54 protein-coding genes (2 of these 54 running past the window's edge) are annotated in these 57,671 nt (G+C 44.2%); 13 read left to right on the forward strand and 41 right to left on the reverse strand.

The features are described 5' to 3' along the window. The 13 genes from IX91_RS18015 to IX91_RS26495 form a co-directional block, all read right to left on the reverse strand. A protein-coding gene (locus IX91_RS18015) for a nickel/cobalt transporter (protein WP_004748127.1) crosses the window boundary here: on the reverse strand, positions 1 to 278 show its beginning. Its footprint begins 526 nt before the window's first position; 278 of the gene's 804 nt are visible here — the first part of the coding sequence; its start codon is at positions 276 to 278; its stop codon lies off the left edge, out of view. Next, a complete protein-coding gene (locus IX91_RS18020) occupies positions 271 to 882 on the reverse strand; it encodes a DUF1007 family protein (protein WP_004748125.1) in 612 nt (203 codons plus the stop codon). The genes IX91_RS18015 and IX91_RS18020 overlap by 8 nt, the downstream gene beginning before the upstream one ends. Before the next feature lie 55 nt (positions 883 to 937). Beyond that, positions 938 to 1,810 (reverse strand): zinc ABC transporter substrate-binding protein, encoded by an 873-nt coding sequence (locus IX91_RS18025; protein ID WP_004748123.1) that lies wholly within the window; start codon positions 1,808 to 1,810, stop codon positions 938 to 940. A 209-nt stretch (positions 1,811 to 2,019) separates the two neighbouring features. After that, positions 2,020 to 2,553, reverse strand: coding sequence for a type II secretion system protein (locus tag IX91_RS18030; RefSeq protein ID WP_004748122.1), 534 nt, complete (start codon positions 2,551 to 2,553; stop codon positions 2,020 to 2,022). A 75-nt stretch (positions 2,554 to 2,628) separates the two neighbouring features. Continuing rightward, a complete protein-coding gene (locus IX91_RS18035) occupies positions 2,629 to 3,258 on the reverse strand; it encodes a thioredoxin domain-containing protein (protein WP_004748121.1) in 630 nt (209 codons plus the stop codon). Positions 3,259 to 3,343: 85 nt separating this feature from the next. Then, positions 3,344 to 5,251 (reverse strand): YadA C-terminal domain-containing protein, encoded by a 1,908-nt coding sequence (locus IX91_RS18040; protein WP_004748119.1) that lies wholly within the window; start codon positions 5,249 to 5,251, stop codon positions 3,344 to 3,346. 85 nt (positions 5,252 to 5,336) lie between these two features. Then, on the reverse strand, positions 5,337 to 6,170 hold the full coding sequence (locus IX91_RS18045; RefSeq protein WP_004748118.1) for a hypothetical protein: 834 nt from the start codon (positions 6,168 to 6,170) through the stop codon (positions 5,337 to 5,339). Between the two features lie 414 nt (positions 6,171 to 6,584). After that, entirely contained in the window at positions 6,585 to 7,199 is a 615-nt protein-coding gene (locus IX91_RS18050; protein WP_004748116.1) for a hypothetical protein, read from the reverse strand. A 153-nt stretch (positions 7,200 to 7,352) separates the two neighbouring features. After that, positions 7,353 to 7,658 carry a hypothetical protein gene (locus tag IX91_RS18055; RefSeq protein ID WP_004748115.1) on the reverse strand — a complete coding sequence of 102 codons (306 nt, stop codon included), beginning with the start codon at positions 7,656 to 7,658 and terminating at the stop codon, positions 7,353 to 7,355. After that, positions 7,658 to 8,128: a hypothetical protein gene (locus IX91_RS18060; protein ID WP_004748113.1), complete on the reverse strand. Its 471-nt coding sequence runs from the start codon at positions 8,126 to 8,128 to the stop codon at positions 7,658 to 7,660. The genes IX91_RS18055 and IX91_RS18060 overlap by 1 nt, the downstream gene beginning before the upstream one ends. A gap of 34 nt (positions 8,129 to 8,162) precedes the next feature. After that, entirely contained in the window at positions 8,163 to 8,399 is a 237-nt protein-coding gene (locus IX91_RS18065; protein WP_004748112.1) for a hypothetical protein, read from the reverse strand. Further along, complete coding sequence (locus IX91_RS18070) at positions 8,393 to 8,809, reverse strand: hypothetical protein (protein ID WP_004748110.1); 417 nt, start codon at positions 8,807 to 8,809, stop codon at positions 8,393 to 8,395. The genes IX91_RS18065 and IX91_RS18070 overlap by 7 nt, the downstream gene beginning before the upstream one ends. 35 nt (positions 8,810 to 8,844) lie before the next feature. After that, positions 8,845 to 8,988: a hypothetical protein gene (locus IX91_RS26495; RefSeq protein WP_004748108.1), complete on the reverse strand. Its 144-nt coding sequence runs from the start codon at positions 8,986 to 8,988 to the stop codon at positions 8,845 to 8,847. A gap of 411 nt (positions 8,989 to 9,399) precedes the next feature. Between IX91_RS26495 and IX91_RS18075 the strand changes: the two genes are divergently transcribed. The 3 genes from IX91_RS18075 to IX91_RS18085 all read left to right on the forward strand — a co-directional run bounded on the left by IX91_RS18075 (position 9,400) and on the right by IX91_RS18085 (position 12,519). After that, entirely contained in the window at positions 9,400 to 10,398 is a 999-nt protein-coding gene (locus IX91_RS18075; RefSeq protein ID WP_004748106.1) for an ABC transporter substrate-binding protein, read from the forward strand. Positions 10,399 to 10,401: 3 nt separating this feature from the next. Further along, the gene (locus IX91_RS18080) at positions 10,402 to 11,772 is read left to right on the forward strand and encodes a diguanylate cyclase domain-containing protein (protein ID WP_004749432.1); all 1,371 of its coding nucleotides are present in this window, start codon (positions 10,402 to 10,404) and stop codon (positions 11,770 to 11,772) included. A 138-nt stretch (positions 11,773 to 11,910) separates the two neighbouring features. Continuing rightward, positions 11,911 to 12,519 (forward strand): YitT family protein, encoded by a 609-nt coding sequence (locus IX91_RS18085; protein ID WP_004748620.1) that lies wholly within the window; start codon positions 11,911 to 11,913, stop codon positions 12,517 to 12,519. Positions 12,520 to 12,570: 51 nt separating this feature from the next. Here IX91_RS18085 and IX91_RS18090 read toward each other — a convergent pair whose 3' ends face one another. Then, a complete protein-coding gene (locus tag IX91_RS18090; protein WP_004748621.1) occupies positions 12,571 to 13,077 on the reverse strand; it encodes a flavodoxin family protein in 507 nt (168 codons plus the stop codon). Between the two features lie 88 nt (positions 13,078 to 13,165). Continuing rightward, positions 13,166 to 13,639: an HAD family hydrolase gene (locus tag IX91_RS18095; protein ID WP_004748622.1), complete on the reverse strand. Its 474-nt coding sequence runs from the start codon at positions 13,637 to 13,639 to the stop codon at positions 13,166 to 13,168. A gap of 320 nt (positions 13,640 to 13,959) precedes the next feature. Here IX91_RS18095 and IX91_RS18100 point away from each other — a divergent pair, with 320 nt between their 5' ends. Together IX91_RS18100 and IX91_RS18105 are read left to right on the forward strand one after the other, a co-directional pair. Further along, positions 13,960 to 15,105 (forward strand): efflux RND transporter periplasmic adaptor subunit, encoded by a 1,146-nt coding sequence (locus IX91_RS18100; RefSeq protein ID WP_004749431.1) that lies wholly within the window; start codon positions 13,960 to 13,962, stop codon positions 15,103 to 15,105. 9 nt (positions 15,106 to 15,114) lie between these two features. Then, on the forward strand, positions 15,115 to 18,240 hold the full coding sequence (locus IX91_RS18105) for an efflux RND transporter permease subunit (protein ID WP_004749430.1): 3,126 nt from the start codon (positions 15,115 to 15,117) through the stop codon (positions 18,238 to 18,240). A gap of 37 nt (positions 18,241 to 18,277) precedes the next feature. Here the strand turns inward: IX91_RS18105 and IX91_RS18110 are convergent, their stop codons facing one another. The 3 genes from IX91_RS18110 to IX91_RS18120 are packed head-to-tail and all read right to left on the reverse strand — an operon-like array spanning position 18,278 to position 23,348. Continuing rightward, positions 18,278 to 21,379 carry an efflux RND transporter permease subunit gene (locus IX91_RS18110; protein WP_004748625.1) on the reverse strand — a complete coding sequence of 1,034 codons (3,102 nt, stop codon included), beginning with the start codon at positions 21,377 to 21,379 and terminating at the stop codon, positions 18,278 to 18,280. Continuing rightward, positions 21,376 to 22,692: an efflux RND transporter periplasmic adaptor subunit gene (locus IX91_RS18115; protein ID WP_004748626.1), complete on the reverse strand. Its 1,317-nt coding sequence runs from the start codon at positions 22,690 to 22,692 to the stop codon at positions 21,376 to 21,378. Before IX91_RS18115 ends, IX91_RS18110 begins: the two co-directional genes overlap by 4 nt. Continuing rightward, on the reverse strand, positions 22,692 to 23,348 hold the full coding sequence (locus tag IX91_RS18120) for a TetR/AcrR family transcriptional regulator (RefSeq protein ID WP_004748627.1): 657 nt from the start codon (positions 23,346 to 23,348) through the stop codon (positions 22,692 to 22,694). Before IX91_RS18120 ends, IX91_RS18115 begins: the two co-directional genes overlap by 1 nt. Before the next feature lie 495 nt (positions 23,349 to 23,843). Between IX91_RS18120 and IX91_RS18125 the strand changes: the two genes are divergently transcribed. Continuing rightward, the gene (locus tag IX91_RS18125) at positions 23,844 to 24,176 is read left to right on the forward strand and encodes a DUF6559 family protein (RefSeq protein WP_236642967.1); all 333 of its coding nucleotides are present in this window, start codon (positions 23,844 to 23,846) and stop codon (positions 24,174 to 24,176) included. 56 nt (positions 24,177 to 24,232) lie between these two features. Here the strand turns inward: IX91_RS18125 and IX91_RS18130 are convergent, their stop codons facing one another. From IX91_RS18130 to IX91_RS18150, 5 genes are all read right to left on the reverse strand, one after another. Next, positions 24,233 to 26,512, reverse strand: a complete 2,280-nt coding sequence (locus tag IX91_RS18130; protein ID WP_004748629.1) for a glycoside hydrolase — start codon at positions 26,510 to 26,512, stop codon at positions 24,233 to 24,235. Between the two features lie 62 nt (positions 26,513 to 26,574). Next, a complete protein-coding gene (locus IX91_RS18135) occupies positions 26,575 to 27,414 on the reverse strand; it encodes a DUF2861 family protein (protein ID WP_004748630.1) in 840 nt (279 codons plus the stop codon). Then, a complete protein-coding gene (locus tag IX91_RS18140; protein WP_004748631.1) occupies positions 27,411 to 28,058 on the reverse strand; it encodes a response regulator transcription factor in 648 nt (215 codons plus the stop codon). Before IX91_RS18140 ends, IX91_RS18135 begins: the two co-directional genes overlap by 4 nt. Next, a complete protein-coding gene (locus tag IX91_RS18145) occupies positions 28,055 to 29,431 on the reverse strand; it encodes an ATP-binding protein (protein WP_004748632.1) in 1,377 nt (458 codons plus the stop codon). Before IX91_RS18145 ends, IX91_RS18140 begins: the two co-directional genes overlap by 4 nt. A gap of 92 nt (positions 29,432 to 29,523) precedes the next feature. Then, entirely contained in the window at positions 29,524 to 32,001 is a 2,478-nt protein-coding gene (locus IX91_RS18150; protein ID WP_004748633.1) for a bifunctional diguanylate cyclase/phosphodiesterase, read from the reverse strand. A gap of 204 nt (positions 32,002 to 32,205) precedes the next feature. On the opposite strand from IX91_RS18150, the gene IX91_RS18155 reads away from it, so the two are divergent. The 3 genes from IX91_RS18155 (at position 32,206) to IX91_RS26675 (ending at position 33,803) form a co-directional block, all read left to right on the forward strand. Then, positions 32,206 to 33,138 (forward strand): endonuclease/exonuclease/phosphatase family protein, encoded by a 933-nt coding sequence (locus IX91_RS18155; protein ID WP_004749429.1) that lies wholly within the window; start codon positions 32,206 to 32,208, stop codon positions 33,136 to 33,138. 73 nt (positions 33,139 to 33,211) lie between these two features. Then, the gene (locus tag IX91_RS18160) at positions 33,212 to 33,580 is read left to right on the forward strand and encodes a VOC family protein (RefSeq protein ID WP_004743029.1); all 369 of its coding nucleotides are present in this window, start codon (positions 33,212 to 33,214) and stop codon (positions 33,578 to 33,580) included. Between the two features lie 76 nt (positions 33,581 to 33,656). Beyond that, a complete protein-coding gene (locus tag IX91_RS26675) occupies positions 33,657 to 33,803 on the forward strand; it encodes a hypothetical protein (protein WP_004743030.1) in 147 nt (48 codons plus the stop codon). A 51-nt stretch (positions 33,804 to 33,854) separates the two neighbouring features. Here the strand turns inward: IX91_RS26675 and IX91_RS18170 are convergent, their stop codons facing one another. The 5 genes from IX91_RS18170 to IX91_RS18190 all read right to left on the reverse strand — a co-directional run bounded on the left by IX91_RS18170 (position 33,855) and on the right by IX91_RS18190 (position 39,070). Further along, positions 33,855 to 35,255 carry a class II fumarate hydratase gene (locus tag IX91_RS18170; protein ID WP_004743031.1) on the reverse strand — a complete coding sequence of 467 codons (1,401 nt, stop codon included), beginning with the start codon at positions 35,253 to 35,255 and terminating at the stop codon, positions 33,855 to 33,857. 17 nt (positions 35,256 to 35,272) lie between these two features. Beyond that, positions 35,273 to 35,653, reverse strand: coding sequence for a hypothetical protein (locus tag IX91_RS18175; protein WP_004743032.1), 381 nt, complete (start codon positions 35,651 to 35,653; stop codon positions 35,273 to 35,275). Between the two features lie 171 nt (positions 35,654 to 35,824). Further along, positions 35,825 to 36,682 (reverse strand): glutathione-dependent disulfide-bond oxidoreductase, encoded by an 858-nt coding sequence (gene yghU / locus IX91_RS18180; protein ID WP_004743033.1) that lies wholly within the window; start codon positions 36,680 to 36,682, stop codon positions 35,825 to 35,827. A gap of 188 nt (positions 36,683 to 36,870) precedes the next feature. Continuing rightward, positions 36,871 to 37,521: an HAD family hydrolase gene (locus tag IX91_RS18185; protein ID WP_004743034.1), complete on the reverse strand. Its 651-nt coding sequence runs from the start codon at positions 37,519 to 37,521 to the stop codon at positions 36,871 to 36,873. A gap of 151 nt (positions 37,522 to 37,672) precedes the next feature. Further along, complete coding sequence (locus IX91_RS18190; RefSeq protein WP_004743035.1) at positions 37,673 to 39,070, reverse strand: alpha-amylase family protein; 1,398 nt, start codon at positions 39,068 to 39,070, stop codon at positions 37,673 to 37,675. Between the two features lie 264 nt (positions 39,071 to 39,334). Here IX91_RS18190 and IX91_RS18195 point away from each other — a divergent pair, with 264 nt between their 5' ends. From IX91_RS18195 to IX91_RS18205, 3 genes are all read left to right on the forward strand, one after another. Continuing rightward, entirely contained in the window at positions 39,335 to 40,993 is a 1,659-nt protein-coding gene (locus IX91_RS18195) for an ABC transporter substrate-binding protein (protein WP_004743036.1), read from the forward strand. A gap of 153 nt (positions 40,994 to 41,146) precedes the next feature. After that, the gene (locus tag IX91_RS18200; protein ID WP_004743037.1) at positions 41,147 to 42,610 is read left to right on the forward strand and encodes a hypothetical protein; all 1,464 of its coding nucleotides are present in this window, start codon (positions 41,147 to 41,149) and stop codon (positions 42,608 to 42,610) included. 136 nt (positions 42,611 to 42,746) lie between these two features. Continuing rightward, a complete protein-coding gene (locus tag IX91_RS18205; RefSeq protein WP_004749428.1) occupies positions 42,747 to 43,625 on the forward strand; it encodes an NAD(P)-dependent oxidoreductase in 879 nt (292 codons plus the stop codon). Positions 43,626 to 43,866: 241 nt separating this feature from the next. On the opposite strand, the gene katG is transcribed toward IX91_RS18205, so the two are convergent. The 12 genes from katG to IX91_RS18265 form a co-directional block, all read right to left on the reverse strand. After that, positions 43,867 to 46,044, reverse strand: a complete 2,178-nt coding sequence (gene katG, locus IX91_RS18210) for a catalase/peroxidase HPI (protein ID WP_004746918.1) — start codon at positions 46,042 to 46,044, stop codon at positions 43,867 to 43,869. 267 nt (positions 46,045 to 46,311) lie between these two features. Further along, on the reverse strand, positions 46,312 to 46,929 hold the full coding sequence (locus IX91_RS18215) for a glutathione S-transferase family protein (protein ID WP_004746919.1): 618 nt from the start codon (positions 46,927 to 46,929) through the stop codon (positions 46,312 to 46,314). Between the two features lie 9 nt (positions 46,930 to 46,938). Beyond that, positions 46,939 to 47,970, reverse strand: coding sequence for an NADP-dependent oxidoreductase (locus tag IX91_RS18220; RefSeq protein ID WP_004746922.1), 1,032 nt, complete (start codon positions 47,968 to 47,970; stop codon positions 46,939 to 46,941). Positions 47,971 to 48,057: 87 nt separating this feature from the next. Then, entirely contained in the window at positions 48,058 to 48,642 is a 585-nt protein-coding gene (locus IX91_RS18225) for a TetR/AcrR family transcriptional regulator (protein ID WP_004746924.1), read from the reverse strand. Positions 48,643 to 48,794: 152 nt separating this feature from the next. Continuing rightward, a complete protein-coding gene (locus IX91_RS18230; RefSeq protein WP_004746926.1) occupies positions 48,795 to 50,498 on the reverse strand; it encodes a sensor domain-containing diguanylate cyclase in 1,704 nt (567 codons plus the stop codon). A 160-nt stretch (positions 50,499 to 50,658) separates the two neighbouring features. Continuing rightward, entirely contained in the window at positions 50,659 to 50,973 is a 315-nt protein-coding gene (yqfB, locus tag IX91_RS18235) for a N(4)-acetylcytidine aminohydrolase (RefSeq protein ID WP_004746927.1), read from the reverse strand. Then, positions 50,974 to 52,170 (reverse strand): DEAD/DEAH box helicase, encoded by a 1,197-nt coding sequence (locus IX91_RS18240; RefSeq protein ID WP_004746929.1) that lies wholly within the window; start codon positions 52,168 to 52,170, stop codon positions 50,974 to 50,976. An 81-nt stretch (positions 52,171 to 52,251) separates the two neighbouring features. Beyond that, positions 52,252 to 52,689, reverse strand: coding sequence for a hypothetical protein (locus tag IX91_RS18245; protein WP_004746932.1), 438 nt, complete (start codon positions 52,687 to 52,689; stop codon positions 52,252 to 52,254). Then, a complete protein-coding gene (locus IX91_RS18250; RefSeq protein ID WP_004746934.1) occupies positions 52,689 to 53,165 on the reverse strand; it encodes an OsmC family protein in 477 nt (158 codons plus the stop codon). Before IX91_RS18250 ends, IX91_RS18245 begins: the two co-directional genes overlap by 1 nt. 163 nt (positions 53,166 to 53,328) lie before the next feature. Next, positions 53,329 to 54,081: a substrate-binding periplasmic protein gene (locus tag IX91_RS18255; RefSeq protein ID WP_004746935.1), complete on the reverse strand. Its 753-nt coding sequence runs from the start codon at positions 54,079 to 54,081 to the stop codon at positions 53,329 to 53,331. Positions 54,082 to 54,173: 92 nt separating this feature from the next. Beyond that, complete coding sequence (locus tag IX91_RS18260; RefSeq protein WP_004746936.1) at positions 54,174 to 55,853, reverse strand: RluA family pseudouridine synthase; 1,680 nt, start codon at positions 55,851 to 55,853, stop codon at positions 54,174 to 54,176. Between the two features lie 88 nt (positions 55,854 to 55,941). Further along, complete coding sequence (locus IX91_RS18265; RefSeq protein WP_004746938.1) at positions 55,942 to 56,343, reverse strand: hypothetical protein; 402 nt, start codon at positions 56,341 to 56,343, stop codon at positions 55,942 to 55,944. Between the two features lie 152 nt (positions 56,344 to 56,495). Between IX91_RS18265 and IX91_RS18270 the strand changes: the two genes are divergently transcribed. Next, positions 56,496 to 57,365 carry a LysR substrate-binding domain-containing protein gene (locus IX91_RS18270; RefSeq protein ID WP_004746941.1) on the forward strand — a complete coding sequence of 290 codons (870 nt, stop codon included), beginning with the start codon at positions 56,496 to 56,498 and terminating at the stop codon, positions 57,363 to 57,365. A gap of 48 nt (positions 57,366 to 57,413) precedes the next feature. Here IX91_RS18270 and IX91_RS18275 read toward each other — a convergent pair whose 3' ends face one another. Then, positions 57,414 to 57,671, reverse strand: partial view of a siderophore-interacting protein gene (locus IX91_RS18275; RefSeq protein ID WP_004746942.1) — the 3' end only. The gene runs 516 nt beyond the window's last position; the window shows 258 of its 774 coding nt (coding positions 517–774); the start codon falls outside the window, past its right edge; it ends in the stop codon at positions 57,414 to 57,416.

Genomic DNA, 57,671 nt, shown 5'->3' on the forward strand with positions numbered 1-57,671 from the left:
GATACGGTGCCGCGATTGGTGATCAAATAGGAGCTAACGAGCACTTTGCCGTGACCTGCTCCAAGCGAATGTAGCAGGCCGTATAAGAAGCTGACGCCGATAAACCATAGCAAAGCACCTTGCTTGTTTTCCTCTATGTCGTAAATAAGATCAGCTAGTTCATGGTTAAGAAGACGTTGGACATGAATCGCTTTGACCATAAGCACTGGCCAGTAGCTCATAACGGTATAGGCGAGTACGACGAGTAAACTAGCGAAAAGAATCTTTTTTTTATTCATTGTAATGACAGTCTATATAAACGGTTTCAGTGAAAAGCTGGCCGAGTGCCTCATCTGGGTCAGCATCTATGGGGAGTGCCATTGCGTAGGCCATCTGCTCGGGTGTTGGATTTGGCTTTTCAAGTCTGATATTGCACGCCATATTGTCACTTAAATGGATCGCAGTTGCGCTATTCCAGCTCATATCTACGTAGTATGTAGGGTCGAAAATGAGCAGCTTGAGGTTATCGCTGTTAAGTGGAACGGGCTTTGCCAGAGGAAGATCAAAACGTAGTGTGGCCTTTCCGCGTTTTAACGTGAGATCAGGGTCTATAGCCTTGCGATATTTGATCGGGTTTTCGTCTTGATAGAAGTAGGTGAAGTAATGGTGACCCAACATGTTTTCAGCAATCGAATTCGCTAAGCGTTTGAGCATAGTAGGATCTGACCTATCTTCTCCATCTAACATATAGGCGGTGGTCATTGCGTCGAACTCCCACACCATATACAGGCTGGTAATCTCCTGTTCATTACCTTGGATATAGGTGTTCATCTCAATCCAAGAATGAGGGTGAGCAAATGATTGAGCACAGCAAAACAGCAGGATTAAAGTGGCTTTTTTCATGATTTCTTATTGAATGTGAAAAAGATAAAGGCTGCAAACGCAGCCTTATACCAATTTAACGCTGCTTTAAACAGCTCGTTAGACTGTTCGAGATCGATTTCAAGAAGGTAAAGTAGCTACCTTTCTCGACATCAATGTCAGTGCCTAATGGATCAAGAGAGCCAATCTTCGCGTCTGTACCGCGAACCGTGGACTCAATAACCGCAGGGGTAAACTGAGGCTCAGTGAAGACACATTGAACATTCTTTTCGTTGATGGTGTTACGAATCTTGTTAAGTTTTTTCGCACCAGGCTTACGCTCTGGATCAACAGTGAAATGGCCAAGCTTCTTCGTTTTGAAGTAGTCTTCAAAGTAGCCATACGCGTCGTGGAATACGTAGTAGCCGTCGTTCTTGAATGGCTTCAACTCAAAATTAATTGCCGCAGCAGTGACTTTTAGGTTGTATTGGAACTTATCAAAATTCTGCTGGTAGGAGGCGGTTTGTTCTGGATTAATTGCAATCAGACGTTGCGTAATTAAGCGAGCCACTTCGATTGACTGGCATGGACCAAGCCAAATGTGAGGATCATAAGTGCTATGGTGGTGACCACAGCCACATTTCTTGCCGAACTTTCTTAGCTCAATCGACTCTTGTTCTTGTAGCGTCAAAGCACGGTCAATGTCCGCTATTGGCTTAACAAGAAAGCTTTCTAAATCTTGCCCAAACCACACGACTAAATCACTCTGTTTAAGGCGGATAAGATCGGAAGGTTTAAGAGCGTAGTCATGCGGAGAGGCATTTGTATCGAGCAATGTGCTGGTGGAGTCTCCTTCGGCAATGATCTCGTGGGCGATCATCTCAATGGGTTTTATTGTTGCAAGCACAGTGACTGCTTGAGCTTGCATTGATGCTACCAATAGGGCAGCGGTTGCTATACGTTTGATCATTGTGTTTTTGTTCAATAAAAAAAGGCGGCACAATGCCGCCAAAGAGGGGTTAAAGGGTAATCCAGCGGTTTTGTGTCGCTAAGTGCATAAACAGGTTCTGATTCAGCTGGAAAGTAGAGAAGTTTTGTACATTAGTGCTGATAACTGTAAACATGGTTTCCTCGATGATAGAGAGTGAAGGTTTATTGGAAGTGACTGATAACCCCGAGTTAGCAGCCGCTATCTTCTAAAACAAATGTGTACTTCCCGCTATATGGCGCTTGATATACTTTTAAATGACACGTGTTTCCTTTTAGTGGGTTGCTTTCAGCGTCCGCACCTGTAGGCTCTTTTAGAACAATGGCTGTTTCACGATCTTGCGTGCTATTGTTGAAGGTATTGAGTTCATCACTTTTGATGTTGATGATAAATACGTTGTTCAGATCAAGCACACGCGCAAAATTTGATGCTTCGTTAATAATGTGACCGTAGTTAACCCAAACCTTCTCATCTTCTTTGTCCTCGCTGTTATGCGTTTCGACTATGGTTTCAAAGAGTTCTTTCTTATGGTCACCGTTTAGAAATGCTTTACCATAAACCATAGAGTCTGCACCTAATAGGGCACCCTGAGTTGCTTTTAATGTTGATACACGTGCTTCTTTGGTTACTTCCATATACTTCGGCAGTGCAGCTGCCGCTAAAATCCCTAATACGGCCACAACAACAACGAGTTCAATAAGAGTAAAACCTCTTGCTTGTTTCATTTGTATTCTCCGATTAGTGTTTGTTGGGAGTGACTCCGATTTTGAGTCGCTCCATAGAATTTTGATTGGTTGGGGTTAAACGCCGCTTAGCTCGATTAACAGCAACTCAAGTTCCGGCAAGCTCTTTAGCGAACCAAGGTTGATGCGTTTGTTGCCATTGACAATGATTGTTGGCGTTGCGTTGATGTAATATTGTTTTGTCAGTTGGTCGAAGTTTTCGATGTCTTCACGGACATCTTCACAACCTTTGCGGAAATCAGTCGCATCGCCACCGCAGCGCTCGATCATTTCTGCGAGATCATCACGAGTACGTGGGGCTGAGCTAGGGCGAACGTGAGTGCTTGAGATAAGCTCGTTGACATAGTCGTGACCGATCTCTTGACGATTCGCTGTAGCAATGCTTGCTTGGATGTCTTTACCTAGTGGGCCGAAATCTACCGGTACATCTACAAAGCTGATGCCAGCACGTTCAGCCATAGTACGAATTGGTGTGTGTACAATGGCGCAAGGGCGGCAAAACGGAGTATAGAAAATCTTTACTTGTGGTTCGCTAGTTGGTTGTTGGTCGAGAGTGACATAATGAACATTCTCTTCGAAGCTACCTGCATGCGCTTTTGAAGTATGTTTTGCGACAACAGAAAAAATCACTGTGATACAAAGAAGGTAAAAGCAAAGGGTGTTTTTAACTTGCTTAGAAACTTTCATAAATGACCTCTTAGATAACAAAAAAGGCCACTAGGCCCTTTGTTTAGGAAAAGAAGTGCCATCCGTGGCACTTTAGCAGTTGCTCTTAGAATACGTATTGTGCACCAACACCAGCTGAGAACTGATCTTTAGAAACCTTACCTTTTGTTTCATAGTTGACACTCATAGAGCCAGACCAGTTTTCAGTGAATTGCATAGCGCCACCAATTGCGATAGCCTTCTTTTGACCTGCGGCGCCCATACCAACACCAACACCATATTGTCCGGCCTGAGAGAGTACTGGTCTTGCGTTTGTAATTGCGTGAGAAGACGCTACAACGCCATCCATACGGTCTTCAAGAACGAGCATCTTGTTACCCATGTTTTTCATATCAGCTTCTAGGCCATCGATACGCTTTGTATTGTCTTCAATCGCAGTATTTTGAGCTGCAATTTGACGACCAGCCTCAGTAACGGCTTTATCGCCATGCTTGTCAAGGTAGTCTTCAATGTCTTTACCAATTGCGTAGATTTCGTCGATCTTCTTTTTATTGTCTTCAATATCTAGGTGAGTATCATCGATGTCGTTAGTGTTTGGACCACCATTACCACCACCATTTTGCTTCAAATCATCAATCTGAGCTTGTAGTGCTGCAATTTTCGCATCCATAGCTTCGACCGCTTGAGAAGCGTGCGCTTCAGCTTGGCTCGCAAACTCTTCTGCATCGTGGTAAACCTTAGAACCAGCGTCTCTGATTGCCTGCTCACCATCTTTGTACATTGTGTTTACAGCTTCGGTTGCTCTGCGTTCTGCTTCTTCATCAACTTTGATATCAAATGTGTCGTTGTTTCTTGACTCTGCAATCTCTTTGCGGACTTTCGCAAATTCATCTTTTGCAAGGTTAACTGCTTTTTCACCGTTCACTTCGACAGCTGTTACACGGCGGTGAGCTAGATCTGCTTGAGAGCGGTTGTATTGTACATTCTCATCAAGGACAGAAACTCTGCGATGAGCCAATTCTGCTTGGGAGCGGTTGTAACTCACGTCAGTGTTGATGCTTTCAACTGCTTGCTTCGCATGGAATTCAGCATTGTTCATGCGGATATCAGCATCATGGGCACGTTTTGAAAGGTGATTGATTTGAGAGGTGGCGACATTGAGAGCCTTTTCGCCATCCTTACGCAGAGCTGCAGATGATTTTGCAACTGCAGCATCTGCTTTTTCTTGAACGTATTTAGTGCCATCTTTCTCCATCAGATCCATTTTACGGTTAAGACCGTCAGCGACAGATTCTAGTTTCGCTACTTCACGACCGCCTTCAGCGCGAAGTTTATTGTAGGCTGCTTGACCATCTATACGCAGGCCTTTATCTACACCAGAAATCGCAGATTCAACTTTAGCAACTTCACGACCACCTTCAGCACGAAGTTTGTTGTAGGCTGCTTGTCCATCCATACGCAGACCTTTATCTACACCAGAGATAGCGGATTCAACTTTAGCGACTTCACGGCCACCTTCAGCGCGAAGTTTGTTGTAGGCTGCTTGACCATCCAAACGCAGACCTTTATCTACACCAGAAATTGCAGATTCAACTTTAGTAACTTCACGGCCACCTTCAGCACGAAGTTTGTTGTAGGCTGTTTCACCTTTCGAGTAAATATCCTCTACAGTTCTCTTAGCGTGGAATTCAGCGTTGTTCATACGAATATCAGCATCGTGTACACGTTTAGATAGGTGGTTAATTTGAGAAGAAGCGACATTCATAGCTTCTTCGCCTTCTTTACGGACGTTAGCAAACTCTTGCTCTGCCATAGTTGCTCGATCGTTGAAATCTTTAACAACATTCTTCGCGTGGAATTCAGCGTTGTTCATACGAATATCTGCGTCATGAGCACGTTTAGAAAGATGATTGATTTGAGCTTCAATGATTTTATCTTTGTTTGACATTGTTTCTGCAGCTACGCCAGCAGAGAACAAAGAAGCAACGCTTAAAGCTACGATTGTCTTTTTCATTATATTTCCAATAAATATTTGTATTAGTGTTTTATTTTTTAGGTGGGGGAGGGTTATCTCCCCACGCTAAAATTCATAAATGAGATTAGAAGCTGTACTGAACGCCGATTTTGAATACGTTGTCGTTCTTGTATTTTTCGTTTACTGATAACGGCATACCGTCGTCGCGTGAACCGCTACCTTTCAGATGCGTTTTGCCTTTGTAGGTGTACTGAGCGTATGGTTTTAGATCACCAAATGAGGTAAGTACTGCTTTTAACTCAAGCTCTTGAGATTTAGCCGATGCATCACCGTTTGCTGTTCCAAAAGGCTCAACCTTTAAATGACCATCAATGTCAGCGCGCTTAACGATGTAGTTCGCTGAAAGGTCAACCGTGTCTGCTACGTTGTAGCCAACCGTTAAGTCAACACGGTGAACTTTAGATTTATGACTACCGTTTCCAGTGGCTGAATTTAAACCCTGAGTTGCCGAGAACTCACCCTTACCATCTGAAATTTCGTAGCGGTAACGCGCTGCTGTGTATAGGCCGTTATCGAATGCGTAACCGCCTTTGATGCCAAATTTGGCAATGTTGCTGTCTTTGTAGGTTGCTTCACCGTTTACACCATCGACTGCTGGGTTAGCGATGTACTTGTACTCTTTTGAGTAACCTGACGGTACGGTTAAGTCGAAAGATGGCATGATGAATGCGTTACCCATCTCAACCTTGTAGTCCAACGAGAATGTTGTCTCTTTGTGGCGTTTTAGGTTTTCTGCACCAACAAATTCGATACCGCCTGCTAGTCCACCAATGATTTGGTCGTGGAACTTAATAGTCGTTTCTTTGTTGTCGCCATGCGAAGCTTCTAGATCGAAAGCTGCGCTTGAGAAAGAAGTTAGTGCTGCTAGAACTGCTGTTGCGACTGCTAGTTTTTTCATGTTTATACCTACTATAAATTTGATAATGAAAAAACCTTCCTTGGGTGGCTCATGTTTGGGGAATTCCGCTTCCTCCTGTTTCATTCTTGAGCTCGCAAAGAATAATACAGTGTTCAAGTCCGTTTGTGAACCCGCAAAATCCACAAATGAAGTTAATTTGTTTGAAAAAGATTAATTATGACACTCTGCTGACATTGTATAAACTTTGGTTTCAAAAGTGATCTCTCGGGTGGGTGTGACACCGAACAGCGATTTTAATTAGCAAGAATGATCAGATAACAACTCTGTATGGTGTATGGCCAGAGTTTTAAAGTTCGTTAAATGCAAAAGCCCTAGAGCGATGCACTCTAGGGCTAGGAACAAATATATCGGAGGAGGTAGAATTGAGTTGTTGTAAACGTGAGCGATATTGGTTTATTGACTTTCACCAACGACGACAACATCACCGGTTTCTTCGTCAAGGTAGGCGCCAATTGGCTGTAGGTCTTCGTCACTTGCTTGAGCTGTATCATGTTCACCCACCACAACAACATCACCAGTCTCTTCATCTAGGTATGCGCCGATTGGTTGAAGTTGCTCATCCTCTGCAGGCGCAGTTTCTTGTTCACCTACAATAACCACTTCGCCAGTCTCTTCATCTAAGTAAGCGCCAATCGGTTGAGGTTCAGCGATAACGAATTCGTAACAGATCTTCGCGTCAACGATTCCTGCAAGCTTGTTTGACTCACCCGCGATTTTGCCTGGCTGGTTTTCAGCTAACCAATCGTTAGTTGCTGCGCGAAGTGGTGCTTCTTCTTTAGAGCCGAAAATGCCTGAGTCGTTGTAACAGGTCAGAACCTTTCCATCGCTAAAACGGTGTTTTGCGACCGTGTACTGGTTACCGTCAGGTGCGTTGTAGATAGAGTCGTTTGAAGTCACATCGTAAGTCACTAATTGACGGGCACCTTGTACATCGTTGTAAATAGAGCAGCCGCCTAGAGTAGAAGCAGCGACAATAGCAACAAGCAAAGACTTAACAGTAGTTTTCATTTTCGATTCCTATTTATTTCGTATTAAAGGACGTGGAGCGACCTTAAATGTCGTGTTTTGCATCGATAAGGCATAAATGAAACCTTAGAGACGCAAATATGGATTAAATTCTGATAGTTATGAGCAGTTTATGTTGAGAGCTTGCTGCCTAGCTTAAAGGACAAGCTCAACCACTCGGCCTATTTGATATTTCATTTTGTCAGACTTACGCTGTTGAAATAGATAGCGCTCGTTCGCCTGTTGCCAGCCAGAAGTGAGCAAGCAACTGGTATGGTCACCAGTTTCGGCTGACGCCTCTAAACAGGCTTGGCTAATGGAATGACATTCGCCATAACTTTTGCTGATAGACTGGTTTACCTCGTGGTAATAGTCTGCACAGGAGCTAAGGTATGAAGTGCTAACTGAAAAAACAAAGCATCCGACGATTGCACCAGTTAGTGCAGTAGAAAATACGTTCATTATCGATTCTCCGCCGCGATAGCTTTGCCGATGCAGGTGCTGTTGAATACGCTAAGCGAGTCGCTGATCAAACGAATGATGTCAGGCAGTAACAAGCCGTCGCTGAGGTTTTCCTCAACTTTTTTGTTTATCAGACCCATAGTGATGTTGAGAAAGCGATAACCTTTTAGCTGTTCATCTTCTGTACCATGAGTAATCAGTCTATTTCCAATTAAAGCATGGCTAAGGAGTATCTTTTCATTCTCGCTAGCACCTTGAGTTTGTAGAGGCGAAAACTTAACCGCCTTCGCTCGTGTGTTGTGCGAGTCAACCATAGCTTTTATCGCTTTAGCAAAATTGAGGCTGTGAGCGATACGGTGATGCTTCTTGTCATTGCCAAAGTGACGATCAAGCAGCTTTGCATTGTATCTACCGAGCACGTGGTTGAGCCAAATTGAAGGAAATAGAGATTGAACAATTGAACTGATCATTTTTCACCTCGACGAACAATATTTAGCAAATACACTATCTTTTACTATCAAGATATAAGCGCACACCTGTAGCTATGCCTTCTAGCAACTTATCCATAGCGACGACATCAATTTCGCCACCAGATAAATCACGTAAAGATCCATCGACTAGCTTTAATCCGTTCTTTCCTTGTTGGATCGTTAAGGGGATTCCCCAAATACCAGAAAACCTTTCTGCTTTAGCACGAACCGTTTTTAAACGGTGGGCATCAAGGTGGGTCACGGCTAGCATGCCTCTTGTGGTTTATTTGTTTTGGTCACTTCATTCGTTTGAAGTGAAATTGATTTAGTCGGCATAAATAGCAACGCTAAGCCGAGCAACAAAGAGACAACACCAAATACGGCATGTATGGCGCTGCCAACTAACACTGTGCCTTGAATAGCAAGGCTTGAAGCGGTGCCAATTTTAAATGCGGCCTTTAACCTTGCACTGACGATCGCAAAGCTAGCAATCATGCACGTGCTGTAAGGAACCAAGAGCAAAGTAAATGCTGCCATATGAGATCTTGGAGTAACAAAGTTTACAGTGGCTAATACAATTAATTGGCAAACCACGAGGTTAAGTGCCATTAGGCCAAGGTATTGTCGACGATTTAAGGTCGCATTTTTAAACGTAAACACCGACTTAACTAGCTGTTTCATTGTTGTTCCCACGCTTAGTTTACTTAGTCAACGACTTAGCCTTGAATACCGCGTGGTGCACTCGATAAGGAAACCGTCTCAGTGAATGGTGAAGTGTATTTATCTCCAACCTGGCCCACTACATTTGAGGTAGGTGCTGCGTTAAATAGGGCTAGAACGGCAAGAGTGATGATTTTCATACTTGTATACTCCTACGCATCATATTCATCAGTTCGGTAAATTTGGAGTGATTGTGTTTCAATACTCAACTTGTGATTGCATTGTAGTTTCATGATTGGGTTGTTATGTCAGGCTAATGTCAATTGCAATCATATATGGAATATTTTGATGGTATTTCATTACAAATGGTGAATCATTATCGTATGAATTACTCAAATTGATGATGGAAGAAGTAAGCTAACCTCAGCACTTAAACTGTGAAAGGTGTGTGGTTTCATCGGTGGTAGTCTCAAGCAATCGTGATCTATAGCAAGTTTTGGTAGGGAATATTGCTGATATTTAGGTGAATATGAGCTTTCAGTGCCATTTTTGACAATCATAGTCTAGATTTATATGTGCTAGGTTTCTTATAAGGGCTGGGTGTATCTAGAATGCCGGTTTTCAAAAGTAAAAAATTGGCGCTTGGTGTATCTGTGTTAGTGCTATGCACTGTGGTTGCGGGCGTAATTATTGGGATGAAGGTAGATAAAAAGACCTCGTCTTCTCACATCAAAATTGGGGTGTCTTTAACACCTTCCTCTTCGCCATTTCTCATCGCTGAGCAGCTTGGCTTGTTCAAGCATTTTGGGCTTGATGCCACACTCTTCCCTTGCTCTAGTGGAGCGGCTTGTACTCAACTGATGCTGGATCAAAGTGTTGATTATGCCATCGCTTCGGAATCGGTCGTGATGTTTCAAAGTTTTGAACGAGACGATCTTACTCTGCTTGCGAGTTTTGTTGAATCTGACAACGACCTCAAACTTCTGACGCTTACCCCCGTTAATATACGGAGCGTTGCAGACTTAGATGGTAAGCGGGTAGGAATTGTAAAAGGCACCGCCAGTGAGTTTTACTTTGATTCTGTACTTATCAGCAATAGTGCTCAGGAGATCGAAGTAGAAAAAATCTACCTACAGCCTCATGAGCTTGTACCTGCGCTTCTTTCTTACCGTGTTGAAGCAATATCCGCGTGGGAGCCGATGGGGTTTGAAGCCAATTTATTGTCCGTATCTGAAGTTTCTAACTTAGGTACAAAAGGTGTGTATCAGCTTTCCTTTAACCTTATTACACGGTCCCCATATCTCGAATTCGTTGGAGATGAGCCAGTTCGATTACTGCGAGCACTTGATATGGCTAACGAGTGGATTAACTCCAACCCTGACAAAGCGCTAAGTATCATTTCACAAAGATTAGATATACCGCTTAATCAAATCGAATGGTCTTGGGATGATTATTTGTTTCGTTTATCTTTGGGTAACTCGCTACTTTCTAACCTTCAGCTTCAGTCTCGCTGGGCAATTGAAAATGGCTTTGTTGAGGATACACCGCCTGACTTTCGTCAAATTTTATATTCCTATCCATACCAACAAGCCGTGGCGTTGAGGGATTAAGCGATGTTGGATTCACTGTTTAAGAAGATGTTCATCTTATCGACAACCACCATGATTCTAACTTTGTTTATTGTGGTCTCTTTCTTCAAGATTAATGAACAGCAAAAGGTCACCAAGGTCGAGCTAGATCAAATCATCGACTTACAGCTATGTGTCGATTTGCTAAGAAGCCAATTGTGGGTGTTTAAGCAGTTCGGTGATGGTTCTAGTCTTAACCAAGTAGAAGTCGCGCAAGCGGAGCTTTCAACCAAACTCACCGCCTACAAAGGGAGTAATATCCAACTCGACAATCTTCAGCGGATGAACCACAGCTTGCATACACTTTTGATTAGAGAGAAGCAGCTTTACTTTGTTGGAGCTCAGAGCAATGCAGATGATGCTGCTTCTATTCTAAATGCGAGGAACCTTCTTCACTCTCGCTACAACATGATTGTGCAAAACATGACGGAGGAATTGGCATACGTTCATCGATTAGTAGTTAAGAGAAATGCTTCTTCGCTAGAAAACGTCATGTCGACTGCGGCGGCGTGGCTGATTCTATGTTCGATTTTGGTGAGTGTCACAGCATGGTTAATCCTGTTCCGCTTTAAATCAGGGGCTGAAGCGATGAAAGCAGCGATTCTGAATCTAGCGCAAGGTCGATTAGATACCAAAGTTGAAGCGGTCAAGATGGACAGTGAGTTTCGTGTGATCGCGAATTTCTTTAACCAGATGACGGTCTCTTTGTGTCACTCGACAGTGACCAAGCAAGAGCTCGAAGAAGAGATCATTCGACAAACCAAACAGCTCAAGCATAAGCAAGAACAACTGCTGTTTTTATCAGAACATGATCCACTCACGAATTTAATGAATAGAAGAGCCTTCGATAAACAACTAGAACAGTCGATTGTTAGGGCCAAGCGAACCGGACATAAATTCGCGTTATTGTTTATCGACTTAGATGACTTTAAAAACGTCAATGACAATTACGGTCACGATGCAGGTGATTATGTGTTAGTGAAAATTGCTGAGCGCCTGTCAGATTGCGTTCGCGAGTCTGACATAGTAGGAAGATTGGGGGGCGATGAGTTTGTGGTTTGCCTCGATTTGCTGAAAGATCTGGAAGGTGTTCCTGGGAAAATCGCTCAAATAGGGGAAGTGATTAAATCGCCGATCGTTTTTGCTGGGCATTCATTGAGTGTGGGTTCGAGCATCGGGATTGCCTGTTTCCCAGAGCAGGGGACAACCAAAGATGAGCTAATCTGTATTGCCGATAAAGCCATGTATGTTCAGAAAGAATGTAAGGATCAAGTGCAGGCTGAGCAAGAAGAAAAATCGGATTCACAAAAGACGCAAAACGTCGTAAAGCTATTTGCGCAAAGTAACAAACAATAGCTCAGTGTAAAATAGGGTTAACACCTTCAAAATATGTGAATTGTCACTAATTCTAGACTTCTTTATCAATAATCGACATTTTATGCAGGTTTGATTCACGCCTCTTTTGTGAATCGTAAAGGGATAGGAAGTCTAAGAATGGATAAAGAACATAGCATGCGCGAGAACTTACTCGCCTTGATTCTCGGTAGTGCCTTAGTATCTTTGGGTGTTATCTTTTTCAATAAAGTCGGTTTGTTAACTGGTGGTACAGCTGGTTTAGCGATCTTTTTAACTAAAGTTAGTGACTTTAGCTTTGGTCAGGTGTTCTTCGCACTAAACTTACCGTTTTATCTCCTCTCAATCACTCGCATGGGCTGGCGCTTTACACTCAATACTTTTATTGCAGTAACGATAGTTTCATTCGCGGTTGACCATTTGCATCATGTGATTGAAATTGCACGTATTGACCCGTTTTATGCCGCCTTACTCGGTGGTGGCATGATAGGCATAGGCATGCTAGTCATATTCCGCCATAAAATGAGTCTCGGTGGTTTCAATATTCTTGCGCTGTTCTTACAAGAGCGATTTGGAATTCGTGCCGGAAAAGTACAGATGGCGCTCGACTGTTCCATTGTTGTGATGTCGCTGTTTATTGTCGATATCTCATTGATTCTACTCTCAGTGGTGGGAGCAATTGCAACCAACTTGATATTGGCAATGAACCACAAGCCAGGGCGGTATCAACCTCAGGCAACCACGGTTTAAAGTTGCCAATCAACGAAATAGGCTTAGCAACTTGCTAAGCCTTTTTATTTTCTACCTATTGTTCAACGCTTGATTAAACAGAGAAACCTCTTTGGAATCTATTGAGTACCCGCTATTGCAGGCTGCGTGTAGCGTTGCTGCGTATTCAATATTAAAGTAGCGAAAGAGTCCTTCAAAGAAGCTGTGAAAAGTCGGGCATATCTCCTGTTTACCTGAACTGGTGAGTACAAAACCACGCTTAGATTCTAATGCTCTCGCTTTAGGTTTTAGCTCTGCAACATCTAACAGCTCGGTCATTCTATCAATCAGCGCCTTCATAGGGGCAGTTACTGAGTACCAGTAGATGGGTGACGCAAACACAATATTGTCTGATGCAAGCATCTTTTCAACAAGCGGATAAAAATCATCGGCTGGATAGCGGTTCTCATATCGATAGGGGGTGATAGTGAGCGAGTCAATATCGACAACCTCGACAGTATGATCTGCTGCTATGTGTTCAATTGTCTTGGCGGTATTACCTTGTTTGTTCGCACTAGAGAAGAGTACTAATGTCTTCATTTATAAATCCTTTTCAATGTCATCGAGATTCGATGAAAGGACTATAAAACCTCAACCATAGTTGAGGTAAAGCGATTATGACTTATTACTAATTAACTGCTAACAATTTTGATAGACGTGGAACACTGTTAATGCCTTCTGGCACTTGAGTGCGTTGAGGGTTGTAGTAAATCGCCTGCAAACCTGCTTCAAGCGCTGGGTAAATGTCCTTATCTAAGTTGTCTCCAACCATAGTGACTTGTGAAGCACTGTCTCCGAGAGATTCGAGTATTGCTTGGTAAAACTCAGGGCTGTTTTTCTCAAGAGCTAAGTTCGCTTTACAGAAATAGCCATTGATATACGGGTCTAACCCGACGCGCTCAAACGCTTGCTGAATTTCAGACTCGGTAGATTCTTGCGCACTGGTTGCAACGTAGATGGTGTGGTTTTTACTCAGCGCTTTAAGTGTTTCTTCGGCTTCTTCAACGGCTTCGACTTGAGGCCAAAGATACATTTTTCCCTTTTGTTCAGCGAAGTCGACCATGAGGGTGTCCCCCCAATCGAACAGGTAGACATGGCTCATCCTAAGCCTCCTATTAGGTTAATTGGTTTATCAAAATTCATTCTAACCTTACTAAGGTAAATTTCACCAATAATTGCTTATATTTACCATGTGAATAATACTTGTTCGAATGCTATCTACTTAAGTGATTGTTTTATAATGACATCCATGTTGGCATTTGATTTGCTCATACAGGTGGCATTATAAAAATGAATGAGAATTTAAGTTAGGTATCATCTGTTTTTATAAAATTTGTAGGCTAGCTGGATAGTTTCGAATTAATTGGTGTCGAAGCACTATCCGCACGTATAAATAACGATAATAGAAAACAAGGATTTCTAATGACGACTAAGCCGTTACGTTGGTTGCTACCTTTTATCATCTTAGGTGGTGCTTATGCTGGTTATTCAACAATAGCCTCTAGTGCGCCTGAATCTTTAGAAAGTAAGCCCGCCAAGGCACCTCCAACCGTGAAAGTCTCGAAGGTTGCGTCGAGCGATCACAAAGTAGTGATTACTAGCCACGGAGAGCTTCAACCCGTTGAAGTTACGCAGCTTTCTGCTCAAGTGTCCGGTGAAGTGGTTAGCTGGCACCCTAATTTTGTTGTCGGTGGAATTGTTAAGCGTGGTGAAGTCCTGTTTCGTATTGAGAGTGATAACTATCAAGCAGCAGTGCTTCAAGCCGAGGCGCAATTAGCGAGTGCTAGAGCGGCGTTAATCGAGGAGAAAGCAAAGGCTGAAGTAGCAAAGCGTCAAGCTAAAAATCTACCGCAGAAACAGGTCACAGACCTGTATTTGCGTAAACCACAGCTCCTTAGTGCCGATGCGCAAGTGAAGTCAGCCTTAGCAGCGCTTAAACGCGCAAATCGCGATCTGGAAAACTGTAAGGTGGTCGCTCCCTATGATGCGTTAGTAGTGGCGAAAGATATTGGTGTGGGGCAATTCATCTCAGCGGGTGCTCACGTTGCGACGCTTAATAATGTGGAAGCAGGAGAAATTCACATTCCTATCGCAGGGTTCGACAGTGCGTTCTTACCACGAGATTACGCAGGTATCCCAGCTCAAATCATCCAGAGAGGTATCAATAACATTCGCCGTGAAGGCAAGATTGACCGCGATTTAGGCGTGGTGGATAGCAGCACTCGAATGATTAACATGGTCGTCAGGGTCGATAACCCTTATGCGATTGATAGTGAACAAGCACCAATGAAGTTTGGTTCTTATGTTGAGGTTCAATTTGCTGGTAAAGAGTTAAAGCATATCTATCGCCTTCCTCAGGAGCTGGTCAACAATCAACAGGTATGGGTTGTGAATGAACAGAATCAACTTGAGCCACGCGTAGTCAACGTCTTGCGGGCAGAAAAAGAGTTCATGCTGATCAATCAAGGCTTAAGTGATGATGACCAAATCGTATTGACTGTGCCTGAGTACCCGCAAAAAGGGCTGCAAGTCGAAGTCGCGGTTCAAGACAGTTCATCGGATAGGTAGAGGCGAGTCATGGAAGAGAACAAACAGAAAGGTTTGATCGCCTATTTTGCCAATAACTCTGTCGCGGCAAACTTGCTCATGGCCTTTATATTGATCATTGGTACGGTCAGCTTCTTCTTTATCCAGCGTCAGATGTTCCCAAATATTGAAGTGAACTACATCAATGTCAGTGCTCAATATCCGGGGGCTTCACCGCAAGAGATTGAAGAAAGCATCCTGATCAAGTTAGAAGAGTCGCTCAAAGATGTTACGGGCATTAAAAAAGCCGTGTCTAGCGCTTATCGAGGCAGTGGCAACATTGAGCTAGAAATCGGTGTCGATGAAGATATTGATGCTGTGCTTGATAAAGTGAAACAGAAGGTCGATTCGACCTCTAATTTCCCAGACGCAATGGAGCCGATTCAAGTTTACCAATATGAATGGCGACAAGATGTTATTGAGATGGCGTTAGTTGGTGATAGAACCCTGCTTGAACTTAAGCCTATCGCCAAACAAATAGAAGATGAGCTTCTTCAGCTGAATAACGTTGCTCTGGTAGAGCTCGGTGCACCGGAATATGAAATTGCTGTTGAAATAGAGCCTAGAGTTCTACAAAAGTATAGCCTGACACTCAATGATGTCAGCAATGCAATCAAGCGTTACTCAGCGAACTACTCTGCTGGTGAAGTGAGAACCAATGCCGGAATGATCTCGGTTCGAATAGAGAACCAATATTACAAAGGCGAGGAGTTCAGAGCCATTCCAGTCAAGATTGGCGCAAATGGCGGTAAAGTGTTGTTGCAAGATATCGCAACGATCAAAGATGGATTTACGGAAGATGATCGATACTTCCGTTACTCAGGCCAAAACGCAATGTATCTCTCGGTTAAAGCAACCAAAGACCAAAATATGGTGACCGTTGCTGAGTCCGTCAAAGCTTACATCGAGCAGAAAAACCAAACTTTGCCGTCTGACTTAAAAATCAAAACACTGGTCGATATGACCTATTACCTTAACGCTCGCCTCGATATGATGCTCAAGAACCTATTGCAAGGTGCAGTCTTGGTTGCACTCATGCTAAGTATTTTCTTGCGCGTTAAGCTTGCCATGTGGGTGATGATAGGGCTTCCGGTGTGTTTCTTGGGCGCGGTGATGATGATGCCTGCCATTGGCGTGAGTATTAACATCATTTCTTTATTCGCATTTATCATGGTGCTCGGTATCGTTGTTGATGATGCCATCGTCATAGGGGAGAGCGCCTACAGCGAAATTGAAAAAAGTGGCGGCGGTGTAGAAAACGTTGTTCGTGGCGTAAAACGTGTCGCGATGCCAGCAACGTTTGGTGTGCTTACCACTATGGCCGTGTTTGCGCCATTTTTAATGTCAAAAGGCATAGAGAGTGCGTTCTTCTTTGGTATCGCGTCGATTGTGATTCTTTGTCTGTTCTTTAGTTTGATAGAGTCTAAGCTGATTTTGCCCTCGCACTTGGCACACTCTAAGTTTAAGCCAATCAAAAAAGGCAGTTGGCGAGATAGATTCAACACGCGCTTTTTTGGTTTTATCAATGGACCTTACAAAAGGTTTGTAAAGTGGTGTACCCACTGGCGATGGAGTGTGTTTGCCACCTTTGTTGGCGTGTTAGCGATCACCGTCGCTATGGTCATGGCAAGTTACGTCAGAATCGTACCATCACCGAAAGTGCCTCATGACTTTCCAAGCATTAAGTTGGTCATGAATGACAATGTTTCCAGTGAGCAAACCATAGAGGCGCTGAAGCTCATTGAATCGACAGTTTTAACTATTGATCAAGAGATAGAGCAAGAAACGGGTCAGAAGATGATTCGTGACATTCTTACGTTCAGCCAGGGAAGAAAAGAAGGTCGGCTTGTTATTCCGCTTGTCGATGAAGAACTCAGACCGTTTAATACCTTCGAGCTTGCAAGGCGCTGGCGTGAGCGTATGCCAAGTATTCCGGGGCTGAAAATGCTCAACGTGTCCGATAACGTCAATGACGACGAAAAGGGCGATGAGTTCGGTTTCCTACTCTATGGTTCTGATATCGAAAGTCTGAACTCGGCGGGTCGTGAATTAATCCTCAACTTGCAACAACAGAAGGGCTTGTTTGATATCTCGTCGTCCATCGATTCTGGCAGTCAGGAAGTATTACTTTCGCTCGCACCAGTCGCATACGATTTAGGATTAGATCTGTTTGATATTGCGACACAGGTGGGTGGAAGTTTCTATGGTGGCGAAGCGCAGCGAGTTTTACGCGACGGTGAAGAAATCAAAGTCATGGTTCGCTATCCGCAGTTAACCCGTGAGGCTTTCTCTTCATTACGTTATGCAGTGATCACCACGCCTGAAGGCAAGAAAGTCATGTTAGGTGATGTGGTTGAGATTAACCAGAAACCTGGTGTCAGCAGTATACGACGTGAAGGGGGCTATCGAAGTGTGTATGTCTATGGCTCGATTGATGAAGAACTTGTTGAACCGAACCAAATCGTCGAGCAAATCAATGCCGAGGTTATCCCTGATATATTGACTGCTTACCCAGGCGTTAAGAGCGAATTAGGCGGTACAATCGAGGAGCAGCAAGCTCAACAAGACGAGCAAATCATCTTCTTTATCGCAGGTATGATTATTGTTTACATACTGCTAGCCGTTCCGCTAAAGAGTTACACTCAGCCATTAATCATCATGTCGGTGATTCCATTTAGCCTAACAGGCGCAATATGGGGTCACTATTGGTTTGGCTTAGATCTCAGCATGATGTCGACATTCGGTCTTATTGCAGCGGCAGGTGTTGTGGTTAACGACTCTTTGGTTATGACTGATTACGTTAACCAAGTAAGAGCGCGCGGTGTCGCAATTAAAGAGGCGGTCATCGAAGCAGGGTGTGCTCGTTTTCGAGCGATTACACTGACTTCAATCACTACCTTTGTTGGTGTACTGCCGATAATGTTTGAAACAAGTCTGCAGGCGAAGTTTGTTATCCCAATGGCGGTGGCACTTGGCTTTGCGGTACTGTTTGCTACCTTGCTAACCCTGATACTGGTGCCGTGTTTGTATCTCATGTTAGAGGACATCAAAGGGATATTTGCAAGACTAAAGAGGCTGATAACGCGAAACAAAAGCCAAGCTGAAATCTTGTCCTAAAATAGTAAGCGGGTCGAAGTGACCCGCTTTTTTGTACCTAAATTTCCTCGTGCTTATGAACCAGCCCAAAGTCTGCGAGGACGGCATAGGCGGCTGGAATCATAAACAACACGAGTAAAGTTGAGGCGAAGATACCAAAGACTATCGAGATAACCAAAGGCTGAATAACCTGAGCCTGCAAGCTAGTTTCCGTCAATAGCGGGAGCAAACCTGCAGCGGTTGTCATTGAGGTCAGGAAGACGGCTCTAAAACGTTCTCTACTTGCCTTAACAACGGAGTCATGAACACTATCGCCTTCATCAACGTGATGGCGTATGTATTGAACGAGTAAAATCGAGTCGTTGACCACGATACCCGCCAAAGAGACAAACCCCATCATACTAGGCATGCTGAGTGAGTGACCCAGAAGAATATGCCCCCAAACCACGCCAATGAACGCCAATGGAATAGCTAACATAACAACAACGGGTTCTAGATAGCTTCTGAACTGATAACTCAGTATTGCGAACACCCCAAATAGCCCTAGCAGGAAGCCTTTACCCATTGAGGCGCCTGTCTCAGCGGTGTCTTTTGCTTCCCCTTCAAAATCAAAGCGCAATCCTGGGTACTTGGCTGTTAATTTAGGGGCTTCGTCGCGCTGGAATTGAGCAATAATTGCGGTTGAGTTCGCTTTGGTATTGTCAACGTCACCAAACACACTAATGGTTCTTAATCCGTCGATACGTTGAATTCGCACATAGTTTCGCTGGAAGTCTAGTGTCGCGATCGTTGCAAGCGGAATTTGGCTTCCATCAGACATAATGATGGGGAAATTAGCCAGTTGCTGGAGATCGCCTGCTTGCACTTTGTCTAAACGCACTTCGATTGAGATGTTTTCAACACCCACCTGAATCTCGTCTGCGGTTTGTCCAAAAAAGGCTGCACGAAGTTGGTTAGCGATCAGTTGTCCATTGATACCATACGTTTCTGCGCCCGGACGAAGCTTGACGAGTACTTCTTCTTTACCCATGCGCATATCATCGAGCACACCGTGGACACCATCAAACTCATTCAGGTACTGCTGAATATCAATCGAAGCGGCTTTCAATGCATCGAGGTCGTCGTGTTTAGCACGTATCTCAATCGCTCTTCCGCCCGGTCCCATTGTCGGCTGTTTAAAGACCAGAGAAATAGGATCTGCCAGTTCTCCGATATCTTGTCGCCAAGCCGCAATAAAGTCGTCAATTACAGTGTTTCGGCTTTCTGCACCGAGTAAATCGAGTCTTACCGTCGCAATGTGAGGGCCAGATTCGTTGGCATCCGCGTTAGCATTGAACTGACTGGTAATGTGTTGAATGAGAGGAACACCATTTTCGACTTTCTCAGTCCATTCCTTATCTAGCTTGTGCGCAGATGCAACAATTCTATCCACCACGGCCTCGGTTTGAGCCAAAGACGAACCCGGAGGAAGAATGATGCGAGCTTCCGCTATGTCTCCGTCTAACTCCGGGAAGGGTTGGAACTTAAGCAGTCCTCCCGCTATTGTCGCGACCGAGACAAGAAGTAGCGCAACGACACCACCTAAGAAGGCATATCGAAACTCAACAACTTTCTCTACCGCGTTAACTAACGTGGTGTTTCTAAAGTTCTCAAATCTATCGAGCAGTTTCTTCTTAAACTTCGCTGGTGGCTTCTCTTTTTTCTCTTTATGTAGAGAGTGAGAGAGGTGATTAGGCAGAATTAGGAAAGCTTCGACCAAGCTCAGCGTTAAGACCAGAATTAGCACTTGAGGGACGGCTTTTAGCACGGCGCCCATTTCACCCTGCAAGAATAATAGACTGCCGAAGATACAGACCGTGGTTAAGAATGAAGAGATAACGCCCGGGAGCACTTTCTTCACGCCCTTAATCACCGCATTGTCGACGTCTTCTCCTCTGTCCAAGTGCGCTGCGATTGACTCTGCAATAACAATTGCATCATCCATCATAATACCGATTGCCATCAGTAGACCGACTAAAGACATGATATTAATGGAAAGACCTAACTGCGCCATCAGGAATAAACCACCAAGGAAAGCGACAGGTAAGCCCGCAGCAACCCAGAAAGAGTAGCGCAAACTAAAGAATAGCCACATCGTTGCGAAGACAAGAATGATACCCTGCCAACCGTTACTGACCATCATGGTTAATCGGTCCCAAAGCACAGAAGAGAGATCGTTAGTCAGCTCTAACTTGACACCATCCGGCGCGATAGCTTGTTGCTCTTCGACAAATTGAGCCACACGTTCTTTAATCCGTAACGCATCATCCTCTTTGTTCTTACTGACTTTAAGCAGGGCGGAAGGGTGTCCATCGAATAATACCTTCTGCTCATCGAGCTCAAAGCGATCTGTGATGGTCGCAATGTCTTTAAGGCGGATCAGTGAGCCGTTTGGACCAGAACCAACGACAATACTTTCCAGTTGCTGCGGTGTAATACGTCTTTCATCAAAGCGAATCAAAAAGTTTTTGTCTGGCGTCTCTACATTACCGCTCGGCAGCTTGATGTTTTGACGACCTATCTGCGTCGCAATATCACCAACACTTAAACCTAACTGACGCATTGCTTGAGAGTCTAACTCGACGCGAAACTGGTGATCAGAAAAACCAGCCACATCGACAAGAGATACGTCGTAGTCAAGTTTTAACGTTCGTTTAAGCTGTTCTGCATAGGCTTTAAGCTCAGGCCATGTGGTATCGGCTGTGATAGCGACATCTACAACAGGTTCGTTCCAATCGAGTTCTTGAACAACCGGAGACTCGATTTCTTGTGGGAAGTCATTGATGGAGTTGATCTGTGTTTGCACATCAACCAGCATACGACCGATGTCTGCTTTCTCGTTCAGTTTAAGGATTAGTCTCGCAGAGCCCTCAATTGCCTCACACTGGGTCTCTTCGATGTTGGCAAGACCGTCGACCGCATCTTCCATTCGAACACAGATGCTTTCTTCTACTTCTTGTGGTGAAGCGCCTGGGTAAACGACGCCCGCCATGATGTAGGGAGGATCAAACTCAGGGAAGGTTTCCCTTTTGATATTGGGCAGCGATGTAATACCCAAAACGAGCAAACCGAGCATCAGCAAGTTGGCTGCTGTCGGGTGTTTAGCGAAGAATCGAATCATTGCGCTGACTCCTCTTTAGTCGCCGTTGCCTCTTTAAGCAGCATGCCATTGATCGCAGGCAGTAGGTCATTCAGGATTAGCTTGTCACCTTGGTTCAGGTCACCATCAATAATGACTTGATTGCCGCGACGGTAAAGGACAGTGACAGGCTGAATTGTCAGCTTATTGGCTTCATCCATTAGGTAGATTTTGTCGCCATGAAGTGCACGCTCAGGAATCACCCAGCTTGGATTTGCTTGACCTTCGATAAACGCACGTACAAACATCCCATTCACGAGTGGGGGGACGCTGTTAGGGTTTAGATTGCGGTAGTCTTGCTGAATCTCCAATATAACCCCAGCGGTCGCTTGGTTGGGGTCGACGGTTTCACTGATTCGGCTAACCTTTGCAGGCCAAGTTGCTTTCATGTTACCGCTGCTCAGTTCAATACTGGCGTTGATAAATGTCATGTCTGGTTGAGGGATACCAGACTCATCACGATTGAACTCACCTAAGCTTGACGCAAGGGTGTGCATATCATGAATTGAAAGTTGGGCTTCTACTTCCATCACATCCATGCCATGCGCTGTGACCATGGTTTGCTGTAGATTCACCACTTGATTTTGTTCGATATCAACGGCGGCAATGCGCAAGTCGTAAGGCAGCTTGATGATGGTTTTTTCTAATGAGCGGTGTGCCTCTTCAACCTTAGAGGTGTTGACTTTGACCAAGGCTTCAGCGACTCGTTTTTCATCGGGCATCAATCCGATTTGGTTTTCGATATCGAGTACCAGTTTTCGTTGCGATAAAGCACTTTGTTCTTGCTGGTCAACATCAGATTGCGAAGTGAGCCCTTTTTTGCGCAGGTTCTGTTTACGTTGTAGCTCTTTGTTTGAGATAACCAGACGATTGCTTTCAATTTTGAGTGTCTGTTTAAGATTATCTTCTTCTTGGTAAAGCTTAGCTAAAGAGGTTTGAGCAGATTTGAGGTCAGCTTGAGCTTGTACCAGTTTCAACTCGTAATCGAGTGGGTCGATACGCAGGATTTCTGTCCCTGCCTGAAGCACTTGTCCTTTCTCTAGCCTAGGGTGGCGATAAACAATTTTGCCCGTCACTTCTGCTATCGCTTTCCATTCGATTTTTGGCGCAACTTTACCAAAACCGATCGCTTTAGGTGCCATTGCGCGCAACTCTAGAGGTGTCGTTTCTACCAATCGCGCTCGGTCACCCGCGGGTTTAACCGGTAGATCGGGCTTCATTTTTACTGCTAACACTAAGGCGATGACACCAACGGCTAGCGCTGGAAAAAACAGTAGCTTCTTATTCATTTTCATCATTGTTGTTCCTGCTGGTCGTTGGACGTAAGAAATCCATGTGTCATTAATTTGATATTGTGTTCAAACAGTTGGTTGAGAAACTCTTCATTCAGCTCAATCCCGTGAACGGCAAGTAGGGCTGGGGGAGCAATAAAAGGAAAGACCATCAAGCTAATATAAGAGACTTTACAAAGTTTAGGGTCTGCATCTGCTCTCAATATTTTGCTGTCGACAAGCTTTTCAAACATCACCATTTGCATTGGCTGGCTGATGTCGAAAAAGACCTTTTCTAGTAATTTCCTTTGTGTATCAGTTGCGTCCATATGCATAACTTGAGCGACTAAGCGGGGGAACTGAGGCACTTTGATCATTTCGCGATAATAGGTTCGCATAATATCGAGAAAGTTCTTTTGTGAGCTGTCTTTAACCAGAATGTCCATCTGCTGTTTCATTGGTGCGAGGGTTTCTCGCAACATGGTTTCGAACAGACCTTCTTTATTGCCAAAGTAGTAACGGATCATTGCTACGTTGACGCCCGCTCGATTGGCAACAAGGCGCGTTGATACCTTGTCATAAGGCATAACCGTAAAGAGTTCGCGAGCGTGATGAATCAAATTTTGCCGAGCGTCAATGCTGTCACTGGGACGACCCGCTTTTCTCGTTGTCGTTGCCACGCTTATTACCTCAAAATTAAACATTCGATTAATTATAGAGTGCATGCTAAGTATTCGATATGACTTAAATTAATCAATATTTAAACAAGTGATTAATTAGTGGGCTTGTTGAGATAAGTAAAAATAGCGGACAGAAAAATGCCCGCATAGCAGCTACTAAGCGGGCGAAAAGTCAAAAATAGTTGTTGTATATTTGGAAGTTGTTGGTTCTATATCCATATCTGAGCTGTTATGAAGAATCTGTGGTTATTAGCAGTTCTTTATATCAGTGTAACCAATGCTGCTTAAGTTAACACTTTTGTCATGAGCTGATAATTATTAAAAGTGCAAAGATAATTTTCACTTATGAAATGTACGGGCTACAGCTAGAAAGCCCCTTTTTGAAGTGATCTTCGTGCTATAGTGTTGGCAAATCAAGTAGTACAGGTGTTGATGGCTATGCCTATTTTCAGAACCTTTTTTAAGCGCAGAGCGCTGCGGAAAATGATTGCTCAGATGACCCCCGCTTTAATTAAGGGGTATGGGTCACGAGACTTTTACTCTGCTGGTCAAGTTTTTCAGGCCGCAAGCTCCGTTGAGACTTCCAAACGTTACTTTCACTATAACCTTGCGTTGTTTTGTAATGAGCTCACTAGCGAGCAAAGTGACAAGTTTGAACTTAGCCAATCTCAGTTAGATGCTTTACGCAAAGAACTAAGCCATAAAATCTTCGCTGGAGCGGAGTATACGGCGATGGATGTGCTCAAGCTAGCGAGCCCTTCTTCTTGGAAAGGCGGAAGCATAGAAGACAGCATGGCGAATCACTATGGAATGAATAGCCGTTACTAAGCAGTAAGCTTGACCGAAAAAGGATTAATACAGTGGTATTAATCCTTTTTTCGTTATTACTTCAGTTCTAAAGGCTTCCACTTCATCGTTTTATTGCCTTCGAGCAAAGCCAATATAGACTGTGGCTCAAGCTTGTATTTGTCTAGTTCAACTTCTTTGTCTGAGAAGTTAGCAATTATCTTACTGCCATCAGAAAAGGTCGTTTGCTGTACCTTGCCATCTTCCGTTAACCACTCAAAACGGTTTAACTGCTTATCCCAAAGCGCCTGATGTAGAGGCTTAAAACCTGATTGGTAGTGTTTAAGCTGCACCAATCTCTTGCTGTTTGGTGACAAAGCTTCGTCTCTACTGAGATGAACCATCGCGGGAACATTGTAAAGCATAGCTGTTAGGTCACGCTCGATTTTAACATCGCTGAATTTGAGACTATCAGAGTGCCAATGGTGACTGTTTATCACCTCATCGTGAAAGACGGCTTGGTAGAGCGGAATACGATATTGAGGAGCAAAGAGTAAGGTTTTATAGGGCTCTTTAACTTTTGCTGGCTTGAAAAAGAAATCTGGCTTGTGATCTGGATACCAACGTCCCAGGTAGTAGGGTGAGTGAGTATCGCGTTTCATCTCTTTATCACTCCAACCAAACCCAATCGTTTCTAAACCATGAGCAAAAGCAATGCCTGAGGTGGTGAGTGCGTTACCATCTTCTGAACCGAGTACGACGTTGTTATTGTCGGCAATAGACCGCATTCGTGAATTAAACCCGCGTAGCATATCAGATTCGCTTGTCTTCAAGTTGTAGTCCTCACGTGCCATTGCAGTGGCATCGACATCAATGAACAAACTATCAAACTGACCAAAATGGAGAATGTCTGAAATTCGTTTGCTTACGTATTCTGTTTCACAAAGTGGGTTGAGATAATAGCCGTTACCACGAAAGCCTTTCTTCTTTGAACCATCTGCAAGTTCGATAGCGCATGTGTTGCGAATTTGGTCAGGGAGCTGTGCAGTAAGCCATCCATCATTGAGCCCAAGTGGTATCGCAGTATTGTATGAATCATAAGTACCGACTAAATAGCCGGCTTGCTTGGCTCGTTGAATGACTTCTGGTTGGTAGAAGGCGGGCATCCAGTTATCAAAACCGAGCCATAAGTGGGTTAAACCTGACGATTTAAGGTTTTTTACCATATCGGTTGAGATAGCTTGTCCCCATCGCTGTGGATCAATGAGGTATTGTCCAGCGTGAATGCTTAGCCATTGTTTCTTTTGCTGAGCGGTTTTAAATTGCGCTTCAATGGCATTGTTGACCATAGTTGGGGCTGGGGCGTTAAACTTTGTATTAAGGGCGAGGTTGATAGAGTCTACCAGCAACTGTTTGTGATAGTGACTCAGCCAATCCTTGCCTTTGACCAGACCTTGCAACTCTTTTCTGGCTGATTTTTCTATCGCAAGCTGAGCGCGCTTAAACAACCACGAGTGTAAACCCCACCAATCAGTGACGTCTTGAACACTAATTCCATCGGAACCAAATAGATACACTTGGCTAGCGCCAACAAGCTTTTCGATGTTTGGGTTAGCTTGCTTTTTCTCGGCCAGAGTAGAGCTAAAGTCATTACTGATTCGCCACTGGCGATACTGCTTTGCTCCACTTAACCAATCATCACCAATGCTAACGGAGAAAGTGAAAGGCTGTTTAGAATTGAGGGAGGTAAATTGATGCGCAGCTCTCATATCGAGTTTGTCAGCGACTTGGGGAAAAGATAGCGCGTTATTGGTTGCTGTTACCATGTGCCAGCTAATGTATTGAGAGCCCTGCTTAGCGGTCCAAAAAGGCATTTTTAGATCTTGAGTGGTGTTAGAGCCATCACGGCTCTCAGATAGGTATTTGATCCATTCAGGGCTTGAGGTTGGAACCCGCATACCTTCACTAAAAGGTAAATAGAGCTCCTGTGCATCTTCTTCCGCTAGGTTATACCAACTCAGGGTAATGGGCTGGTCTCTTATCACGGTTTGATTTTCAGCAAGGCGGAAAGACAAGCTCAGAGTTGACGCTAATTTTGCATCTACTCTGATGTTGCTCGGTTTTAAAATCCATTGAAAGTGAGTGTTAGAAAGCTGCTCTAGCTTTACGGCCTGCTGACTGACACCATCAATTTGCAGACCTGCTTGGTTGACCGATTGATTGTTCCACTTTATCGCCAGTGAGTTAGGTTCGATGTTCACTGATTGCGAGTCAGTTATGAGTGAGATGCTGTCAACTGATGATGTAGCCAGTGAAGCAGATGATAACAATAGGCTAGCTATGGTTGATAGGATTAAGGTGGTTGGTTTATAAGGCATATTTTACGTCGTGTTGTTTTCAATATGCCTATTACACATTAGCGGATGTTTAAATTTGTCACCTATTTGTCTCTATTAGAGAAGGGCAACGAGATTCGATGAATATACTCAACTTTTACTCCAGGCTGGTACTCAAAAATGAGTGTGGAGGCACTTAAGTGGCGAGCATTGGGTGGGGGTTGCAGTTGCTCTAGAGTTATCTTCTTGCTCGTCACTTCTAGTGCTTTTTTGTTCTTTACTTGATTGTACTCGGAATCAAACCATTGGAGATTCACAACCGGTTTCGCACAGCCGTTATTTAGTTGAGGAAGGCTCGCTTGAATCACAGAACTATCCATTGTTGAACGATTAAGCCAGTGGTTGCTATCGTAACGAGAAACAACAACAGGCAACTCGTTGCGATTGTATTTTAAATAGTAGACTCCCGCCTCAGGAGAAGTAATGAGTTCGTTGGTTTCCCATTCCTGATAATTCTTGTGAGGTTCAACCTCTCCAGATAATAGAGATATTCCTTGTGGGGTGACGAGCGAGAAATGACCACCTTGTTGTGTTTCTTCTGTCGAGACCTTAATTTGGTAGCCGCTGCTAGAGAAACCGCTACGACTGATAAAAGAGAGTGTTAACCGAGGAGGCATCGCAGACAAACTTGTATCAAGCTGATGACCGCAGTTTGATTGTGCCAATATGGCTTCTTTAACGGGTTGCCAATGTATGGGGTCAATGTGATTCTGACTCAGTGCTAGAGTGAGTTCTTGCCATGCTCGTCTCGGCTGCTTTTCGAGTAGAGCCTCCATGGTCGATTGCATTGGCGTATTGCGGAACCACGTAGCGTCGTTTGCCGAACAAAAAGGAGTAACGAAAGCAATCAGCAGTGGTGTCACTATCCAAGTCTTATAACTCATGAGTTTTCCACCAATCGATATCCTACACCGCGATGTGTTTCTATCTCTAAACACGGTAAGGTATTACGTAGCTTTAAGATATGGTTGTCTACGGTTCGGGTTGTGGGAAAGGCTTGGTAACCCCAGACCTTATTAAGTAGCTCTTCACGATGGAAAACACGACCTTGATTTTGAATTAAGAGAACGAGAAGTTGAAACTCCTTCGGTTTCAGGGTGACTGGTTTATCTTGGTCGAGCACCTGTCGCATAGATACATCAATAGAAAGGGTTTTATAAGCGATCGTACTTGAGCCCAGAGGACGAAGTTGGGTAACGATACGGGCTAAGAGTTCTTCTTGTGCAAAGGGCTTAGTCATATAGTCTTTCGCACCACACATTAGCCCTTCAACGCGTTGCTCAACCTCGATTTTGGCTGTTAGCACAATGACAGGCAGTGCCTTCGTTTGTAACCAAGTGGGTAAGTGATTAAGGCTGTCGCCATCTTGAAGTTGGCGATCTAAAATCACGAGATCAGCACTAAACCAATGTTTTCCTGCCTCTTTAGCGTTGGTAACCCAAGTACAATGATACCCATTGGATTGTAAGAAGGTTTGGACTCCTTGACCGAGTAGTTGATCATCTTCAACTAGCAGGATTGAATTCATAGAGGCAGCTCCAAAGTAATACGTGTTGGGTTGGTGTTGATGATGACTTTTCCACCGAGGTGTGACATCAGGTGGCGAACCAAACTCAGACCGATGCCCATATTGCTGTCTTGATTGGTGTTTTGCTTCATTCTTATACGGTTCCAATAGGAAGGAAATTGCCCAGTATCGGTAACGGTAATACAGAGCTTCTCATTGACAGAAACATGGATTTTAATCGGAGCCTTACCATGCTGTTTGGCATTCATTATTAGGTTGTTCAAACAGATGGTAAGCCAGTAGAAGGGAAGTGTGAGTTGCTTGTCTTCATCCAAATCGAATTCAACGCCCTGTCCAGAGCAAGTATGTTCTAACCATTCACTCAAATAGGCTTCTTGATTGGCATCGTTGTAGTTTTCTTTTGAACTCAAGTAGCCCTTGCTGGCTTCGGTGAGTTGCGCTAGGCGTTGGTAGTCTTCCAATAAACGCCACATAGCCTGTTGTGAGTTATCATTCAGCGAATCAAACTCTTGGCGAAAAAGGTCGACTGTCATGCCTAGGCTCGCAATAGGAGTACGTAGTTCATGTGTCAGTAACTGTAAGATAAAACGTTTGTTGCGATTTTGCTGACGTTTTAGATAAAGAGTGCGAGCTAACAATAAAGCCAAAACTAAAGAGAAGATGGAAGCGAGTATCGCTGCAATATATCCATTGGACTGAGCTTTAGCGATACACAAGTTGCTGTAGCGAAAATCACACTGGTTGCCATTAATCGTGATCGCAAACTGCTGTGCAACAGGCTGCCAATCTTTGTTTGGAATCTTTTTCCAACCCTGCTCTCCATTTAGCCATAGCGCATCGGGTTCTAGCCAAGCTCGGTAACCTTTCAGTAACGCGTCTCGTCCAGAATCTGAAATCTGATTAAATACATTTCGTAGTGGATGTGATGGATTGTCACCGGATAACCAAAGCGCAAGTTGGCCGTTAACTGGTTTGATGTTTTCGAAGTAGCGCTCGACAAAAGTGCCTCCAGCTGGGTGGCGTTTCGGGTTTTCCTCAAACCACGAGTCAGGGATCGCTTTCTCGTTGCAAACATAAAGCTCAAACTCAACCGCGCTTTCTAGAGTTGGATTATAGGCAGAAGGCGTCTGACACTGTTGTTTGATTGTTGAAAGCACCTCAATGTCTGCCCACGAAAACTGGCTAAAATCAGGATATTGACTCTCTGATGTCAGTAGGTCACTTGGATAACGCGACAGTTCTTCTTGCGACAGAGTCAATTGAGCATTGGACCAACTACTTTGGTAAAACTGCTGCCATGTTTGCTGCAAAGATGCCTTAGCATCGAAAGCAAACAAGACGAAGAAGAAAGTAGCGTATAAGCGTAGGGGCATTAAAAACCATTAACCAAATGAAGGGGCTCCCACAAATGTTAGCGACTTTTTAGCGAGATTTGTAACCTCAGTGTCAACAAAATATACGCGGACTATAATTCAGCATATTTTTCGGCTAATTGCGCAATGGGCATTGGTCTTTCGATTAGGTAACCTTGCAATACATCACAGCCATAATCGATCAGTACCGTTTTTTGTGCTTCTGTCTCTACACCTTCAGCGACAACTCTCATACTTGCGGATTGCGCAATGGCGAGAATAGCTTTGACTAGAGAGTCACTCTGCTCAGAGCTCAACATCTTATCGACAAAGACTCGGTCAATTTTGAGTTCGTCCAACGGCAGGTTACTCAAATAACTTAGCGATGAATAACCGGTACCAAAGTCATCGAGAGAAATCGTAAAGCCAAGCTCTTTGATCTGATTAATAATCGGTGTCACTTTTGGAAGGTCGCTAATCAAGACGTTTTCCGTTATCTCAAGCGTAATTCGGTTACTTGGTAAGTGGTTCTCTTCTATCGCTCTTTTTAGCTGGCTAATGAAAGCTTTATCCATCAACTGCATTGGGGAGATATTAATCGATAGGGTAGAGTTGTAATCTGGAGACGGAAAAACGCTGGCAAATTCTTCGCAGGCTTTATTGAGCACAAACTCTCCGATCTGACCTATGAGTCCAATCTCTTCGGCGAGAGAGATAAACTCCAGTGGAGACACATTGCCTAGGTGAGGGTTGTGCCAACGTAGCAGGCTTTCCACCCCATGCAGCTCACCTGTTTGGGCAGTGACTTGAGGTTGATAGCTTACGGTCAGTTCGTCACGTTCAATAGCTTCACGTAACTCTCTCTCAAGCAAGAAATCGTACTGTACTTGTTTGTTGATTGAACTATCGAAGAATAGGACATCACCTTTTTGCCGCGCTTTAGATTTGTAGAGAACAATGTCGGCCTTTGATATTAATTCTTCAGGCTCGTCTCCATCGGACGGATACATGGAGACGCCAATAGAACAACTAGCAAAAATAACCTTACCGTCGATAACAAATTGTTGTTTGAACACATTTTTTATCTTGTCGACTTTAGCTTCGGTTTCAGAAAGATTTTTTAGGTTGGAAAAACAAAAGATAAACTCGTCACCACCAAAGCGAGCAACGAAATCATTTGGCCCTAAAAACTCATCAAATTTCTTACCGATCTCGCTGAGTAATTTGTCACCCGCACTGTGTCCGTATAAATCATTTACTTTCTTAAAGTCGTCTAGATCGACAAACATCACTGCCAATTGACAACACGCTGCTTCTGAAAGTTGAATTCCTTGTCGAATATTATTGTGAAGCTGGGCTCGGTTAGGCAGTCCGGTTAGTTCGTCGTGACACGCCATGTATTCGAGTTTGTCCTTGGTATCTTGTAAATCATCAAAATCGCGGTTAATTCTTTTTTCAAATCGCTTGAATCGATTAGCGATAAGTCGGCTAAGCACTAGAGACAAAGCAGCGACAACGAATATTGTGAACCCACCAATGACTAGCATCTGGTGTAGCGTTTCTTGCTGCTCTTGGTCAGCTTGTTGAGCACGGCTGGCTAAAAACTGATTATTTAATTCGTTGTAGATGCCTGCGCCAATTGTCCAACCCCAGTTTTCATCTTTGACGACGTAACTAGTTTTAGAGTAGTTAGAGATATTAGAAGGGCCAACAGGCGCGATGTATTTCACAATGCCCCTGTTGGTTTCCATAATACGTTTCGCGCCTTCCTTGACTTCTTCACTACCAATATCAAAGATGCTTTTGCCAATTAACGACTGATCTAAATGAGAGAGAACTTGACCGTTCTCATCAACAACAAAGACATAGCCGTGCTCACCAAATCTTAAGTTTCTTAGCCATTCGAGCGAAGTCGCTTTGATGTCATTTTCCACGTCGACAACATAGTCACCCGTGCCAATAAACCAATCATAGGGTGCAAAGTATTTACCGAAACCAATTTTTTCAAACTCATGATTCTTGTTATTGGGTTTTACAAACCACCAGCGATAGAAATCCTCGCCTTTAGCTTTAACTTGTTCGCCCATTTCACGGACAATGTAGCTACCGCGAACGTCTCTGAAATCCCATAAAGATGTCCCTTCCACTCTAGGGAGCAGAGGGTGCATCACATTGAGGCCTTCCGTTTTATAGATAAAGAAGTAACCGCGCCCGTTATTGAAGCGAATATCTCTTAAGGCGTCAGTGATGAGCTTAGTGACTTGTTTTTCTGGGAGTTGTTTGTTGTTTTCGTAGATGCGAGTGGCAATAGCGTGCGCTTCGTAGATTCGTTCTTTAATCGTACTTTCTAGTTGTTGTTCTGTTTGGTCACGGGCGAACTCAATTTGCTCAAGGACGTACTCTACGCGGTTGGTCAATTCGACAAGCTGTCTTTGCTCGTAATCCTGTTGAAGTGAAGCGAGATCTTCTTGAGAGCTTAGGATGGTGTCTCTAACGGTAAACAAAACCCATAACAGGGTGAAAAAGGCAACGATAGTAGCGGGAGCATACGTAATAAGGTTGATCAGTTTTTTGTCCGTTAGCTTGCTCATATCGCTCCTTGAGATGGTTCGCTCTGTTGGACAGTATAGCGCCATTGACTTTATAGTTTTATTTACATTCTGCAAAATTATTGATTGTTATCGAAATTTGAGAGTTAGCCATAACAAACTAGCTGCTTAATATTAAGACAATCTGGAGACATTCACGTTATGTAGACCATACTTACTGAACCTTATCCTTTAGAGTGAGTCTCGGTGAAAAGAGCAGTTATTTGGTTTATCGTATTCATTCCAGCACTGGCTTGGGTGAGCCTGTCGTTCTACGAATCAACGTGGTGGATAGAAAATATCGTCGCATTTCCGGCGATCTTTCTGCTTGTATATTGGGTCATGAGTGTTGGCTTCTGTCTCGGAAAACATTGGCTGCAAGCGTGCGTTTGCTTGGTCGTTTCTGGCGTGTTCTTTTTGCTCACACCTAAGTCGAACCGTGTGCTCACTGCCAATTGCGTCAATCCAATCACCGTGACGCAATTTAATCTTTACTACGAGAACGACAATGTAAACGGGTTTATTAACTATTTGCTCGCCAACCCAAGTGATTTAGTGGTTCTACAAGAAGTTGCTCCAGAAATAGGCGAGAAACTTAAAACCCTTGATGATGTGTACCCTTATTACTACGGTGGTCAGGAGGGAATAGGGTATCCGTCAAGCCAAATGGTACTGAGCCGTTCACCACTGAAAGATATGTCGGTTTTTCTCACGCCGGATGAACAAGCGATTATCCGGGGCAAATGGCATCCTAATAAACATGTTGATCTCACTCTGATGGTGGCTCATCCCACCTCACCGAGGACCAAAGCGCTATGGTATCGACGCAATGCCATTATTCGCACCATTGAGTCTTTAAATCAGCTTTATCCAAGTGACGAGGTGTTGGTTGTCGGAGACTTTAATCTCTCTTCGGCGAGCCTTCGGTTTGGTAAGATGTTTCCCAGTTTTCAAACTGCTCCTGTAGCGAGTTGGCCAAATTGGGTAAATCAGTTTCAAACTCCAGATTTTACGATGATTGCAATCGATCATTTATGGCTAAAGTCGAGTCAAACCGGCAGAAGGATTTGCGAGCGTAGAAGTGTCGAAAAGCCGAATGGCTCCGATCATAAGATGGTGTTGACGAAAATTGGTTATTGATATCGATTCTCACTTGCAAACAGAGTATGCTTGCTCGCCTAATTGTTTTTTGCCAAGGGAAAGGATGCTCACTATGAGTAATTTAGCCATCACAGAAATCAAATCGTTTATTCCAAGTAAAGACTTCGATGAGTCACAACGATTTTATCAGGCTCTGGGCTTTGAGGTCGCTTCAGTTTTTGGTGATGTTGCTTACTTAAGGCGTGAAGGCCACGCTTTTCTGCTGCAAAACTACTATAACGTTGAGCATGCAGAAAACACCATGATGCACTTACTGGTTGAAGATGCGAATAGCTGGTTTAGTCATGTTAAAGACTCGCAGATAGAGCAAAACTTTAGTTGTAAAGTGACTGACTTGATAGAGCAGCCGTGGGGAATGCTGGAGTTCTGCGTAATTGATCCATCAGGCGTATTGTGGAGAATTGCGCAAAATATTCGCTAATTTTATATCAGTTGAAGTAAAGCAGAGCTAGCTATAGAATTGCCGCTCCTTTCACATCTCATTTGTTTGAGGACTTATGAACAGTGCACAAGTTGCGGCGTCATTCTCGCATGCAGCCGTTTCACCTAAGCGTGAAGTGATGCTAAGAGAGTTATTGGCGTTAGCAAAAATGGCATCGGCGATTGCCTTACCATTTTTGCTGTTGTCTCTGGCTTGGATATAGTCCAGAGCACACACAAGGATGTGTGCTTTCTGTTTTGACCGACCAAATACGCTATTCAGCGACACCACCTTTGGTCAACTTTGTTGGGTTCAACAAACGTTCTAGTGTTGCACGATCCAAATCGGTTTCACGTTCAGCAACATCAATAATCGCTTCACCTTCTTTATAGGCTTTCTTCGCAATATCTGCTGCTTTCAGGTAGCCAATCACTGGGTTTAATGCTGTCACCAGAATTGGATTTTTTGCCAATGCGACTTCGAGGTTGTCTTCGCGGACTTTAAATGTGGCGATTGCCTTATCTGCTAATGCAGTCGCGCTGTTAGCAAGTAGCTCAATGCTCTCCAGTACGTTGTGAGCAATCACTGGCAGCATAACATTGAGCTGAAAGTTTCCTGACTGACCTGCAACCGTGATTGTCGTATCGTTGCCTATCACTTGAGCTGCTGCCATTGCTGCCGCTTCTGGAATTACAGGGTTCACTTTTCCTGGCATGATTGATGAACCAGGCTGAAGACCTTGCAGTTCAATTTCACCTAAACCTGCCAGTGGGCCAGAGTTCATCCAACGTAGATCGTTAGCAATCTTCATTGTCGCTACCGCGGCCGTTTTTAACTGACCTGAAAGCGCAATAATAGCGTCTTGGCTGCTGAGGTTGTAAAAGAAATTCTCGCTAGAAGCAAAATCAATACGTGTTGCTTGGGCGAGATTGTCTGCGAACTTAGCAGCGAATCTAGGGTCAGCGTTAATGCCTGTGCCAACAGCCGTGCCGCCTTGCGCTAGGGCTTTGACTGCAATCAGAGATTGTTCAATGCCAGTTTTCGCTTGTTCTATTTGGAACTGCCAGCCACCTAATTCTTGGTCGAATGTAATTGGCATCGCATCCATCAAATGCGTTCGGCCAGTTTTAACACTCTCGCCAACTTCAGCTCGCTTATCGCTTAGCACTTTAGATAGATGGTTTAGCGCTGGGATAAGCTGCGTTTCTATCGCTAATACGGAGCTAATTTGGATTGCAGTAGGAACAACGTCGTTACTGCTTTGTCCCATGTTAACGTGGTCGTTAGGATTCACATCGCCACCAAGTAATTGTGAGGCGAGCGTTGCGATCACTTCATTAGCATTCATGTTTGAGCTAGTGCCAGACCCTGTCTGATAGACATCGATAGGGAAGTGCTCAATGTGCTCACCTTCAATGATGGTTTGTGCTGCATCCGCGATAGCCTGTGCAATATCACCTTCTAGTAGTCCTAGTTGGGCATTGGTCAAAGCGGCGGTTTGCTTAATGTAGGCCAGTGCTTTAATAAAGCCTTCCGGCATCACATGTTTGCTGAAGTGAAAGTTATCGACAGCACGCTGAGTTTGAGCTTGGTATAGAGCATTAAGAGGTACTTTTACCTCTCCCATACTGTCTTTCTCGGTACGAAATTCTTGTGCAGTAGGGCGTTGAGTCATCATTGGGTCCTTTTGAATTAGTCTAATGGCGCTTGTATGCGCTGTAATTGTTGTTTTAGGTGTAAAAACTGAACGTCACCATCTTCACATTGATAGTAGTAGCGTTTTAGGCACATCAATGGGGTATGGATAGAGTCTAGGCAGACTCGACGAAAAATTCGGCTGCGTATTGGATCTTGAATTGCATCAAGCAGATGAAAATAGAGCTGGCGCAGGAAAAGCTCACACAGAAGTGGGTTTTCATTGTTCGCTCCAGACTCATATTGGGATGCCAACAACATCCCCCAATGTATGTAGTCATGAATGACATCAGGTTCAAACCCACACTGAGTATAACGATCAAGAAATCGATCCTGAGATTTGTAGAATGCGTTATAAAGTAGCTGTTGATTATCCATATGCACCTCAACTTAATGTAATGATAATTATTATCAATTAAGTTGGGCGAATCAACCCTTAGTTTTGCGGTTGATTTCGATTGTGAGGGTTAGGACTGAATAGTTAGGTATCTATAAAATAAAAGCCCCACGAAATATTTAGCAGGGCTTTATGGATTGTATTGATTAGGGTTAAGGTTTTAGTGCCAGTACTTTATCAATATCTTCAGCACTGTGACGTTCAGGAACTTGTTCCCAATCTTCGCCCCAAGCCCGGTTAACAATGCGACCGCGCTGCACAGCTTCTCGGGCTTCAATTTGCTCTGCCCAACGTTTCAAGTTTTTGTAGCTATCAACGTCTAAGAATTCTGCGGCATCATAGGTCTTACCTAACACTAGGTTGCCATACCAAGGCCAGATTGCGATATCTGCGATACTGTACTCTTCACCAGCGATAAAGGTGTTGTTTTCCAGCTGTTTATCAAGAACATCTAACTGACGTTTTGCCTCCATGGCAAAGCGATTGATCGGGTATTCGAACTTCTCTGGCGCGTAGGCGTAGAAGTGACCAAATCCACCACCTAGATAAGGAGCAGAGCCTTGAAGCCAGAATAACCAGTTCATGACTTGAGTTTTAGCCGCAATATCACTTGGCAGGAAGTGACCGAATTTCTCTGCGAGATAGAGCAAGATATTGCCTGACTCAAACACATTAATCGGTGCATCGCCCGATTGGTCAACTAATGCAGGAATTTTTGAGTTTGGGTTTACCTCTACGAAGCCAGAGCCAAACTGGTCGCCCTCGCCAATCTTAATTAAGTATGCATCGTACTCGGCCTCTGTCACGCCTAGTGCAAGCAACTCTTCGAGCATGATTGTGACTTTCTGACCATTTGGAGTACCCATAGAATGGAGCTGGATAGGGTGCTGACCAACAGGTAACGCTTTCTCATGACGAGCACCAGAATCAGGACGGTTGATACTCGCCCATTGGCCGCCGTTCTCGTCATCCATTTTCCATACTTTTGGTGGTACGTATTGGTTTGTCATTGTTATTCCTTATTCAGATTGTTATCCGGCAATAATAAACATTGGGATACATAGATCGGATAAAAAGCCCTTAAGGAATTTTTTATTAGAACAGCTGGTTATTGACAATTTGGAAAGGATATAAGGAATTACTAATAAACAAACAGGCTTAGTTGGTCTAAGCCTGCATAGCGTTTAGTTGTTGGCGATTAGTGCTCTGCCTTTAAGTACGCAAGGACATCGATTAAAGAAGGCAGAATTTGGTGACCCAAAGCTTTGACTTCTTCACAAGGTTCAACAAGATCGGGGATTTGGAATGTCGTCATATGAGCCGCAACAGCGCTGCGAACGCCATTATTGGAGTCTTCAAATGCAAGGCATTGTTCTGGCTGTACATCTAGGCGCTCAGCTGCAAGCAAGTAAATTTCTGGGTCAGGTTTACCGTGCGTGACCTCACAGCCGCAGGTCAAACTAGCAAAATACTTAGACAAACCAGCAAGTTCGAGTTTAATCGTTGCAACTTCACGATGAGTGGAGGTCGCCACTGCAGTTGGAACATTGTTGCTTTTCAACCACTCTAGTAGCTCAACAACACCATCTTTTACCGGTATTGCCTGATGCTTGACGATGGCATCGTAATTTATGCGCCATTCTGCATGCAGCCTATCAAGGTCGTCACCATATGCTTGGCGAAGAATCAGATCAATGCCTGCAGAGTTTCTACCGATGATTGATAGATACACGTCTTCATAGAAAGGGAGATTGACATTTTCACAGGCTTGCTTAAACACACGCATACAAACGCGCTCAGTGTCGAGTAATAGCCCATCCATATCAAAGATGGCAGCTTGAAATTTCATAGGTACGACTTAATCCATAACAGTGTGGTCAGACATTCTTGCACACAAAATAATTATAGTAAAAGCCAAGGTTTAGGATAGTTAGTCTTAGGTGTCTAGAGGTTAAGTTCAAAGGCCTAAGCGATGCTAAGGCCTTTGAGATGACGTACTGCTACAGCTTCCACATCCTAGCGGTGCGTGCGGGAACAGTAAATTGGTGGTAACGTGAGTTAACGGTTGTTGTATCTGAGCTTAAGACATCTTTATACGCAACGTGCCAGTTAAACTCATGCTGGTAGGTATCAACAGTGGTTGTTTTACTTTCACCACATTTATTGATTCCGACAACTCCCTCTTTGCCACGCTTGAACAGCAAGGTACATTGATCACTGTGTAGCATGGTCATAGATTTACCTTGCATCGCATTGTGGAATTTGAGCATGTTGATCATGGTAGAGTTTTTCCAAACATCTGCCCAGCGACCATTATCTTTATCTTCGCTGTCAGGCAGCTCATCACTGTAGATCAGAGGCGTTCCCCCATCTTTGCCAAGAATGTAGGCATAAGCGAGTTTCTCGTCGGTAGGGTCCATAATTTGGTAACGGAAACCATCATTTGTCGGGATATCGTGGGTGATAGTAAAGGTAATCGCGCGTGCATCTTCTAACGCTTGACCATATGCCTTCGGATCATGCAGTTGGTTTAGCCCACCACCAAAAGAGAAGGCACCTCGAATAGAAGCAAATAGTGGGAAATCGTATGCAGCGTGATTAGTGTTGTTAAGGTATGGGGCTAAGAATGCTTCATAACCGGAATCACCTTTGCCGCCGCTAGTAATCACCTCACCAAACACATGCATTCCGGATGTAATGTCAGAAGAGAAAATTTGATCGATTTGATATTGGCTCATATGTTTAACCGCATCAATACGGAAGCCTTTGATACCCATCGACTTTAGCGCTTTAAGGTAACTTTTTTGTTGTGATACAACCCAGTTGTTCGGATCTAAATCTGGAAGACCTGTATCACCATCCGCGCCACATAGTCGCCAGTACTGAACGTGACCTGGATCATTCCAGTTAGTGATACATCCTGCAGGGTGAAAGTCTGATGCTGAGAACAGGTTTTGGCTCAAATCACCAAACAGTTTTTGATTTGCGTAATAACTAGCGCGAGACGAGTAGTCATTTAATACGTCGGTACCAGGGTAATTGAGGTCGCTGCGTTTCCAAGATTCATTCGCCATGTGATTCAGAACGACGTCAGCATAGACATCAATCCCTTGCGCTTTAAGAGCCGCAATCATCGCCTCTAGGTCTTGTTTGTTCCCCAGCGGTGAGTCGATAACACGTAGATCTTGTGGTTGATAGCGTGCCCACCATTGAGTGCCACTTGACTTCATTGCTGGTGAAATCAACACTTTCTTATAGCCGTTGGCAGCAATTTGCTGTGCATTCTGAGTGACATCGGAGTATTTCCAATTGAATGCATGAAGTATCGCCTCGGCACTGGCAACTTGAGGAATACAGAGTGCAGCTGTGGCAGCGAATATTGATGTTATTTTTTTCATAGGGTTTTCTCGTTATTGATATTCACAACAATGATATTTTTGCCGCTCTCTATTTGTAGCGATTAAATGTAAACCCGGAATTGTGCTCACGCTCTGTAGGGGTCAAATTTATAAAATACATACCAAGGTAGCATTTATGATCGGGTGAATGGCATCAATGCAATTTGATTTTTCTCCAGCAAAGATTGGCAAGAGGGAAGTTATATGTTTTCATTTGACCTGCAATATTATGCAATTGAATTTATTAAACTTATTGGATAACCATTGAGCGACGCGAACTTACGTAGACTCCAGCAGCTACTATTAAAATATGAACCTGACAAGGTTTACCACTTGGCGATCGAAGAGTTGGAGAACGCTTTTTCAACCTCGCGTAGAAATACTTCAAACATCATTAAAAGTTTGTCTGAACTGGGGTGGATTTGCTGGATTCCTTCGAAAGGAAGGGGCAATTTGAGCCAGCTGCAAATCAAAGTGACGCTATGTTGTGTGCTAGAAAAGCTATTTGTTGCAGAACTCGAACATGGTCGTTTTTCGAACATTACTCGGATGATGGAACTCTTCGGAGAAACTGCCGTTAAAGCGCTAACGTTAGCCACTGAAAAACAAAATCAGCTCAATGAGGAGTGTGGAAATTTACTGATAACTCAATACCCTTGGGTTGATAAATTACAACCAGCTAAAACCTATAGATTGCCCGAACTACAAATTCTACGCAGTATTTACAACACCTTACTTGTGCAGGACAAAGAAGGGAAAGTTCAAGCTGGGCTAGCACACTGTTGGCAGCTTGAAGGGCGACTTATACATCTTTGGTTAAGGCCTGAAGTGATATGTCACAACGGTAAAAGATTAGAAGTCACTCATGTAGTGGATTGCTTAAATCAACTCATGTCGATAGATGGGCCTGTTAAATATCTATTTGAGCAAGTTTGTGACATCAAGGTGGTGAGTCGAAATCAACTGACGATTGAGCTTTGTCAATCAAATCCGCTTTTTCTATATATCTTATGTCTACCTCATACTTCTGTATACAGTGAGGATAAAGCTGAGTTTGCGAATGGGTTAAGTGTAAACATAGGAACTGGACCATTTTTCGTCAAAGAGTGGGACAGCGAGCGCTTGGTTTTAAAACGGCATGGTAAGTACTATGGCCATAGTGCGCTACTTGATCAAATTACGCTGACGGAAGCTTCAGAGTTACAAGATTACAATTTGAGCTTTAATCGTAAAGAAGGTGTGGTAGAAGAGAGTATGATCAATGCTCTTTCTTACTTAGCGATTAATTATCGAAATGGCGCTGAAATTAACCAAGCTACCATTAAACAGCTTATTGATTATGTGCAGAGCCAACGAAAGCTTTTTGACTCCGATTTAGTCGTTGATGATCTGAGTTTTTCGCAATATGAGCACAAGATAATGCAGGCGGTGCCACCTCGCTTAGAAGGGCATCTAGTCATTACCAAGCCTAAACTAACGATTCCGCTGTTAAAGAAAACGGTCGCTTGGTTGAAAGATGTCATTGAGAAAACGGGCGTCACAGTGGATATAAAAACACTTGAAGATATCAGTGACCCCGGCGCGATGAGAGATCAGGCTGATATCTTGTTCATCGAGGAAATTATCGAGCAACCTCAAGATTTTGGGCTATACGATTGGCTACTCGCCTCATCAGGATTGAGGTTTATTTACAATGATGAAGCAATGCAAAAACACTGTGAAGCCGTTAAGAGGGCAGTAAGTCACCAGAACCCATACCAAGCGTTGAAAGAAATTGAGCAATCTTTATATCGCCACCAACAGTTATTGCCATTATTTCATGGAAAAGAAAAGGTGACGTGCAGTGTGGAAGTTCAAGGTGTTGAAATAAGCAAAGGCGGCTACAGCGACTTCTACAACCTTTGGATTAATAAAAATACTTGATAGAAAACATGCACTCTTTGCTCTAATTCCTTTCATGTTTTTTCTTGTCGAAGATAGCTAGTATTAGACTCGCGTTCATTACTGCCATGACGCCGCGCGCCATCCCCCCAATGGCGCGTTTTTGTCTCTAACTACTAATCAAGGTCTCCTTTAATGAATTTAAAACTTATTGCTGTTGTATCGCTCTCTGCAGGCGTTGTCGCGTGTGGGGGAGGTGGCGATGGTGGTTCATCAAGCTCAGCCACTACACCGCAAACTCGTAGTATTAAGGGTGTCGCAATTGACGGTTACATTTCGGGTGCGACAGCATTTATCGATCTTAACTACAACGGAAAACTGGATTCTGGAGAGCCGAGCGCGATCACGAACAAAGAAGGGAGTTATAGTTTGTCGTTGGCTGGTGCTAATTCGGATTGTATCGACTTTGCACCTATAGTGGTCGACGTCCCTATTGGTGCAATTGATGCAGACAGCCCGAATACACCGATTGCTGAACCGTATAAACTGGTGTTTCCACCGGCAATGACTCTAAGCAGCGAGCATGAAATCAAGTCGACGACTCCGTTGACCACAGTACTATGGAATCAAATTCAGGCCGACTTACATCAAGGCGGCATTACGAGCTGTACGCAATTGAAAACTGCGGTAAACACGCAAGACAAAGTTATTCAAAATGTGAAGCAGCTTGATCAACGTATTGCTCAGCGATACAACATTGCGGTGGATAAAATATACGGCGACTTCATTAAAGAAAAGGATGATACGGTTTATCAGCTTGCCCAAAAAATGATGCCAGCGATTAAGAAATCGTATAGCGAGACTAAATCAATTCAAGCCGTGAATGCTGGAGCGCAACAAGCTTACGTTGATTATTATTGGAAATACTGGGATGACGTGAAGAAGCAACAAGTAGACAAGTGGTACAAAGTCATAACTGTTATGACGGATACAAAACTTGTTCACAAAGAATATGAGGTTTCTGAAGATTTACAAACCGAACTTTTGCTGACTAGACAAACTGAACGAAATACCCAGCATAAAGATGGTTTAGATTATTCCAAGAACGCGACGATTTGGGTTCGTGACGATAAAACCTATACTTGTGATATTCAAGAGTCCCTTGAGCAGGTTGTACAACCTGATGCATTAACGACATACAGTTTAACAAATAGTTCGTACACTCAAGAACCCGACTGGGTGAGTTGTGCGAATAAAAATGTTGGAGCAGGTTATGCTCAGACATTGAAGGCAACTGTTGTGAACAATTATCGAGATGGTTACATCCTAGCAGATGCTTCGTTTAGATATGAAAATGATAAAGTTCCATATGCTAGGTTAGTTAACGTCGCAGACCAAGTTGCCGGTTTTAATCGTAGCACTTTGGATCATTTGAGCTATCTGTCAACAGATTTTAACGATACTTCTGTGTACAGTGCGGATTCTTGGTGGAGAGCTAAGCACCAACACATTGCAATAACACCTTTTAAATACAATCAGATTAGTATTTCTAGAAACTCTCATGGTCAGTGGTGGAAAAATACCTATTACCATAACGGTACCTCTCTTACGGAATGCTCTAAGGATCAAGGCGTCACGTGGTCTAAAGATTGCGGTTAACCTCATTTACTAATTAACTAAGCCCCTAAATGGGGCTTTTTGCAATTAGAGACTTATCTTTCGGATTTCTAGTGAAATAGAATAGAAATGTTTAGTAGACTATCTCTCTAACTATAAAATTCAAAAGGAGATAGGGATGAGTCAGCAGAAAGTAGCCTTTATTGGTTTAGGTGTGATGGGCTATCCAATGGCTGGGTTTTTAAGTAAAGCAGGCTATGAAACTAAGGTATTCAATCGTACTAAAGCCAAAGCAGAGCAATGGGCTAATGATTACCAAGGCACTGCGTGTGAGACGCCAAAACAAGCCGCTCAGGATTGTGACATCGTATTCGTCTGCGTGGGTAACGATGATGATGTGCGCAGTGTTATCTACGGTGAAGATGGTGTATTTGCAGGGCTAAAGGAAGGGGCAGTCTTAGTCGACCATACTACGACTTCCGCTGAACTAGCGGTGGAACTTGCCAAAGCGGCTCAAACCAATGGCAATCACTTTATTGATGCGCCAGTGTCGGGCGGCCAAGCAGGGGCTGAGAATGGCGTACTTACCATTATGTGTGGTGGTGAACAGGCTATATTTGATCAAGTTGCACCAGTCATGGATGTTTATGCCAAACAGATGACCTTGCTGGGTGAAAATGGTCAAGGCCAGCGCTGTAAAATGGTTAACCAGATTTGTATCGGTGGTATCTTGCAAGGCTTAAGTGAAGCGCTGTTACTTGCGCAGAAGTCAGGTTTAGATGTCGAGCAAGTCGTTGAAACATTAAAGCATGGTGCGGCAGGCTCGTGGCAGATGGAAAATCGTGCCGTGACAATGTCACAAGATAAGTTTGATTTTGGTTTTGCGATTGATTGGATGCGTAAGGACTTGGGCTTCTGTCTTAAAGAAGCAGAGCGCGTTGGGTTAGAGCTACCTTTAACTAAAAAGGTGGACGAACAATACGCCGAACTGCAGCAAGATGGCTTCGGGCGTATGGATACGTCGGTACTGATGAAAGCGGTAGCGAAACATCAGTAATAGATGAATAGTTCTTTGGTATCAAACAACTTAAAGAAATCGAAGCCTTTCATAACCAACTCTCCTCACTGGTAACACTTACTTTATAGATTATTATGAGGCGTTATATGCGCCTCATTTCTTAATCTTGGTTACATCATTAAAACTAGTGCAACTTGGGCGATTTTTCCAAGCGATTAACCGCTTTCAATAGTTCGTTTGTGCCTCCACTACTCGCTGAAGAGAGTGGAGGCGATTCAAGTTACTGTTTTAAATCGAAACGGTCTGCGTTCATGACCTTAGTCCATACATTGACAAAATCTTGAACAAACTTCTCTTTGTTATCGTCTTGTGCATATACCTCGGCGTAAGCACGCAGGATTGAGTTAGAGCCAAATACTAAGTCAACGCGAGTTGCAGTCCACTTTTCTTCGCCGCTTGCACGTTCAACGATTGAGTACGAGTTACGACCTGTTGGCTTCCACGTATAACGCATATCCGTCAAGTTAACGAAGAAGTCGTTGGTGAGTGTTCCAACCTTGTTGGTGAACACACCATGTTGAGTGTCTGAATGGTTTGTACCGAGTACTCGCATACCACCGATTAGTACTGTCATTTCAGGTGCGGTTAGGCCGAGCAATTGAGCATGGTCTAGCATCAGTTCTTCTGGGCTGACAGCGTAGTGTTTCTTCTGCCAGTTTCTGAAGCCGTCAGCCACAGGTTCAAGAACCTCAAATGATTCGATATCAGTTTGTTCTGCTGTTGCGTCACCACGACCAGCAGCGAAAGGAACCGAAATATCTATGCCACCAGCTTTAGCCGCTTGCTCAATCCCGACGTTGCCAGCTAAAACAATGGTATCTGCAACGCTAATACCGAACTCATTCGCAATGCCTTCGACTATCGGTAACACTTTAGCCAGCTTCTCTGGCTCGTTACCTTGCCATTGGTTTTGAGGTGCAAGGCGAATACGTGCGCCGTTGGCACCGCCACGTTTATCGGAATTGCGGAAGGTGCGTGCACTATCCCATGCCGTAGAGACCATCTCACTGATGCTTAAGCCACTTTGAGCGATTTTGGCTTTTACTGCCGCAACGTCATAGTCAGCTTTCCCTACTGGAACAGGGTCTTGCCAAATTAGTTCTTCAGCTGGAACGTCTGGACCAAAGTAGCGAGATTTTGGTCCCATATCGCGGTGAGTCAACTTGAACCATGCACGGGCAAAGGTTTCTGAGAAGTACTCTGGATCGTTGTGGAAACGCTCGGATATTTTACGATAGTCAGGATCAAATCGTAGAGCCATGTCCGCGTCAGTCATGATTGGGTTATGACGAATACTTGGATCTTCTACATCGACTGGCTTATCGTGCTCTTCAATATGGGTTGGCTCCCATTGCCAAGCGCCCGCGGGGCTCTTTTGTAGCCACCAATCGCAATTCAGCAGCAAGTGGAAGTAGCCATTGTCCCATTGTGTAGGATTGGTTGTCCAAGCACCTTCGATACCACTTGTCACCGTATCGCGACCGACACCGCGAGAGGTATGGTTGTTCCATCCTAAGCCTTGCTCTTCTAATTCTGCACGCTCAGGCTCCGCACCTAGTTTTGACGCATCGCCGTTACCGTGTGCTTTTCCGACAGTATGTCCACCCGCGGTAAGGGCAACGGTTTCTTCATCGTTCATCCCCATACGTGCAAAAGTCACGCGCATGTCTTGGGCTGTTTTAAGTGGATCTGGGTTACCGTCGACACCTTCTGGATTGACGTAGATAAGCCCCATCATCACAGCGGCAAGTGGATTCTCTAAATCGCGTTCACCAGAATAACGACTGTTATCTGAATCGCTGGTGGCTAGCCACTCTTGCTCTGCACCCCAGTAGATGTCCTTTTCTGGATGCCAGATATCTTCACGGCCGAAGGCAAATCCAAATGTCTCTAATCCCATTGATTCATAGGCCATGTTACCCGCAAGAATCATAAGATCAGCCCAGCTGATTTTGTTGCCATATTTTTGTTTGATTGGCCAAAGTAGGCGGCGAGCTTTATCAAGGTTACCGTTATCTGGCCAAGAGTTAAGAGGAGCAAAACGCTGATTACCTGTATCCGCGCCGCCGCGACCATCACCAATACGGTACGTGCCTGCAGAGTGCCATGCCATACGAATCATCAAGCCGCCGTAGTGTCCCCAGTCCGCGGGCCACCAATCTTGGCTGTCCGTCATCAATGCTTTCAAATCGTTTTTAAGGGCGTTTACGTCAAGCTTTTTAAGTTGCTCTCGATAGTTAAAATCAGCGCCCAGTGGGTTAGTTTTTTGGTCGTGTTGATGAAGGATGTCGAGGTTAAGCGCGTTTGGCCACCAAGCGACATTGGATGAATTTGAAGAGGTTGCGCCGCCGTGCATTACTGGGCATTGACCACCATTGTTACCATTTTTGTGTTCCATGATTTTGCTCCTTAGTGTCGCGTACTTTCGGCTGTCTGGTTGATTCTTGTTTTGTCGGTGACAGTCGAGTTGTTCATGTTTAACAAGTCTTACAGGACTGTTTATCTACGACAGAGAATAGTAGGCAGGGGCTTAGATATAAAACTGATTGTAGCTATGTTATCGATAGATAATTTCTATCTTGAGGGACGCTAAGAGGATAAATAGAACATAAAAGGCTAGGTAATAGGCTGCCAAACTGAGTTTGGCAGCTTGAAAGCGAACAGGTTATGAGAACTTGAGTTCTAGCTGCTGCGCTTTTTGCCATGTTTCATGGCTCGCGAGTTGATCTGCATAGTTTGTGATATTGGGATAGCGCTCTAGCAAACCAAAGTTGGTGAGAATATCGACGATGAAAGACATCATAATATCGGCACCAGTGAGCTTGTCAGCAACCAGATAGCGCTTGCCTTCAAGGAGTTGATCAACATAACTCATCACTTTATCCAGCTCGATTGCCGCATAGTCAGGCAAAAAGTTCATCGCAGCGCCATCTTTTTCAACGAACACTTTTAGTAACAGCGGCAGAGCTGCGGAGCTCTCAGCAAAGTGAAGCCACTGTAAATAATCTAAGTGGTCGTCGGTCCCTTTTGCAGGTGCCAGTGTATCCGAGGCATATTTATCAATCAGATACTCTGTAATAGCACCCGACTCAGTGATCACTCTCCCAGCTTCTTCAATAACCGGAGACTTACCAAGTGGGTGAATGGACTTGAGCTCTGGCGGAGCTAGAAATGTCACACTATCACGACGATAAGGAACGATTTCATAGTTTACGCCGAGCTCTTCAAGCAACCAGATAATACGCTTGGAACGAGATTGATTTAAATGGTGTAACTTAATCATGTTAGTTCCTTATAGTGCGTCGTTGGTCTTGATAACCAGTTTGCCAAAATTCTTACCTTCTAATAGGCCGATAAATGCTTCAGGAGCCTTATCAAAGCCTTCTACGAGGTGCTCACGGTAATGAATTTTTCCTTCGGCAAGCCATTGGCCCATATCTGCTGCAAACTCTCCGTAGCGGTGCCCATAGTCGTCAAAAATAATGAATCCCTGCATTTTGATTCGTTTGATCAAAAGCTGAGCCATCAGCATCGACATTCTGTCTGGACCTTCCGGTAAAGAAGTAGCGTTGTACTGAGAGATAAGGCCACACAGAGGAACACGCGCACCTGTGTTGAGTAGCGGCATAACAGCGTCGAACACCTTGCCACCCACGTTCTCAAAATAGATATCGATACCGTGTTCACACGCTGCTGCTAATTGCTGTTCGAGGTCATCTGCTTTGTGATCGAGACAAAGATCAAAACCCAACTTTTCGACTGCGTAACGGCACTTTTCTTCGCCACCGGCCACACCGATAACGTGGCAGCCTTTTAGCTTACCAATTTGACCAACCATAGAGCCTACAGCCCCGGTTGCCGCAGCGACAACAAGAGTATCTCCGGCTTTAGGTTGTCCAATATCAAGCAGTCCCATGTAAGCGGTAAAACCAGGCATCCCCATTACGCCAAGCGCATAAGATGGGTGAGTAGGGTTCTTGCCCATTTTAATCAGTCCTTCACCGTCGGAGACACCATAGTCTTGCCAACCAGTAAAGGCTAATACCCATTCACCAACTTCGTAATCTGGATGATTTGAAGCTTCAACTTGGCAAACGGTTCCCCCTACCATCACTTCATCTAGGGCAACAGGATCAGCGTAGGATTTAGCATCGCTCATACGACCACGCATATAGGGATCCAGAGACAGATAGACGCTACGAAGTAACATTTCGCCTTGCTGAGGTTGTGGCTTCTCAGACTCTTCTAGGCGGAAGTTTTCAGCTACAGGGGCACCTGTAGGGCGAGAGGCGAGTACAATACGTCGGTTTGCGTTATTAGTCATTGAGTGATTTTCCTATTATTAGACCAGTCGTCTAGTTATTGTTTCAAAAAATTCCCGTAGGACACTTCAACTACGGGAATTGTGCAATTAAGAGTTTAGTAGCGCTTTGGTTGTTTCTAGGCTGTGCTCAAGATGAGTATGATCTTGAACCAGCTTGTTAAGTAAACTTGCGCCAAGCCACTGTTGATATAGCTGTGTCGCTGTCGCATGAGGATTTACCGCTGATATCGAGCCATCTTTAATACCAGCTTGAATGCATTGAGCGATCGATTCAATGATCCGACCCGCACCTGAGGCTAAAGCGACGCGCATAGTCTCTGACAAGTCTGAAACCTCTGCGCTGAGCTTTACGACTAAACAGCGATTGGCATTACATACGCCGTTTTCCACTTCAAGCCAGCGTGAAAAATACCCCATTAATCGTTCGTTAGCATTACCTTCTTCGGAGTTAAAAAATGCGTTAAGTCGCGCAAGATAGGATCTAAAGTAATCTTCGATTAAGGCTTCACCAAATTGCTCCTTAGACTTGAAGTAGTGATAAAAAGAGCCTTTGGGTACATCCGCGGCTTTTAATAGTTGCGACAAACCAACAGCCGTAAAGCCCTTGGTCACCACTAATTCATAGCCCACATCGAGTATATGCTGGCGAGTATCGTTCGTTTTTTCTTTCATGAGGTGCACTATAAATTAAATTAGACCAGTCGTCTAGTGGGTGTTGACGGCAAATTAAATCTGCACTTTTTGATGTGGGCTAGCGTGATAAATAAACCGATAAAGCATCACTCATAATCTGAACTAACAGACTATGAGTGATAAATGAGTAGTTAGGGTTTGAGAGGAAGAATATCTGTGATGGTTGCAGTAGGCGCTTTCTCAACATTGGCATGAGTATGGATAGCTTGGCTACGCCCTTGCTCCTTAGCCTGATAAAGCGCAGTATCAGCTGCTTTGACCAAATCAGTGGTGGATGCATTTAGCTCTGGGAATGTGGTCACACCGATAGAAACGCCCAGTTGTCCTAAGGAGAGACCTTTCATGTCCAAGTGCAGCTCTCTCACTGATTCGACGATAAGGTTAGCAAGTTTAAGCGCTTCTTCTTTACCGGTATCAGGACAGATAATCGCAAGCTCTTCCCCGCCCAGTCGACAAGCGACCTGATTCTCTTCGATTGAGCGATTGAGCAATCCAGACACCTCTTTTAGAACGTAATCTCCCGCATCATGACCAAAGTTATCGTTAAAGCGTTTAAAATGATCAAGGTCGAGCATGAGTAGTGATAGTTCAGCATGGTCTTGCTCTGCTTTGGACCATTCTCTGTCAAAGACTTCTTCAAAGTAGCGTCGATTGAACAAGCCTGTAAGTGGATCTCGCATCGCTTGTGAGCGTAACTTCTCCTGCAAGCTCAAGTTAGCTAGTGCTAATCCAAGGTGCTCAGCGAGCGTAAAAGCTAATTGTTTGGTTTCTTCACTGACTTCCTGAGATTGAACCCCAAAATAAAGGTGGAACATGCCAACGGTATTACCATGTGCGGTAAGAGGGATGCATAAAGTTGTTCCGTCTTCATCTAAGCCACTCATATGACTGCAGACTAAATTGTGATGCTTTTCATGAGATAGATGAAACTTACCTTTTCTAAGTGCCCAGCAGTCATTTGGTGCATAGACTTTACTCGCTGGCCATTCACCACCCCAGTCCAGTTTCACTTCGAGTTGGTTACGTGACTCGCGCATGATCGACACGCTGCCATTAATGTCTCCGAGTAGCCTAGGGATGATATCCGCGACAACAACTTGCGCTTCTTTAATGCTATTACATGCTGCAAGCATATTGGCGAGTTGGTGCAATAATTCAATCTCACGCGTACTCTTTGCAATCCGCATTTCCTGCTGTTGACGCTCATGGTTGACCACGGCAAAGATTCTTCGATGACTAAACCAAGAAGAGGCGATGAGTACGATAAAGGAAGCGGCCATTAAGGCATCGACAATTAACTCTAGGTCCAATGTCATTGCGGTAAGCGCTGTAAGTGGCATGGCGAGGCGGATGACATATTTCGTGTCATGCCCATGCTCATCGGGCGGAAGCTCTAGAGTTTTGGCAACATAGAGTAAATCTTGGTTGATAGATTCACTGTACCGCTTTGATATACCCACTCCGCCACTCAGTGCTTCAGCAATTTCTGGACGATTACTATGGTCATCCAGTGCGTTAATCTCTCGATTTGAAAGCTGCGAGTCGCCAAGTACCTTACCGCTGCTATGTATGATGGTAAAGCGTTGTCCAAAGCGTGATTGGGATAAGTTATCGATAAAGACGTCAATCTCAGGTTGTTCCATATCATAAAGATCGAGTTTCTTTTCGTGGATTTGATGCGCCACGTCATCAAGTAAGCCAGACATGTAGCCACTTACGATACGTTTCGTCCAGTCGGCTAGCGTAGTATGGAAAAAGTAGCCACCCACAATCATGGAAATAGCGAGCGCTACGATGGGTAAATATTGAAATCTATGTAGAGAAGAAACTGACATTGATACCACACACAATATAAGGTTATTGATTCAATTGAATATTTTGCCTATATATCAGTTTAGCTGCATATCAAAAAAAAGTAGGAGAAGTGATGGATTTGGAAGAAAGATCAAGTTTTCAAATGCCCGCAGACGCAGAAAGTGTCTGCGGGCATTTGGTTTAAACTAGCTCGTAGCTAATTTCGAACAATGTGTCCGTGTTAGGGTAGATTTCTCGAATTAACTTTTTCAGCTTAGGCAGTTCAATGTACTCTTGCTGCGCATGAAACTCGTTAATATCATCAAAGTGCAGCGGTTTCACAGACAAGATTTTCACCTCACACACTTTTTCATCGGTCTCTAGGGTGAAAACTTCAACCGTGGTGCCTGGTACGTAGTGAGACTCTGATTCATCGCGAATCGTAATGGTCTTCTTACCGGAGGCGACTAACGGAGTCAGAAACTCGAAGAAGGTGATTTTTGTTGGGGCAGTCATTTAATCTTCCTTTGGCTGACGCTTGTGCTTAGGTACATAATTCAAAATTGAAATGGGTACAGGTTTTCGTGGGGCGAATCCTTCAACTTCACGGCGTTCAATGAGATGGCCCAAGCGAGATTCGATCATGCAAAGGTTTTTGAAGTTGTCTTTGGATACGAAAGAAATCGCTTCACCTTGAGCATCTGCGCGACCGGTACGCCCGATGCGGTGTACATACTCATCGGCAGGGAACGGCAAATCATAGTTAATCACACGCGTTAAACCTTCAATATCGATACCGCGAGCGCCAACCCCTGTTGCGATCATGTACTTAATCTTACCTGCTTTAAAGTCTTCCAACAGTTGTGAGCGAACCGCTTGGCTACGACCACTGTGGAATGGTTCGGCCGTAATGCCACGTTTTTCGAGCTGAGAGGCGAGCTTAGCAGCGCCATGTTTTGTTTCAATAAATATCAGCGCTTGGTCCCAATCATTCTCATTGATTAGATGGCTCAGTAGGGCAGATTTCTTGTCTTTATCAACGGTAATCAGCCATTGCTCGATGTTCTTTTTCGAGGCTTGGTTTGCTGCAATTGAGATTTCGTAAGGGTCGTGTACCGCTGTTTTTGCTAGGTCTCGAACCTTGTTTGAAAGTGTGGCAGAGAACAGAAGGTTCTGAATATCTGTTGGTAAGCGATCAAGGATTTTGTTGATGTCATCAATAAAGCCCATATCCAGCATGCGGTCGGCTTCATCAAGCACCAAGACTTCGACTTCTTCAAAATGTACCGCGCGCTTGCCGTACATATCAATCAGACGCCCCGGCGTTGCAACGAGAATATCGACACCTTCGATTAAAGCTTGCTTCTGGGCTTGCTCATCAACACCACCGTACATAGCGAGAGAGGTCAGAGGTAGGTGCTGACTGTAATCTTGAATCTTCTGTTCAACTTGAACCGCTAGTTCACGAGTCGGGGTCAGAATGAGAGCTCGAATGCGCTTTTTACGTTGTGTTTCACCTTGGCTAAGTTTTTCCAGAATAGGTAACACAAAGCTTGCGGTTTTACCTGTACCAGTTTGAGCAGCGGCGATGAGATCTTCTCCGCGGAGAATGACAGGAATCGCTTTAATTTGGATATTGGTGGGTTTTTGATAGCCAAGTTGAGAAATAGCATCAGTGATAGGTTGGCTTAAGCCGAGTTTCGAGAAAGACATGCTTACACTCTGAATCTAGATTAAATCAGGGGGAGAGCCCCATAGTTGCAGCAGAGTGTAGCATGAAGAGGGGGATGACAATTAACTTTGTTTTTCCAGATACCAACTGCCTTTGCAGATGCCGTTTTTCAAATGCCACTCGCCGGAGATTCGGTTACCGCTCGCCTTGCCTGTAAAACGGTAATCCCACTGATTATTGGTAGCGTAGAGTACAAGTCCACCTCCAGTTGAGTCGATCCAACCTTTTAAAGGTGTGCCATTGTAAGTCAAAATGAACTGAGCAAACCCTTCAGCAACGGTTCCAGTGATGGTGGTCTTTGAACACATATTGTTGCCACTTACGTCGACTCTTCGACCTATCCATTGCCCATCGAACTCGTGTGAAACAGCAAAATTTGGATGCGAAGGTAATTTAGGGAACGTATCAGGATTGTTTGAACCGAAAAGCTGTGACTGCTGACCGACAACAACAAAGATACCGAAGCCAACAAAGGTTGCGATAAGAAATAGTTTCTTCATTAGTAGCCCATTTGAATAATTTCGGTAGTAATATCTGTTTTGACAGAGTTTGCGATAAAGCAGTGCTGGTGTGCCAAATGGTGTAGCTTTTCAAGTTGTTCCAAGGAGGGTTGCTTTTCACCTTTAAATTCGATCTTTGGGCGTAGTATGACTCGTGTGACGGAACTTCTACCTGATGAGTCTTCTTCAAGGAAGCCCACGGCTTCATCGGTATAGCTGTCTATGATGTAGCGGCGTTTCGCAGCAATGCCAAGAAAGGTCAGCATATGACAACTTGAAATGGAGGCAATAAAGGCTTCTTCCGGGTCGACGTTTTCTTCTACTGACAGAGGGAGCGGAATAACATGGGGTGATGATGAAGCAGGAACTGTGATTCCACCATCAAAATACCATGTATGGGCGCGACTATATTGGTTGTCGTTGAAGGCATCACTTGGGCCTCGTTGCCACTTTACCGCTGCGCTAAACTTGGACATCGCTATCATTCCTTTTGGTCGCTCATTCCGCCAATTGATTTGTCTAACATGATTGAATGATTAGGTAGAAGCGTTGTGACTTAAAATTTAAGCGTGCCTCACAGGAATGTTTGAAAGCTCTAGATGATACTAGAGCTTCTCTTTTTATTGGCGTAGGTGTTCATTACTGTTTGTATTTGCCTTCAATTGAAGCTTGTCTGTATTGCTCAAGTTTACCTTCGGCTTCTAATTTAGCTAATCCGCGATTAAAGGCGTCTAACAGTTCTTGGTTACGTGGTGAGTTTTTTGAAATGATCACGAAGTAGTCGCGCTCTGTAAGCATCTTAGCATTGGGCTCAATCGCTCCAGTAAGACCAAGCTTAGTCACTGTTTCCATACCGACATCCATATCTTCCAAAACCACATCTAAACGGCCTGCCTTGAGCTTTTTGTAGTTGTTTTCGGCGCTTGCGATACGCTGTATTTTGACCGTTCCAGCTTTTTCTAAATCTTCAATACCATAGGCATAGCCAGTCACTCCGCCGATTTTTAGAGACGACAGATCTTCTCGGTTACTCCAAGTGACAGGTTTGCTTGTTTGCTGAAATAGGGCGGTACTCAAAGTAATAACAGGATTGGAATAGAGGAAGTGTTGTTCACGGTCTGGGTTTTTACTCCAGATAAGAGAGCCGTCATAGTTACCCGCTTTTGCTTCTTCAAAACCTCGTTTCCAAGGCATGTAGTCAAACTCTACGGTGTAACCTTCAGCTTCGAAAGCTTCCCGGACAATTTGAGTGATAAATCCCCCTTCTTTGAGAGATTTCGATTGATAAGGTGCCCACTCGCCATTAGCAAGCTTAACCGTATTAGCATAAGAGATGTGAGAGACAGAAAGGGCAAAGATTAAAGCGATGAGCTTGAAGCTTTGTTTGAGCATGGTGCAATCCTCTAGAGAATGTCAGTATCTAAAGAATAGTTGCTGATATTCATATCACCAACGAAAGGTTGATGATATGAATCAACGAAAGTTTAGAAGCTCTCTGGTGCTTCGAAGGTCATAGGTTGTTTCGAGTAAGGGTGTTCCAGCTCAAGTCGCTCGGCATGCAAATGCAATCGGTCTGCTTTTTCGCCATATAAAGTATCGCCAACCATAGGCAGGTTAAGCCCTAAGTGGTGAGCACAATGCACGCGAAGTTGATGAGTACGACCGGTTTTAGGGTACATGTAGAGTTTGCTTCTACCATTAACTGTAGAAATCTCCTCCCAGTAGGTTTGCGCGGGCTTGCCATGATCAAAGCAGACCAATTGGCGTGGGCGATCGACTGGGTCACCACGCATTGGCAGATTAATTTCACCACTAGACTCAGAGACAGTGCCTTCAAGTAGTGCCACGTAACGCTTTTGCACGCTGCGAGAAATAAATTGCTTTTGCAGACTCTTATTGGCGCGCTTGGTTAAGGCAAACACCAATAAACCAGACGTTGCCATATCAAGTCTGTGGATGACGAAAGGTCCTTCGACATCAGGGTAACGTTCTTGAAGTCGGGTGTAGGCCGAATCTGTGATGGTCTTTCCCGGTACAGATAGCAACCCAGAAGGCTTATTGACGACAACCATCGCGTCATCTTCAAATAAGATCTCTAGCTCTTTATCTTCTGCCCAATTTTCTTCGAGAGGATTATCGTCAACCAACATCCCTTCAAGCATATGTCCAAGGATTGGTTGGCATTTACTGTTACACGAAGGATAGAACTTAGTGTGCTGACGAATTTCAGATTTGGGTGAAACGCCCCACCAAAACTCAGCCAGTGCTAGCGGCTTAAAGCCATGCTTAAAGGCGTAGTGGAGTAGCTTAGGCGCTGCACATTCACCTGCTCCTGCTGGTGGAATCGGAGAGGTAGTGGGTGCAAAGATTGATTTTAGGGAGCGTTCTTCAGCGCGAATATTTAAGAAACGGTATTGCTCAAAAAGTTTGTTTTGCAAAGCATTAGAGAGCGATTTACGTTTCTCCTTTAAAGCATTCAGTGACGTTGTCAGTTCATTTAGTTTTGAGCTGACGTCAGCGATTTTCTCTTCCCACTCTAACTTTAAGTACTTAAGGACGTTTTTCTCAGCCACGCTTTGTTTACTCAATTCAACGAGTAGGGCATCAAGTTGGCTAGCGTCGAGGTTGGCTTCGACTTGTTTTCTTAGTTCTTTTCGCTTAGCGCGCCCTTCAATAATCGAGTTACGTTGCTCTTGTTCTGCCTCTGCATAACCTTGTTCCAACTGACTTAATGCTTGCTTAAGCTGTAGCAGTTCTGGGTTGGATTGTTCTGCTTTAACCGCTTGATTGAGCTGAGTGATCTCAGCGAGATCGGTACGAAAGAAGCTCTCTTCCGCTAACATATCAAACACGGGTGGAACAAAGCCAGGTAATAAGTTTTGATCGGCGATTTTGCCAGAAAACGCAGAGAAATAGCCTATTTCGCCTTCGGGAGACTGAACAAGAAGCACGCCGAACATCTTACCTGTGCCATCTGGGTTACCATCAATACCAAAATCATGATGCCAAGCTCGTTGCACAGTAAGGTGGCGTTGCAGCTGCTGCGCGGCTAGGACACACAGTGGGTGAGGCTGGTAGTAAAAAGGAAAGGTAAACTTCTCGGGTAGTGGATACGATTGGATATCACTATCGAAACGAGTGAAAAGCTGGTTTGGGTGGTGCATTAAAGTATTCACTACAGGTAAAATCAATTGGGCGTGATTCTACCTGTTTGTGAGCATATTTCTAGTTTAGAAAACTAGGCCACAGACTCTAGCGAACGTAATTAATCTGCGCCGAAATAAACCAGTGCTGAACCGTGCCATCCGCTCTTTCAACCCAAAGGTCATTGTCTAATTGCTTCACACGACCATTAATCGTAATTGAAAGCTTGTTCTCATCCGTTTGGTTTACTTTGATGAAAGGGTCTGAAGTAATCAGAAATGGGGTCGCATCTTTTACCGAACTGTTTTCATCGATTAGAAAGAAGTGATTCAGTTTGCCATCTTCGGGCTTGGTCGAGATTGCCTTGTGACCGATGAGCTTGAACCCTTCACCAACGGGTTGATTAAGAATTTCGCTACTGAGTCTGACATGGGTAGGGATAAAAACCCAAGCGAGAACAAGGGCAACAGTGACCAAGGCAGCGCCTAGAGAGATTTTGAGTTTCGACATGCTGTGTTATTGAGATGTTTGGAACAGAGGCACATATTAGCACAGTTCTATACTGCAATTCGCGCTAGGCTTGACGATTTACTAAGTGGTATTACTGTTACAGGTTTGCAATAATGACTGTAGTTTAACAAGACAATATTACAGAAATCACTATGGCAAATTGGGAAGGAGTGAGCGAGTTTGTCGCAGTTGCAGAAACTCAATCTTTCACTTCTGCAGCAAAGAAGCTCGATACATCGGTCGCGCAAATAAGCCGTAAAGTCGCTCTGTTAGAAGAAAGACTGGCCGTTAAGCTGTTCAATCGCACCACACGTAGAGTCTCGGTAACGGAAGCTGGGCAACTTTATTATCAGCAGTGTAAGCATCTCGTCGAAGGTCTAGAACTGGCTGAACTGGCAGTCACTCAAATGCAGTCGACACCTAAAGGTTTGCTAAAGGTGACCGCTCCCGTCACTTTCGGTGAACAAAACCTCGCGCCATTGTTACACCAATTCTTAGAACGCTATCCACAAGTCGACTTAGAGCTCATGCTGACTAACCAAAAGCTTGATTTGATCGAGGTAGGCGTTGATGTTGCGATTCGTTTGGGAAAATTGCAGGATTCAAGCTTAATTGCCAAGCGATTATCGAGTCGGCAGTTGTATGTGTGTGCGAGTCCAAGCTATCTAGAAAGGTACGGCGAGCCTCATACTTTATCCGAACTCAACCATCACCAGTGTCTTGTCGGGTCAGTTGATTACTGGCGTTTTCGTGATTCTAAAAGTGAAAAATCGATACGGGTTTCAGGAAGAATACATTGTAACTCAGGTTACGCACTGCTTGATGCAGCAAAGCGAGGGCTTGGATTAGTACATCTCCCGGATCACTATGTGAAAGAAGCGCTAGAGGCCGGAGAATTAGTCGAGGTGCTTTCAGAGTATCGTGATGAGCGAGAGGGGATTTGGGCACTTTACCCGCAAAACCGAAATCTCTCACCAAAAGTACGCTTACTGATCGACTTCTTGGCGGAGAACTTTGATTAAGACCAAGAAAAGGCACCTCTTGGTCTTATCACACAGTAAAGCCTTGAATTAAGCTTCTTGCTCTTCAGCGTCTTGGCGCTTAATCACCTTGTGACCGTCTTCTGAAACACCTTGTTTCCAGTAGCTGCTAATGTAGATGTTTTCGCGCTCGACTTCTTTCTCGTTGCGGAAGTACTGACGCAGCGAGCGCATCGAATCGAACTCACTAGCACACCACACGGACGCTTTACCAGCCAACCAAGGCAGATCGCGAACTGCTTGTGCCAAGTCATCATTCTCAAAGATCCATTGTACTTCAAAATTTTC

It is taken from the genome of Vibrio tubiashii ATCC 19109 (assembly GCF_000772105.1).
Taxonomy (GTDB): Bacteria; Pseudomonadota; Gammaproteobacteria; order Enterobacterales; family Vibrionaceae; genus Vibrio; species Vibrio tubiashii.

What these genes read in the sequence shown, in the direction of transcription:
- IX91_RS26495 (WP_004748108.1), bottom strand. Translation starts at nt 8,988, where the DNA reads ATGAAAATCATCACTCTTGCCGTTCTAGCCCTATTTAACGCAGCACCT.
- IX91_RS18130 (WP_004748629.1), bottom strand. Translation starts at nt 26,512, where the DNA reads ATGCCTTATAAACCAACCACCTTAATCCTATCAACCATAGCTAGCCTA.
- IX91_RS18160 (WP_004743029.1), top strand. Translation starts at nt 33,212, where the DNA reads ATGAGTAATTTAGCCATCACAGAAATCAAATCGTTTATTCCAAGTAAA.
- IX91_RS18045 (WP_004748118.1), bottom strand. Translation starts at nt 6,170, where the DNA reads ATGAAAAAACTAGCAGTCGCAACAGCAGTTCTAGCAGCACTAACTTCT.
- IX91_RS18135 (WP_004748630.1), bottom strand. Translation starts at nt 27,414, where the DNA reads ATGAGTTATAAGACTTGGATAGTGACACCACTGCTGATTGCTTTCGTT.
- IX91_RS18095 (WP_004748622.1), bottom strand. Translation starts at nt 13,639, where the DNA reads ATGAGCCATGTCTACCTGTTCGATTGGGGGGACACCCTCATGGTCGAC.
- IX91_RS18055 (WP_004748115.1), bottom strand. Translation starts at nt 7,658, where the DNA reads ATGAACGTATTTTCTACTGCACTAACTGGTGCAATCGTCGGATGCTTT.
- IX91_RS18225 (WP_004746924.1), bottom strand. Translation starts at nt 48,642, where the DNA reads ATGAAAGAAAAAACGAACGATACTCGCCAGCATATACTCGATGTGGGC.
- IX91_RS18065 (WP_004748112.1), bottom strand. Translation starts at nt 8,399, where the DNA reads ATGCTAGCCGTGACCCACCTTGATGCCCACCGTTTAAAAACGGTTCGT.
- IX91_RS18110 (WP_004748625.1), bottom strand. Translation starts at nt 21,379, where the DNA reads ATGATTCGATTCTTCGCTAAACACCCGACAGCAGCCAACTTGCTGATG.
- IX91_RS18245 (WP_004746932.1), bottom strand. Translation starts at nt 52,689, where the DNA reads ATGAAGAAACTATTTCTTATCGCAACCTTTGTTGGCTTCGGTATCTTT.
- IX91_RS18230 (WP_004746926.1), bottom strand. Translation starts at nt 50,498, where the DNA reads ATGTCAGTTTCTTCTCTACATAGATTTCAATATTTACCCATCGTAGCG.
- IX91_RS18030 (WP_004748122.1), bottom strand. Translation starts at nt 2,553, where the DNA reads ATGAAACAAGCAAGAGGTTTTACTCTTATTGAACTCGTTGTTGTTGTG.
- IX91_RS18070 (WP_004748110.1), bottom strand. Translation starts at nt 8,809, where the DNA reads ATGAAACAGCTAGTTAAGTCGGTGTTTACGTTTAAAAATGCGACCTTA.
- IX91_RS18145 (WP_004748632.1), bottom strand. Translation starts at nt 29,431, where the DNA reads ATGCCCCTACGCTTATACGCTACTTTCTTCTTCGTCTTGTTTGCTTTC.
- IX91_RS26675 (WP_004743030.1), top strand. Translation starts at nt 33,657, where the DNA reads ATGAACAGTGCACAAGTTGCGGCGTCATTCTCGCATGCAGCCGTTTCA.
- IX91_RS18020 (WP_004748125.1), bottom strand. Translation starts at nt 882, where the DNA reads ATGAAAAAAGCCACTTTAATCCTGCTGTTTTGCTGTGCTCAATCATTT.
- IX91_RS18105 (WP_004749430.1), top strand. Translation starts at nt 15,115, where the DNA reads ATGGAAGAGAACAAACAGAAAGGTTTGATCGCCTATTTTGCCAATAAC.
- IX91_RS18270 (WP_004746941.1), top strand. Translation starts at nt 56,496, where the DNA reads ATGGCAAATTGGGAAGGAGTGAGCGAGTTTGTCGCAGTTGCAGAAACT.
- IX91_RS18190 (WP_004743035.1), bottom strand. Translation starts at nt 39,070, where the DNA reads ATGAAAAAAATAACATCAATATTCGCTGCCACAGCTGCACTCTGTATT.
- IX91_RS18115 (WP_004748626.1), bottom strand. Translation starts at nt 22,692, where the DNA reads ATGAAAATGAATAAGAAGCTACTGTTTTTTCCAGCGCTAGCCGTTGGT.
- yghU (WP_004743033.1), bottom strand. Translation starts at nt 36,682, where the DNA reads ATGACAAACCAATACGTACCACCAAAAGTATGGAAAATGGATGACGAG.
- IX91_RS18075 (WP_004748106.1), top strand. Translation starts at nt 9,400, where the DNA reads ATGCCGGTTTTCAAAAGTAAAAAATTGGCGCTTGGTGTATCTGTGTTA.
- IX91_RS18265 (WP_004746938.1), bottom strand. Translation starts at nt 56,343, where the DNA reads ATGTCGAAACTCAAAATCTCTCTAGGCGCTGCCTTGGTCACTGTTGCC.
- IX91_RS18025 (WP_004748123.1), bottom strand. Translation starts at nt 1,810, where the DNA reads ATGATCAAACGTATAGCAACCGCTGCCCTATTGGTAGCATCAATGCAA.
- IX91_RS18185 (WP_004743034.1), bottom strand. Translation starts at nt 37,521, where the DNA reads ATGAAATTTCAAGCTGCCATCTTTGATATGGATGGGCTATTACTCGAC.
- IX91_RS18100 (WP_004749431.1), top strand. Translation starts at nt 13,960, where the DNA reads ATGACGACTAAGCCGTTACGTTGGTTGCTACCTTTTATCATCTTAGGT.
- IX91_RS18175 (WP_004743032.1), bottom strand. Translation starts at nt 35,653, where the DNA reads ATGGATAATCAACAGCTACTTTATAACGCATTCTACAAATCTCAGGAT.
- IX91_RS18170 (WP_004743031.1), bottom strand. Translation starts at nt 35,255, where the DNA reads ATGACTCAACGCCCTACTGCACAAGAATTTCGTACCGAGAAAGACAGT.
- IX91_RS18260 (WP_004746936.1), bottom strand. Translation starts at nt 55,853, where the DNA reads ATGCACCACCCAAACCAGCTTTTCACTCGTTTCGATAGTGATATCCAA.
- katG (WP_004746918.1), bottom strand. Translation starts at nt 46,044, where the DNA reads ATGGAACACAAAAATGGTAACAATGGTGGTCAATGCCCAGTAATGCAC.
- IX91_RS18090 (WP_004748621.1), bottom strand. Translation starts at nt 13,077, where the DNA reads ATGAAGACATTAGTACTCTTCTCTAGTGCGAACAAACAAGGTAATACC.
- IX91_RS18215 (WP_004746919.1), bottom strand. Translation starts at nt 46,929, where the DNA reads ATGATTAAGTTACACCATTTAAATCAATCTCGTTCCAAGCGTATTATC.
- IX91_RS18150 (WP_004748633.1), bottom strand. Translation starts at nt 32,001, where the DNA reads ATGAGCAAGCTAACGGACAAAAAACTGATCAACCTTATTACGTATGCT.
- IX91_RS18060 (WP_004748113.1), bottom strand. Translation starts at nt 8,128, where the DNA reads ATGATCAGTTCAATTGTTCAATCTCTATTTCCTTCAATTTGGCTCAAC.
- IX91_RS18140 (WP_004748631.1), bottom strand. Translation starts at nt 28,058, where the DNA reads ATGAATTCAATCCTGCTAGTTGAAGATGATCAACTACTCGGTCAAGGA.
- IX91_RS18080 (WP_004749432.1), top strand. Translation starts at nt 10,402, where the DNA reads ATGTTGGATTCACTGTTTAAGAAGATGTTCATCTTATCGACAACCACC.
- IX91_RS18200 (WP_004743037.1), top strand. Translation starts at nt 41,147, where the DNA reads ATGAATTTAAAACTTATTGCTGTTGTATCGCTCTCTGCAGGCGTTGTC.
- IX91_RS18255 (WP_004746935.1), bottom strand. Translation starts at nt 54,081, where the DNA reads ATGCTCAAACAAAGCTTCAAGCTCATCGCTTTAATCTTTGCCCTTTCT.
- IX91_RS18220 (WP_004746922.1), bottom strand. Translation starts at nt 47,970, where the DNA reads ATGACTAATAACGCAAACCGACGTATTGTACTCGCCTCTCGCCCTACA.
- IX91_RS18050 (WP_004748116.1), bottom strand. Translation starts at nt 7,199, where the DNA reads ATGAAAACTACTGTTAAGTCTTTGCTTGTTGCTATTGTCGCTGCTTCT.
- IX91_RS18085 (WP_004748620.1), top strand. Translation starts at nt 11,911, where the DNA reads ATGGATAAAGAACATAGCATGCGCGAGAACTTACTCGCCTTGATTCTC.
- IX91_RS18250 (WP_004746934.1), bottom strand. Translation starts at nt 53,165, where the DNA reads ATGTCCAAGTTTAGCGCAGCGGTAAAGTGGCAACGAGGCCCAAGTGAT.
- IX91_RS18035 (WP_004748121.1), bottom strand. Translation starts at nt 3,258, where the DNA reads ATGAAAGTTTCTAAGCAAGTTAAAAACACCCTTTGCTTTTACCTTCTT.
- IX91_RS18125 (WP_236642967.1), top strand. Translation starts at nt 23,844, where the DNA reads ATGACCCCCGCTTTAATTAAGGGGTATGGGTCACGAGACTTTTACTCT.
- IX91_RS18240 (WP_004746929.1), bottom strand. Translation starts at nt 52,170, where the DNA reads ATGTCTTTCTCGAAACTCGGCTTAAGCCAACCTATCACTGATGCTATT.
- yqfB (WP_004746927.1), bottom strand. Translation starts at nt 50,973, where the DNA reads ATGACTGCCCCAACAAAAATCACCTTCTTCGAGTTTCTGACTCCGTTA.
- IX91_RS18040 (WP_004748119.1), bottom strand. Translation starts at nt 5,251, where the DNA reads ATGAAAAAGACAATCGTAGCTTTAAGCGTTGCTTCTTTGTTCTCTGCT.
- IX91_RS18205 (WP_004749428.1), top strand. Translation starts at nt 42,747, where the DNA reads ATGAGTCAGCAGAAAGTAGCCTTTATTGGTTTAGGTGTGATGGGCTAT.